General features: G+C 53.7%; 47 protein-coding genes (2 of these 47 cut by a window edge). 30 read left to right on the top strand and 17 right to left on the bottom strand.

Annotation, left to right across the window (positions count from 1 at the left end; translation table 11 throughout):
- Both GA0061070_RS03150 and GA0061070_RS03155 read right to left on the bottom strand, forming a co-directional pair.
- Window positions 1-537, bottom strand: the 5' portion of a protein-coding gene (locus GA0061070_RS03150; protein WP_090133567.1) for a trans-sulfuration enzyme family protein. It extends 606 nt beyond the left edge of the window; only the first 537 of its 1,143 coding nucleotides appear in the window; the start codon lies at window positions 535-537; the stop codon falls past the left edge of the window.
- 10 nt (window positions 538-547) lie between these two features.
- A complete protein-coding gene (locus tag GA0061070_RS03155; protein WP_090133569.1) occupies window positions 548-1,918 on the bottom strand; it encodes a pyridoxal-phosphate dependent enzyme in 1,371 nt (456 codons plus the stop codon).
- A gap of 394 nt (window positions 1,919-2,312) precedes the next feature.
- Between GA0061070_RS03155 and GA0061070_RS03160 the strand changes: the two genes are divergently transcribed.
- The 5 genes from GA0061070_RS03160 to GA0061070_RS03180 all read left to right on the top strand — a co-directional run bounded on the left by GA0061070_RS03160 (window position 2,313) and on the right by GA0061070_RS03180 (window position 7,331).
- Window positions 2,313-3,335: a methionine ABC transporter ATP-binding protein gene (locus tag GA0061070_RS03160; RefSeq protein ID WP_090133571.1), complete on the top strand. Its 1,023-nt coding sequence runs from the start codon at window positions 2,313-2,315 to the stop codon at window positions 3,333-3,335.
- Complete coding sequence (locus tag GA0061070_RS03165; protein ID WP_090133573.1) at window positions 3,328-3,996, top strand: methionine ABC transporter permease; 669 nt, start codon at window positions 3,328-3,330, stop codon at window positions 3,994-3,996. Before GA0061070_RS03160 ends, GA0061070_RS03165 begins: the two co-directional genes overlap by 8 nt.
- Before the next feature lie 18 nt (window positions 3,997-4,014).
- Window positions 4,015-4,827 (top strand): MetQ/NlpA family ABC transporter substrate-binding protein, encoded by an 813-nt coding sequence (locus GA0061070_RS03170; protein ID WP_090133575.1) that lies wholly within the window; start codon window positions 4,015-4,017, stop codon window positions 4,825-4,827.
- Between the two features lie 152 nt (window positions 4,828-4,979).
- Window positions 4,980-6,161 (top strand): acetyl-CoA C-acetyltransferase, encoded by a 1,182-nt coding sequence (locus GA0061070_RS03175; protein WP_090133576.1) that lies wholly within the window; start codon window positions 4,980-4,982, stop codon window positions 6,159-6,161.
- 489 nt (window positions 6,162-6,650) lie between these two features.
- The gene (locus tag GA0061070_RS03180) at window positions 6,651-7,331 is read left to right on the top strand and encodes an oligogalacturonate-specific porin KdgM family protein (protein WP_074773017.1); all 681 of its coding nucleotides are present in this window, start codon (window positions 6,651-6,653) and stop codon (window positions 7,329-7,331) included.
- Between the two features lie 357 nt (window positions 7,332-7,688).
- Here GA0061070_RS03180 and GA0061070_RS03190 read toward each other — a convergent pair whose 3' ends face one another.
- Window positions 7,689-8,864, bottom strand: coding sequence for an oligogalacturonate lyase family protein (locus tag GA0061070_RS03190; RefSeq protein ID WP_090133580.1), 1,176 nt, complete (start codon window positions 8,862-8,864; stop codon window positions 7,689-7,691).
- 44 nt (window positions 8,865-8,908) lie between these two features.
- Here GA0061070_RS03190 and GA0061070_RS03195 point away from each other — a divergent pair, with 44 nt between their 5' ends.
- From GA0061070_RS03195 to araE, 4 genes are all read left to right on the top strand, one after another.
- On the top strand, window positions 8,909-9,115 hold the full coding sequence (locus GA0061070_RS03195) for a hypothetical protein (RefSeq protein ID WP_090133582.1): 207 nt from the start codon (window positions 8,909-8,911) through the stop codon (window positions 9,113-9,115).
- Between the two features lie 248 nt (window positions 9,116-9,363).
- Window positions 9,364-10,200: a 5-dehydro-4-deoxy-D-glucuronate isomerase gene (gene kduI / locus GA0061070_RS03200; RefSeq protein WP_090133688.1), complete on the top strand. Its 837-nt coding sequence runs from the start codon at window positions 9,364-9,366 to the stop codon at window positions 10,198-10,200.
- A 60-nt stretch (window positions 10,201-10,260) separates the two neighbouring features.
- Window positions 10,261-11,022, top strand: a complete 762-nt coding sequence (gene kduD / locus GA0061070_RS03205) for a 2-dehydro-3-deoxy-D-gluconate 5-dehydrogenase KduD (RefSeq protein WP_090133584.1) — start codon at window positions 10,261-10,263, stop codon at window positions 11,020-11,022.
- Between the two features lie 315 nt (window positions 11,023-11,337).
- Window positions 11,338-12,756, top strand: coding sequence for an arabinose-proton symporter AraE (araE, locus tag GA0061070_RS03210; RefSeq protein WP_090133586.1), 1,419 nt, complete (start codon window positions 11,338-11,340; stop codon window positions 12,754-12,756).
- Between the two features lie 46 nt (window positions 12,757-12,802).
- Here araE and GA0061070_RS03215 read toward each other — a convergent pair whose 3' ends face one another.
- The 6 genes from GA0061070_RS03215 to GA0061070_RS03240 form a co-directional block, all read right to left on the bottom strand.
- Complete coding sequence (locus GA0061070_RS03215) at window positions 12,803-13,933, bottom strand: oligogalacturonate lyase family protein (protein WP_090133588.1); 1,131 nt, start codon at window positions 13,931-13,933, stop codon at window positions 12,803-12,805.
- A 64-nt stretch (window positions 13,934-13,997) separates the two neighbouring features.
- Complete coding sequence (locus GA0061070_RS03220; protein ID WP_090133590.1) at window positions 13,998-15,287, bottom strand: ABC transporter substrate-binding protein; 1,290 nt, start codon at window positions 15,285-15,287, stop codon at window positions 13,998-14,000.
- 290 nt (window positions 15,288-15,577) lie between these two features.
- Window positions 15,578-16,705, bottom strand: coding sequence for an ABC transporter ATP-binding protein (locus tag GA0061070_RS03225; RefSeq protein WP_090133592.1), 1,128 nt, complete (start codon window positions 16,703-16,705; stop codon window positions 15,578-15,580).
- Window positions 16,706-16,717: 12 nt separating this feature from the next.
- Window positions 16,718-17,620: a carbohydrate ABC transporter permease gene (locus GA0061070_RS03230; RefSeq protein ID WP_007370335.1), complete on the bottom strand. Its 903-nt coding sequence runs from the start codon at window positions 17,618-17,620 to the stop codon at window positions 16,718-16,720.
- Entirely contained in the window at window positions 17,613-18,503 is an 891-nt protein-coding gene (locus GA0061070_RS03235; protein ID WP_090133594.1) for a carbohydrate ABC transporter permease, read from the bottom strand. The genes GA0061070_RS03230 and GA0061070_RS03235 overlap by 8 nt, the downstream gene beginning before the upstream one ends.
- Before the next feature lie 503 nt (window positions 18,504-19,006).
- Window positions 19,007-19,330: a cupin domain-containing protein gene (locus GA0061070_RS03240; protein ID WP_090133595.1), complete on the bottom strand. Its 324-nt coding sequence runs from the start codon at window positions 19,328-19,330 to the stop codon at window positions 19,007-19,009.
- A gap of 151 nt (window positions 19,331-19,481) precedes the next feature.
- On the opposite strand from GA0061070_RS03240, the gene GA0061070_RS03245 reads away from it, so the two are divergent.
- On the top strand, window positions 19,482-20,174 hold the full coding sequence (locus GA0061070_RS03245; protein ID WP_090133597.1) for an aspartate/glutamate racemase: 693 nt from the start codon (window positions 19,482-19,484) through the stop codon (window positions 20,172-20,174).
- Here GA0061070_RS03245 and GA0061070_RS03250 read toward each other — a convergent pair.
- A complete protein-coding gene (locus GA0061070_RS03250; protein ID WP_090133690.1) occupies window positions 20,171-21,097 on the bottom strand; it encodes a LysR family transcriptional regulator in 927 nt (308 codons plus the stop codon). The two genes, GA0061070_RS03245 and GA0061070_RS03250, sit on opposite strands and share 4 nt — an antisense overlap.
- Before the next feature lie 120 nt (window positions 21,098-21,217).
- Between GA0061070_RS03250 and lysA the strand changes: the two genes are divergently transcribed.
- Complete coding sequence (gene lysA / locus GA0061070_RS03255; protein WP_090133598.1) at window positions 21,218-22,480, top strand: diaminopimelate decarboxylase; 1,263 nt, start codon at window positions 21,218-21,220, stop codon at window positions 22,478-22,480.
- Here lysA and GA0061070_RS03260 read toward each other — a convergent pair.
- Window positions 22,477-23,487, bottom strand: coding sequence for a LacI family DNA-binding transcriptional regulator (locus tag GA0061070_RS03260; protein WP_090133600.1), 1,011 nt, complete (start codon window positions 23,485-23,487; stop codon window positions 22,477-22,479). The genes lysA and GA0061070_RS03260 overlap by 4 nt on opposite strands.
- 272 nt (window positions 23,488-23,759) lie before the next feature.
- On the opposite strand from GA0061070_RS03260, the gene GA0061070_RS03265 reads away from it, so the two are divergent.
- From GA0061070_RS03265 to GA0061070_RS03280, 4 genes are read left to right on the top strand one after another with little or no spacing between them, the layout of a single operon-like run.
- Window positions 23,760-25,088 carry a PTS sugar transporter subunit IIC gene (locus GA0061070_RS03265; RefSeq protein ID WP_090133602.1) on the top strand — a complete coding sequence of 443 codons (1,329 nt, stop codon included), beginning with the start codon at window positions 23,760-23,762 and terminating at the stop codon, window positions 25,086-25,088.
- A gap of 7 nt (window positions 25,089-25,095) precedes the next feature.
- Window positions 25,096-26,523 (top strand): glycoside hydrolase family 1 protein, encoded by a 1,428-nt coding sequence (locus GA0061070_RS03270; protein ID WP_090133692.1) that lies wholly within the window; start codon window positions 25,096-25,098, stop codon window positions 26,521-26,523.
- Window positions 26,524-26,554: 31 nt separating this feature from the next.
- On the top strand, window positions 26,555-27,328 hold the full coding sequence (locus GA0061070_RS03275; RefSeq protein ID WP_090133603.1) for a GntR family transcriptional regulator: 774 nt from the start codon (window positions 26,555-26,557) through the stop codon (window positions 27,326-27,328).
- Entirely contained in the window at window positions 27,325-27,774 is a 450-nt protein-coding gene (locus tag GA0061070_RS03280; RefSeq protein WP_090133604.1) for a GNAT family N-acetyltransferase, read from the top strand. Before GA0061070_RS03275 ends, GA0061070_RS03280 begins: the two co-directional genes overlap by 4 nt.
- An 85-nt stretch (window positions 27,775-27,859) precedes the next feature.
- On the opposite strand, the gene galR is transcribed toward GA0061070_RS03280, so the two are convergent.
- Window positions 27,860-28,867: an HTH-type transcriptional regulator GalR gene (gene galR / locus GA0061070_RS03285; RefSeq protein ID WP_090133606.1), complete on the bottom strand. Its 1,008-nt coding sequence runs from the start codon at window positions 28,865-28,867 to the stop codon at window positions 27,860-27,862.
- 602 nt (window positions 28,868-29,469) lie between these two features.
- Between galR and aas the strand changes: the two genes are divergently transcribed.
- Entirely contained in the window at window positions 29,470-31,629 is a 2,160-nt protein-coding gene (gene aas, locus GA0061070_RS03290) for a bifunctional acyl-ACP--phospholipid O-acyltransferase/long-chain-fatty-acid--ACP ligase (protein WP_090133607.1), read from the top strand.
- The gene (lplT, locus tag GA0061070_RS03295; protein WP_090133609.1) at window positions 31,622-32,812 is read left to right on the top strand and encodes a lysophospholipid transporter LplT; all 1,191 of its coding nucleotides are present in this window, start codon (window positions 31,622-31,624) and stop codon (window positions 32,810-32,812) included. The genes aas and lplT overlap by 8 nt, the downstream gene beginning before the upstream one ends.
- Before the next feature lie 2 nt (window positions 32,813-32,814).
- Here the strand turns inward: lplT and GA0061070_RS03300 are convergent, their stop codons facing one another.
- The 4 genes from GA0061070_RS03300 to mutH all read right to left on the bottom strand — a co-directional run bounded on the left by GA0061070_RS03300 (window position 32,815) and on the right by mutH (window position 35,826).
- Window positions 32,815-33,855, bottom strand: a complete 1,041-nt coding sequence (locus GA0061070_RS03300; RefSeq protein ID WP_090133612.1) for an NADP(H)-dependent aldo-keto reductase — start codon at window positions 33,853-33,855, stop codon at window positions 32,815-32,817.
- Between the two features lie 129 nt (window positions 33,856-33,984).
- Window positions 33,985-34,203, bottom strand: a complete 219-nt coding sequence (locus GA0061070_RS03305; RefSeq protein ID WP_090133614.1) for a YgdI/YgdR family lipoprotein — start codon at window positions 34,201-34,203, stop codon at window positions 33,985-33,987.
- Window positions 34,204-34,353: 150 nt separating this feature from the next.
- Window positions 34,354-35,067, bottom strand: a complete 714-nt coding sequence (locus tag GA0061070_RS03310) for a TerC family protein (RefSeq protein ID WP_090133616.1) — start codon at window positions 35,065-35,067, stop codon at window positions 34,354-34,356.
- 63 nt (window positions 35,068-35,130) lie between these two features.
- Window positions 35,131-35,826: a DNA mismatch repair endonuclease MutH gene (gene mutH / locus GA0061070_RS03315; protein WP_090133617.1), complete on the bottom strand. Its 696-nt coding sequence runs from the start codon at window positions 35,824-35,826 to the stop codon at window positions 35,131-35,133.
- A gap of 681 nt (window positions 35,827-36,507) precedes the next feature.
- Between mutH and rppH the strand changes: the two genes are divergently transcribed.
- The 12 genes from rppH (at window position 36,508) to recD (ending at window position 54,882) form a co-directional block, all read left to right on the top strand.
- Window positions 36,508-37,038, top strand: coding sequence for an RNA pyrophosphohydrolase (gene rppH, locus GA0061070_RS03325; RefSeq protein ID WP_090133621.1), 531 nt, complete (start codon window positions 36,508-36,510; stop codon window positions 37,036-37,038).
- A gap of 12 nt (window positions 37,039-37,050) precedes the next feature.
- Window positions 37,051-39,297 (top strand): phosphoenolpyruvate--protein phosphotransferase, encoded by a 2,247-nt coding sequence (gene ptsP / locus GA0061070_RS03330; protein WP_090133623.1) that lies wholly within the window; start codon window positions 37,051-37,053, stop codon window positions 39,295-39,297.
- Window positions 39,298-39,483: 186 nt separating this feature from the next.
- Window positions 39,484-40,359, top strand: coding sequence for a prolipoprotein diacylglyceryl transferase (gene lgt / locus GA0061070_RS03335; RefSeq protein WP_090133624.1), 876 nt, complete (start codon window positions 39,484-39,486; stop codon window positions 40,357-40,359).
- Between the two features lie 6 nt (window positions 40,360-40,365).
- A complete protein-coding gene (thyA, locus tag GA0061070_RS03340; RefSeq protein WP_090121085.1) occupies window positions 40,366-41,160 on the top strand; it encodes a thymidylate synthase in 795 nt (264 codons plus the stop codon).
- Window positions 41,161-41,344: 184 nt separating this feature from the next.
- Entirely contained in the window at window positions 41,345-41,806 is a 462-nt protein-coding gene (locus GA0061070_RS03345) for a prepilin peptidase-dependent protein (protein WP_090133625.1), read from the top strand.
- Window positions 41,800-42,363, top strand: a complete 564-nt coding sequence (locus tag GA0061070_RS03350) for a prepilin peptidase-dependent protein (protein WP_090133627.1) — start codon at window positions 41,800-41,802, stop codon at window positions 42,361-42,363. The genes GA0061070_RS03345 and GA0061070_RS03350 overlap by 7 nt, the downstream gene beginning before the upstream one ends.
- Window positions 42,360-42,767, top strand: a complete 408-nt coding sequence (locus GA0061070_RS03355; RefSeq protein ID WP_090133629.1) for a DUF2509 family protein — start codon at window positions 42,360-42,362, stop codon at window positions 42,765-42,767. Before GA0061070_RS03350 ends, GA0061070_RS03355 begins: the two co-directional genes overlap by 4 nt.
- Window positions 42,752-43,075, top strand: a complete 324-nt coding sequence (locus GA0061070_RS03360) for a prepilin-type N-terminal cleavage/methylation domain-containing protein (RefSeq protein WP_090133630.1) — start codon at window positions 42,752-42,754, stop codon at window positions 43,073-43,075. The genes GA0061070_RS03355 and GA0061070_RS03360 overlap by 16 nt, the downstream gene beginning before the upstream one ends.
- 12 nt (window positions 43,076-43,087) lie before the next feature.
- The gene (gene recC / locus GA0061070_RS03365) at window positions 43,088-46,459 is read left to right on the top strand and encodes an exodeoxyribonuclease V subunit gamma (RefSeq protein ID WP_090133632.1); all 3,372 of its coding nucleotides are present in this window, start codon (window positions 43,088-43,090) and stop codon (window positions 46,457-46,459) included.
- A 152-nt stretch (window positions 46,460-46,611) separates the two neighbouring features.
- On the top strand, window positions 46,612-49,500 hold the full coding sequence (gene ptrA / locus GA0061070_RS03370) for a pitrilysin (RefSeq protein WP_090133634.1): 2,889 nt from the start codon (window positions 46,612-46,614) through the stop codon (window positions 49,498-49,500).
- A complete protein-coding gene (gene recB, locus GA0061070_RS03375) occupies window positions 49,493-53,053 on the top strand; it encodes an exodeoxyribonuclease V subunit beta (RefSeq protein WP_090133636.1) in 3,561 nt (1,186 codons plus the stop codon). The genes ptrA and recB overlap by 8 nt, the downstream gene beginning before the upstream one ends.
- On the top strand, window positions 53,050-54,882 hold the full coding sequence (gene recD / locus GA0061070_RS03380; protein ID WP_090133638.1) for an exodeoxyribonuclease V subunit alpha: 1,833 nt from the start codon (window positions 53,050-53,052) through the stop codon (window positions 54,880-54,882). Before recB ends, recD begins: the two co-directional genes overlap by 4 nt.
- Before the next feature lie 28 nt (window positions 54,883-54,910).
- On the opposite strand, the gene argA is transcribed toward recD, so the two are convergent.
- The gene (gene argA, locus GA0061070_RS03385) at window positions 54,911-56,242 is read right to left on the bottom strand and encodes an amino-acid N-acetyltransferase (protein WP_090133640.1); all 1,332 of its coding nucleotides are present in this window, start codon (window positions 56,240-56,242) and stop codon (window positions 54,911-54,913) included.
- A gap of 227 nt (window positions 56,243-56,469) precedes the next feature.
- On the opposite strand from argA, the gene amiC reads away from it, so the two are divergent.
- A protein-coding gene (amiC, locus tag GA0061070_RS03390) for an N-acetylmuramoyl-L-alanine amidase AmiC (RefSeq protein WP_090133641.1) crosses the window boundary here: on the top strand, window positions 56,470-57,671 show its 5' portion. It continues 52 nt past the right edge of the window; only the first 1,202 of its 1,254 coding nucleotides appear in the window; its start codon is at window positions 56,470-56,472; its stop codon lies beyond the right edge, outside the window.

The raw sequence follows: 57,671 nt of genomic DNA on the forward strand, positions 1-57,671 counted from the left end.
GATCACTGGCGATGCAAAGGTATTATCCGCCACGCTCAGCACATTATGACGTTTGGCGATGGCGGCGATAGCGGCGAGATCCGCCAGCTTCAAAAGCGGGTTGGTGGGCGTTTCGACCCAGATCATTTTTGTCTCCGGGCGAATGGCGGCATCCAGCCCGGCCAGATCGTCCGGTTTCACCCAGCTTACCTGCAATCCGGCGCTGCGGCGGCGGACGTTTTCAATCAGGCGATAAGTGCCGCCATAGACATCATCAATCGCCACCAGATGACTGTCTTTGTCCAGCAGTTCCAGCACCGTGGAGATACTGGCGAGACCGGAGGCAAAAGCATAACCGCGTGTGCCGCCCTCCAGTTCGGCAATAGCCGTTTCCAGCGCGTGGCGCGTCGGGTTGCCACTGCGCGAATATTCATAGCCGGTGTGCTGGCCTGGCGCAGGCTGCGCAAAGGTGGAGGTGGCATAAATCGGCGGCATTACTGCGCCGTGTTGGTCGTTGAAGACGCCGCTGTGGACGCTTTGTGTTGCCAGGTTTTTCATTTTATTTTCCTTATTGTTCAAGACGGTTGCGCCAGGTTGTCAGCACATCGCTGCGGGTTATCAAGCCGACAAAGCGGCCGTTATCAGCGATCACCGCCACAAGGCCGCGATCGAAAATGTTGCGCAGTGCGCTTTCCGGCGCATGCTTATCAAGAATTTCCACGTTACGTGTCATCGCCTGGCGAACCGGCAGGGAGAAACGCTGGCTGTCGCCCTGCACGTGGCTTATCAAATCCCACTCATCGACGATACCGACCAGTTGGTTGTTTTCCATCACCGGCAGTTGCGAAATGTCATACAGACGCATGTGCGCCAGCACGGCGGCGAGGCTATCTTCCGGCGCAGCGGTAACGGTGGCACCTTCGTCGTGACGCAGGGCGATAAAATCAGTGAGATCGCCATTCGACGGGTGCGCCAGCAAACCTTGCTGGCGCATCCAGTCGTCATTAAACATTTTCGACAGGTATTTGTTGCCGCTATCACAGGCGAAAGTGACCACCCGTTTTGGCGAGGTTTGCGACTGGCAGTAACGCAGTGCGGCGCTGAGCAGGGTACCGGTGGACGATCCCGCCAGGATACCCTCCTGTTGCAGCAGTTCGCGTGCAGTGGCAAAGGCTTCACGGTCAGTGACGCGGAAAGCTTTATGTACGCCATTGATGTGCGCCAGCGGTGGAATGAAATCCTCACCGATACCTTCAACTAGCCAGGAACCCGGCTCGCCATAACGACCGCTTTCAACCTGATCGGCGAGGATAGATCCTGCTGGATCCGCCAGTACGAACTCGGTGTGAGGTGAGTGTTGCGCGAACCAGGCCTGTAAACCGCCAAGCGTGCCGCCAGAACCAACGCCGACAACGATGGCGTCAATCCGGCCATCGAGCTGGGCAAAAATTTCCGGTGCGGTAGTGGTCGCATGCGCCAGGGGATTGGCTTCGTTATTGAACTGATCGATGTAAAACGCCCCCGGCGTTTCCTGCGCCAGACGGCGGGCATAATCCTGGTAATAGGCCGGATGGCCTTTGTTGACATCGGAACGCGTCAGCACCACTTTTGCACCCAACGCCCGCAGGTGGAAAATCTTCTCGCGGCTCATTTTGTCCGGTACCACCAGAATTAGCGAATAGCCTTTTTGCGCAGCGATTAACGCCAGCCCTAGCCCGGTATTTCCGGCGGTGGCTTCAATAATCGTACCGCCAGGTACGAGCAGACCTAATCGTTCAGCTTCATTGATCATCGATAGCGCCACGCGGTCTTTAATTGAACCGCCGGGATTCTGGTTTTCCAGTTTGAGAAATAATTCGCAGGAGCCACTTGCCAGTTTATGCAACTGCAACAGCGGCGTTTGGCCGATCAATTCGGTTACTGAATGGAAGACAGACATCGTGTATTCACCCGTGGAAAAAACTGATGCACGGATGATAGGTCTGTCATTTTTCGCTTTTAAAGAATCTTTATTCGGCGTTTAGAACAAATGGAAATATAAAGCTCTGTTTAGCCATCGGGAAGGAGAGCCGTATAGTCGTCCGGACGTGTTAATAGCTAAAAAACGCCCTTTTGCGCTGATTTCATGTACTTTTTGCCGCTTCTTTGTCGGCGTTATGCGTTTTCTGACATTAGATTGCGAAAAAAATCTTTATAGGGAAATTCCGCATTCTGCGGCTTTTAGCGCTATTGGTTATAAGAGAGTGACATTTAGTTATTTGTAATATAACTATAGCTGATTATTATCACCTGGACATCCATACTGCTAAACCGCCAAACGGAAACACCAACGAATGATCGTGCTAAGGAATATTTCCAAAATTTTCGACCAGGGAAAGGCATCAATTACCGCTGTCGACAGCGTCAATCTGATGGTTGAGCAGGGGCAAATTTACGGGATTATCGGCTACAGCGGCGCCGGAAAAAGTACGCTGATCCGTTTGTTGAACGGGCTGGAAAAGCCGACCAGCGGCAGCGTGGTGATTAATGGTCAGGACATTGCGCAGGCAAAGGGCGAAGACCTGCGCCAGGCGCGTCTGAAGATCAGCATGGTCTTCCAGCACTTCAATTTATTGTGGTCGCGCACGGTGAGCGAAAACATCGCCTTTTCCATGCAGATTGCTGGTGCGCCGAAAGCGAAAATTCAGGCCCGCGTGGCGGAGCTGATCGAGCTGGTGGGGCTGAAAGGCCGGGAGAATGCGTATCCGTCTCAGCTTAGTGGCGGGCAGAAACAGCGCGTCGGCATTGCGCGCGCGCTGGCGAATAGCCCGGACGTGCTGCTGTGTGATGAGGCAACCTCGGCGCTGGATCCGCAGACCACCGATCAGATCCTCGATCTGCTGCTGGATATTAATCGCCGTTTCAAACTGACCATCGTGCTGATCACCCATGAAATGCACGTGGTGCGCAAGATCTGCGATCGGGTCGCGGTAATGGAGAATGGCAAAGTGGTGGAAGAGGGCGACGTGCTGAACGTCTTTACCCATCCGCAGCAGCCGATTACCCGCCAGTTTGTGCGTCAGGTCAGCCAGTATAAAGAAGAAGAGACGTTCAACCCGGAGCTGAACAGCGATCTCGACGGTACGGTCATTAAGCTGACGTTTACCGGCCACAGTACGCACCAGCCGATCGTCGGTGAACTGACGCTGCGTTATGGCCTTCCGTTCAATATTCTGCACGGCAAGATGTCGCAGACGGCGCACGGTGTTTTTGGACAATTATGGGTGCACGTGAAGGCGACCCCGGAACAACTGGACAATATTCTTGCGGATTTGCGCAACACCGATATTGCAAGCGAGGTCGTAACACATGGCTGACTCTTTCTTCCCGCATCTGAAATGGGAACAACTCTGGGCGGCGACGCAAGAGACGTTATATATGACGACACTCTCCGGCGCGGCAACGTTTGTACTGGGTATTTTGCTGGGGTTGGCGCTGTTTCTGACGGCGCGCGGCGGGTTGTTCCAGAACCGCACGCTGTATAGCGTGATTTCGATTCTGGTAAACGTCTTCCGCTCCATCCCGTTCATCATTTTGATTGTGCTGTTGATTCCTTTTACCAAAACCATCGTCGGTACCATTCTCGGCGCGAATGCCGCGCTGCCCGCGTTGATTGTCGGTGCGGCGCCGTTTTACGCGCGCTTAGTCGAGATTGCGCTGCGTGAGGTGGATAAAGGGGTGATCGAGGCGACGCGTTCAATGGGCGCGCGGCTGAGCACACTGGTATTTCGGGTACTACTGCCTGAATCATCACCTGCGCTGGTATCGGGTATTACCGTGACACTGATTGCGCTGGTGAGTTACAGCGCTATGGCTGGGGTTATTGGCGCGGGCGGATTGGGCAACCTTGCTTATCTGGAAGGGTTCCAGCGCAACCACAACGACGTCACGCTGGTGGCGACGGTGACTATTCTAATCATCGTCTTCATCATTCAGTTCTGCGGTGACGTGATTACTTCTCTGTTAGATAAACGATAATTATTGGAAACCACCATCATGAAAAAAACACTGACACTGATTGCCGCAGCAACCCTTAGCGTTCTTAGCTTCTCCTCCTGGGCGGATACACTGACCGTCGGCGCATCCAATGTGCCACACGCGGAAATTCTTGAACAGGCGAAACCGATTCTGGCGAAGCAGGGCATCGATCTCGAGATCAAACCGTTCCAGGATTACATTCTGCCAAACACCGCGCTGGCCAGCCATGAACTGGATGCGAACTACTTCCAGCATATTCCGTATCTGAATAGCGTTATCAAAGATCATGCGGGCGACAAATCCTATGATTTCGTCAGCGCCGGTGCGATCCATATTGAGCCGATTGGTATCTACTCCAAAAAATACAAATCGCTGAAAGACCTGCCGGAAGGCGGAAAAGTGATCATGCGTGATGCCGTTTCTGAAGAGGGACGTATTCTCTCGATCTTTGAAAAAGCGGGCGTGATCAAGCTGAAACCGGGCGTGGATAAAGTGACGGCGCGCATCGACGATATCGTTGATAACCCGAAAAAACTGAAGTTCCTGCCAAACGTGGAAGCGGCGCTGCTGCCGCAGATGTATAACAACAACGAAGGCGATGCGGTGGTGATCAACGCCAACTATGCCATTGATGCGGGTCTGGATCCGGTACATGATCCTATCGCCGTTGAGAGCGGTGAAAACAACCCGTATGCCAACATCATTACCGTACACTGCGGCGATGAGAAGAAAAAAGATATTGTGGCGCTGGTAAACGTGCTGCACTCCAAAGAGATTCAGGACTGGATCCGCACCAAATATAAAGGCGCGGTGATCCCGGTTAACAACTAATCCCCTGCGCGCGGTCTTGCATGGCCGCGCGCCATTTCCTTCTGCCTCTTTGCTTATTCCTTGTGATTAATCTCACCAATTTTAAACATCTGCGTTAACACTCATTAACAATGCACTACTATTGCCGGGTTCAGTCACTGCGGGAGCCTGCAATGAAAGATGTTGTGATTGTGGCGGCGGTGCGTACGCCGATCGGCTGTTTTCAGGGAGCGTTGTCGCGCCATTCTGCCGTGGAACTGGGTAGCCTGGTTGTGCAGGCGCTAGTGGAACGCAGCGGCGTACAGCCACAGGATATTGATGAAGTGATTTTAGGCCAGGTGCTGACCGCAGGAGCCGGACAAAACCCTGCCCGCCAGTCGGCCATCAAAGGCGGCCTGCCGAACACCGTTTCTGCTATTACCATTAACGACGTGTGCGGTTCCGGGCTGAAGGCGCTGCATCTGGCATCACAAGCGATTCAGTGTGGCGAGGCAGATGTGGTAATCGCAGGCGGCCAGGAAAATATGAGCCGCGCGCCGCATGTTCTGACCGACAGCCGCACCGGAGCGCGGCTGGGTAACAGCCAGTTGATTGATAGCCTGGTGCATGACGGCTTGTGGGATGCGTTCAACGATTATCATATGGGTGTTACCGCCGAGAACCTGGCGCGTGAATATGGCATCAGCCGCGAGCGGCAGGATGAGTGGGCGTTAAGCTCGCAGCATAAAGCACGTGCGGCGATTGATACCGGCCGTTTTCGTGACGAAATTGTTCCAGTGGAGACGCAGAGCGCGGACGGTAAGCCGCTGCTGGTGGAGACCGATGAGCAGCCGCGCATCGATCCCACTGCGGAAGCGCTGGTGAAGCTGACGCCAGCTTTTGAACAGACAGGTTCGGTCACCGCCGGAAATGCGTCGCCGCTGAACGATGGCGCAGCTGCCGTGCTGATGATGAGCGAAGGCAAAGCGGCCGAGTTGAATTTACCGGTGCTGGCGCATATTCGCGCCTTTGCCAGTGTTGGCGTCGATCCGGCGCTGATGGGGATCGCGCCGGTTTATGCCATGCGTCGTTGTCTGGAGCGCGCAGGCTGGCAGCTCGATGATGTCGATCTGATCGAAGCCAATGAAGCTTATGCCGCACAGGCGCTGTCTGTGGGGAAGATCCTCGAATGGGATGAGAAGCGTGTTAACGTCAATGGCGGCGCTATTGCGCTGGGCCACCCGATTGGCGCTTCCGGTTGCCGGATCCTGGTTTCGTTGGTGCATGAGATGCAAAAGCGCAATGTCCGTAAAGGGCTGGCGACACTATGTATCGGTGGCGGTCAGGGCGTGGCGTTAGCCGTTGAACGCGATTAATCTCTGCCTTATTGCTAATAAAGATTGCTAATAAAGCCTTCCTCCAGGAGGGCTTTATTATTTGTGATATCAGATGCAGGTGTTGTTTCAATTAAAATAAAACCTCTCTTTCTCATGCTACTAACGCGCTCGATTTTAATTAAAGCACTTTTCTAAATCTTCCCGACTATATTGTTCCCCGTGTTACAGTTTGAAACTATCAAAATAAGCATGCTCATTATTAGTTTGTTTTGGTTGTAGCCATATGTTCTGCATTGTTTTTTCAATTCGCATTGAACTGTGTGTGATAACCGTTAATAGAATAATGATGTGATCTCGCCCCTGTTTATTACTGTTTTTAAGGAAAATTTATTGATATTCATCACGCCGTTATACATAGGCATTTCGCAGGAAAATATTTACGATCGCGATCACTAAAATAAAGTTCCCATAAAAATAAAATGCAATTCCATAAAAATGGAACACAATTTTAATTTATTGAGGTAACTCATGTTTAAAAAATCTCTGGCTCTTGCTTCACTCCTTGGTGCATCCTTCGCTTCACAAGCAGTCACTGTAGATTTACGTCATGAATACATCGATAGCGGTTCAAACGCCGATCGCGTGGCCGTTTCTCACCGCTTTGAAAATGGTGTAGGTTTTGGTGTTGAAGCAAAATGGAAATCGGGCGGCGACGATGCGGATAAACCGTTAACGGAAATCGTCGGTAACGGTCACGAAGAATCCATTAACTGGCGCTGGGCAGCGACCAAGAATATTGCGTTAACGCCAGGTTTTAATATCGAAAGTAAAGATACCAACTCTATCTATAAACCCTATATTCACGCGCAGTACAGCTTCGATAATGGCGTTTATATTGCTGGCCGCTACCGCTATGAATACACACGCAACCCGGATTCCAGTACCGTTGATAACAAGGTCAATAAATTCGATGCATGGATCGGTTGGGCAATGGGCGATTATCGTGTTGAACTGAACTATGTTTACGCTAAGAGCACCGAAGATGTTATTCGCGAGAACAATAAAACCTATTCCAACGAATACAACGCCAAAGTGGCCTATAAACTGGATAAAAACTGGTCTCCGTATGTAGAAGTCGGCAACGTCGGCGTGAAAACCACTGACGAACGCCAGACCCGTTTCCGCGTTGGTGTCGCGTACTCTTTCTGATTGTCTGCATTACCCTCAATAGATTCCCCGGAGTAGTTGGCCGGGGATTTTTATGCCCGTCATATGTCCGTCATACTTCACGCTGCAGGTGCGTTGCATGCCGGATGGCGCGAACGCGTATCCGGCCTACAACAAGACGGTCTTTTTATGTTCTCGTGAATGTATGCCCTAAATAATTCGCGTTGCAGGAAGGCGGCGACGCAGCGAATCCCCAGGAGCTTACTGAAGTAAGTGACTGGGGTTCGCGAGGAAAGCCAACGCATCTGCAACGCGAAGTATGACGGGCATAGGGCATAGGGAGGCAAAAAAAGCCCTCCAAAGAGGGCAAGGCCAGTGACGAAAACACTTACTCAAAATTTATGCTTGCAACAAGGTGCGTTGCCCGGGAAGTTTCGCGATATAGAGCGCCGGTTTGCCGTCTTTATCTGAACTAAACAGAATCGCACCGTCGTCCGGTGTGAACGATGGATGTGGATGGGTCACCTGGCGGCTGTTGGCAAAAGTCGCCCATGAGGTGTCGTGGCGCGCCACGCGGAAATAGCTTTTTTGCGCCACGTCGAAAACATACAAATAAGGATCATTATCGATGGTGTAACCGCCGGTATCTTTCACATCCACCGGCGTGCCGGAACCATCGCCAACCAGTAGTGTGCCGTCGAAATTACTCATCAGATGCGAGCAGGCAGGCATGGGCATTACAGCTTCATTCACGCCGGTATCCGGGTTGAAACGGTAAATCATGCGGCCCTGTTTTCCCTTCAGGTACGAGACATACATCAGCGCAGAACCGTTCGGCACCCAGAATTCGTGCGTGCAGCTTTCACCTTCAGCGTGATCTTTCACTTTGCGCACATTACTGCCGTCTTCGTTCACCAGCCACATTCGTGCGTCCACCAGATCGTGCGGGCCTTCATGGCAGAACGCGATGGTATTGTCGTCGAACGGACGGTAAATGGGATGGCCGAGCCAGATTTTCTCTTCATGGATCATGCTGCTTGCGCCACTTTCCAGATCGACACGCAGCAGGCGGCAGTGTGGCCCTTTGTGGAAGAAATCATGGAACAGTTTCCAGTCATTCAGCGGGGTCCAGTCGCTGGCGGCAATCTCGATCCCCACCAGTTTGCTGCAATCGCTATTGGCAACCCAGGTGCCGTAACCGACCCACTCATCCGGCACGCGATAAACTTCACGCTCTGCCAGCGTCTGTAAATTCACTTCGCGCAGGGTACGATCGTTTTTCACATAGTAGAGCGCGCTGTCATCCGGAGAGAGAAAGCCACCGAAGGTGTTGTCGCCCGCGCCTTCCGTTAACTGAATGGCTTCGGCTTTGGCGATATCCAACAGGTAGTAGTTCCAGTGTCCGTCAAATTCACCGGCGAATAACAGATGACTGCCATCATTAAAGAAACACTTTTGATAAAAGTAATTCCGGTGACAGGTCACTTCCGGTGGGGTTAAGCGGGTGACTTCCGCGCCGGTATCCGGATCGCGGCTGACTACATAATTGAGTTTTACCCGCATGCCTTTCGCCATTATTTCACTCCTTTTTCGGGTCTGCTGGGAAAGCGTGCGTCCCAATGATGACCACTGATTCTCATAAGTTTAAAAATATAGCGTCAAATTATCAAAACATCGTTTCAATATTTGTGATTGCTAACGCACTTTATAAGAAAATTCCAGATATTGCGCCGGACAGGGAGAGAAGAAAAAGCCAGGAGAAGGCGAACTTTAATTTTAAACAGAAAATGTGCCGATCGGCTGCTGGAATTCAAAGTTCAGATTAACTTGTTGTTTTATATCATTAATTTTCAGATAAATGCATAAAGAAAGCCATCTATTGACGCTGTCAATGCCAAACAATCGTGATCGCACTTACAGATTTCATAATAACTAGCAGAAAAATTGAAACGTTGTTTTATTTGCAATTGAAAACGCGTTTTAGCAGGGATAAGATGTATTCAAAGAAGAAATGGAACAATGTTCCTGGTTCCATTTAGCGCTGTTTCGGTCAAAATTTATGTCGGAGGTTATTGTGGAGGTTAGACAAAGTATCCACAGTGCGCACGCCAAAACGCTGGACACCCAAGGCCTGCGCGATGAGTTTTTAGTTGAAAAAGTGTTCGTTGATGACGAATACACCATGGTCTATAGCCATATCGACCGCATTATTGTTGGCGGCATTAAGCCGGTACAGAAAAGCGTCTCTGTCGGCGGCGAAGTGGGCAAGCAACTCGGCGTGGCCTATTTCCTTGAGCGCCGCGAGCTAGGGGTTATTAATATTGGCGGCCCAGGTACCATTACCGTTGACGGCCAGTGTTATGAAATTGGTCATCGCGATGCACTATACGTTGGCAAGGGCGCGAAAGAAGTGGTTTTCGCCAGCGTCGATCACGCAAAACCGGCCAAGTTTTACTACAACTGCGCGCCGGCGCATATGACCTTCCCAACGAAAAAAGTGACTCCTGAGGATGTCGCGCCGGTCACCCTTGGCGATCCGCTCACCAGTAACCGTCGCACTATCAATAAATATTTCGTGCCGGATGTGCTGGAAACCTGCCAGTTAAGCATGGGGTTGACCGAGCTGGCGCCGGGCAACTTGTGGAATACCATGCCGTGCCATACCCATGAACGCCGCATGGAAGTCTATTTCTACTTCAACATGGAAAAAGATGCCTGTGTCTTCCACATGATGGGGCAGCCACAGGAAACGCGTCACATTGTGATGCATAACGAGCAGGCGGTTATTTCTCCAGGCTGGTCCATTCACTCGGGTGTCGGTACGCGTGCGTACACCTTCATTTGGGGAATGGTGGGTGAGAACCAGGTCTTTGATGACATGGATCACGTCGCTGTGAAAGATCTGCGCTAATTGCGGGCAGCATAAAACCATGCCTGTCTCGTGCAGGCGCTGATAGATTAAGGAACTAACATGATTCTGGATGCATTTTCTCTTCAAGGTAAGGTTGCGGTGGTGAGCGGTTGTGATACCGGCCTGGGTCAGGGGATGGCGCTGGGCCTGGCAGAAGCGGGTTGCGACATCGTCGGTATCAATATTGTTGAACCAACAGAAACCATCGAGCGCGTGACCGCACTGGGCCGTCGTTTTCTCAGCCTGACCGCTGATCTGCGTCAGATCGACGGCATTCCGGCTCTGCTGGAGCGTGCGGTTGCCGAGTTTGGCAAAATCGACATTCTGGTTAATAACGCCGGTTTGATTCGCCGCGAAGACGCGATCAACTTCAGCGAGAAAGACTGGGACGACGTCATGAACCTGAACATTAAGAGTGTATTCTTTATGTCCCAGGCTGCGGCAAAACACTTCATCGCACAAGGCAACGGCGGCAAGATCATCAACATTGCTTCCATGCTCTCCTTCCAGGGCGGCATTCGCGTTCCATCTTACACCGCCTCAAAAAGCGGCGTGATGGGTATAACTCGTCTGCTGGCTAACGAGTGGGCGAAACACAATATCAACGTTAACGCGATTGCACCCGGCTACATGGCGACCAATAACACGCAGCAACTGCGCGACGACGAGCAGCGCAGCGCCGAGATCCTTGAGCGTATCCCGGCTGCGCGTTGGGGTTCGCCGAGCGATCTGAAAGGGCCGGTGGTGTTCCTGGCATCGAAAGCATCTGACTACATCAACGGTTATACCGTGGCCGTTGATGGCGGTTGGCTGGCACGTTAATTCACCTGAAGGTGCCTGATAAAACCTGCCTGCGGGCAGGTTTTTTTATATCCGCATAATGTTTGTCCATATGTGTTTAATTGAAAAATCCATATCTATTTCTACTGAAATCACACTCTCATTTATAAAGTTTAAAAAAATTATATAGTTAAAATTAGTTTAGTGCTTAAACTATATTTTCAAAATTGTAAACTCCATCACAAAACATCATGCAATAGCGAATTTATCCATATCTTCGCGAATTCCTCACTGACGCTTTCTGCGATTGCTGGCTTACTTTCATAGAACACCTTACTTTGTGCAGGCAGGGAAAAAATGACTTCTATCAGTAATGACTCTGTAACACTTCCGCGCGCGTTGCGTGATACCCGGCGGATGAACCTGTTTGTTTCTGTTTCGGCAGCGGTCGCCGGGCTGTTGTTTGGCCTTGATATCGGAGTGATCGCTGGTGCGCTGCCGTTTATTACCGATCACTTTGCGTTGAGCAGCCGCCTGCAAGAGTGGGTGGTGAGTAGCATGATGCTCGGCGCGGCGCTGGGCGCGTTGTTTAACGGTTGGCTCTCGTTCCGCCTGGGGCGTAAATACAGTCTGATGGCTGGTGCAGTGCTGTTTGTTGCCGGTTCACTCGGTTCTGCATTTGCCAGTAGTGTAGAAGTGCTGCTCCTTTCTCGCGTGCTGTTGGGCGTTGCGGTGGGGATTGCCTCTTACACTGCACCGCTCTATCTCTCGGAGATGGCAAGCGAGAACGTGCGCGGCAAGATGATCAGCATGTACCAGTTGATGGTAACGCTGGGGATTGTGCTGGCGTTCCTCTCCGATACTGCTTTCAGCTACAGCGGCAACTGGCGGGCGATGCTCGGTGTGCTGGCGTTACCAGCGGTGCTTTTGATTATTTTGGTGATTTTCCTCCCCAACAGCCCACGCTGGCTGGCGCAAAAAGGGCGTCATATCGAAGCGGAAGAGGTGCTGCGGATGCTGCGTGATACCTCGGAAAAAGCCCGCGAGGAGATGAACGAGATCCGCGAAAGCCTGAAATTGAAACAAGGCGGTTTCCAACTCTTCAAAGCCAACCGCAATGTGCGACGCGCCGTTTTCCTCGGCATGTTGTTGCAGGCGATGCAGCAGTTTACCGGTATGAACATCATCATGTATTACGCGCCGCGCATCTTTAAAATGGCCGGTTTCACTACCACAGAGGAGCAGATGATCGCCACGCTGGTGGTCGGGTTGACCTTTATGTTCGCCACCTTTATCGCTGTGTTTACCGTAGATAAAGCGGGACGCAAACCGGCGTTGAAAATTGGTTTCAGCGTAATGGCAATTGGCACCTTGATCCTTGGATACTGCCTGATGCAGTTTGATAACGGCACGGCGTCCAGCGGCTTGTCCTGGCTGTCGGTCGGTATGACCATGATGTGCATTGCCGGGTATGCGATGAGCGCCGCGCCGGTCGTGTGGATCTTGTGTTCGGAGATCCAGCCGCTGAAATGCCGCGATTTCGGGATAACCTGTTCAACCACCACTAACTGGGTGTCGAACATGATTATTGGCGCGACCTTCCTGACGTTGCTGGATGCGATTGGCGCAGCAGGGACGTTCTGGCTCTATACCGCGCTGAACCTGGTGTTTGTTGGCGTCACATTCTGGCTGGTGCCGGAAACCAAAAACGTCACACTAGAGCATATCGAGCGTCGTCTGATGTCCGGCGAGAAACTGCGGGATATCGGGGTTTAGCGGTGTGAAATTGCCCGGTAAGCGCAGCGCCACCGGGCAATAATGGCTACACTCGCGCCAGATAGAGCGCGGGCATTCCTTCGGCGTCCGAGGTGTACAGCACCCACTGATTATCCGGCGTAAACGATGGATGCGGATGCGTCACCTGACGGTTGCCGTCCAGTAATTTCCAGCTACTGTTATGCTGGCAAATCGCTGTCTGCTCGCCGTTGTTGATATTGAAAACCCAGATAAACGGATCATTAAGATGAATATTGCCGGTATGGTGTGGCGCGCCATCGCCGACCACCAGGCTGCCGTCTTCATTACTCATCAAATGCGAGCAGGGTGGGATTGCCATTAACTGGCGATTTTCCAGCGTGCGCGGATCGGCGCTGTAGAGATAACGGTGCGGATCATTTTCCTGATGCGCTACATAATAGAGCGCGGAGCCGTCCGGTACCCAGAATTCATGGGTAAAGTTTTCTCCCGGCTGGTGCTGGCGCACTTTGCGCAGGTTGCTGCCATCTTCATTAATCAACCACATGCGTGCATCAATCACATCGCGCGGCCCTTCATGGCAAAAGGCCACAGTTGAGTCATCAAACGGACGGTAAATTGGGTGCCCCAGCCAACGGTTTTCCTGCAACAACGTGTCGCGTTTGCCGCTGTGTAAATCAATGCGGATCAACCGGCATTCCGGCTGCGTAAAGTAGAAGTCGCGGAATTTTTGCCAGTCGGTCAGCGGTTGCCAGTCGCTTTTCTTGATTTCGATACCAACCAGTTTTGTGCACGCGGAATTCGCCACCCAGGTGCCGTAAGCGACCCAGTCGTCATCCACCTGATAAACGATGTGCTCTTCCAGCGTGAGCAGATCAACGCGCCGCAATTCGCGGCTGTTTTTCACATACCACAGCGAATGATCGTCCGCCGATAAAAAGCCGCCGAAAGTATTATCCCCGGCGCCTTCGGTTAACTGTGTCGCTTCGTGACGGGCGAGATCCAGTAAATAGTAGTTCCAGTGACCTTCAAACGCACCGCCGAAGAGGAGTTTCCCGCCGTCGCGGGTAAAGCATTTTTGGTAGAAGTAATTGCGGTGACAAATAATATGCGGCGGCGTCAGGCGGATAACCTCGTGCCCCGTTTTTTCATCGTGGTGGCGACGGAAGGTGAGTGGAACAATTTTCCCCTTTGCCATCTGCTGCTCCTTGGATAAAAAATACCCTGCCGCAGGCGGGCAGGATATGTTGTGACGGAAAACGTTAGCGCATCGCGCGTTTCAGAATACGTTCAGCCTGGCGCTGGAAGTCAGCGGCTGTTTCTTCCACGGATTTCTGACCATAATCAATGTACTGAATCGCTGTGCCGAACTGGGCAACAATTTGCGGATCGTCAAAGTACGGCGAAACAGAGAGTTTGGTCGGCAGAGACTGTGCCAGGCGCAGACCCGCTACCGATGGATCATTTTCTTTGATCGCACCGTTGGCGGTTAGCGTTTGTACTGCGGCTTTGCTCAGTGGCACGCCACGCTCCAGACCCAGCGTTTCCACACCCTCTTTGCTGTTGAGCAGGAAGTTGACCACCTCTGCTGCTTCTTTCGGATGTTTGGTGGATTTACCAATCGACAGCATCTGCGCCGGTTTGAAGAACAGGCCCGCGTCTGTTGCACCCGGCAGCATCGGGTAATCACCCAGTACCAGTTTGGCTGGCGGCTTCAGGTTGTCGGAGTATTTGGTGATGGTGGAGTTCCACATATAAGTACCGCCCCATTCACCTTCGATCCACGGCTTCATCTCATACATGTTGCTCTTACCGAACGACGCGTAATATTTGGTGTCCGGCATGACATGGCTATCGACCAGTTTTTTATACATCTGGAAGAATTCGACCCACTGCTCGCTGCTGTAGCTGAATTTCTTCGCTTTTTCGTCAACGGCAGGAATGTTGTACTTCTGCACCATGTAAGAGTTCAGCAACGCCAGTGTATCCTGGTGCTCCAGCACCACCGGGTAATACTGTTTGCCAAGCTTGCTTTCGAAAGTTTTGCCTGCGGCTAACAGCTCATCCCAGGTTTTCGGGAAGGTGACACCCGCTTTTTTCCACTGCTCATCGTTAAAGTAGAAAACGCGTGCGGTAACAGAGATCGGAATGCCGTTCAGCTTGCCGTCAATGGTGGTGGATTGTAGCTCTTTGGCGTCGAACTGGCTCAAATCAATAATGCCTTTGAGCTGATTCAGGTCGTAAAAGCCTTCGCCGTTTTTCGAGAAAATTGGCAACCAGTTCCAGTTGGTTTGCATCACGTCCGGTTCGGTGCCGCCAGCGATTTGCGTGGTCAGACGGGAGAGGTGGCCGTCCCAGCCGGTATATTCGGATTTAACGTTAATGTTCGGATGCTGTTTGTGAAACTCTTCCAGCGCTTTTAATGTTACCTGATGACGACCATTGCCCCCCCACCAGGACATACGCAGGTCAATATTATCAGCAGCAGTTGCGGGTACAGCGCACATGCCCAGCGTTGCGGAGATAACGGCGCCTATAAGCACTTTTTTCATTTTTATGCTCCAGAGTTTGTTTTAACTTCATTCTTCAGGTTGCCGCTTTGTTGACTGCGCCTGCGCACCCCGGTCACTTAGAGCCTATCCCATTAGGCTATTTTATTTGCCATTTTGGTCCTGGGCAGTGCTCACAATCCTCACGTACTGAGTGTACGCTCCGGTTGTTGCGCGCTGTCCGTGCCCAAACTGGCTGCAACAATATACGCCTACTGGGATAGGCTCTTATTTAAAAGCTTCCGGGGATGCACTGACTTGCCGCCTCGACACATCCCGAAGTATTTCGTTTTTTATAGGGAAATGTTCTGTTCTGTTTTTGCGTCAAAAATATGACACTTATTCATATCAAACTTAAAATACACCTTACGATGAAGGCCCTTTGCAATCATTGGCTTAGCTTCATCGGAAGGAATTCGTGCCGTTAATTCGTAGTCAGCGACTTTCAGGTAAATAAAGAACTCGTGCCCCATGTTTTCGACACGCACCAGATCGCCGCTGCCGCAGTCTTCATCAAACGGCTCATCGGCAACGGAGACAAATTCCGGACGCACACCGAAGAACACCTCTTTGTCGGCATAGCCCGCGACTTTCTCCTGTTGACGGGCATTCAGTGCCAGCGTTTCATGACCGAGGGTGATATGCAGTTGCTCGCCCTTTTTCACAATTTTTGCCGGTTTGATGTTCATTTCCGGCGCGCCGATAAAGCCCGCCACGAACATGTTTTTCGGGAAGTGATAGAGGTTGTCCGGGGTATCGACCTGCATGATATGGCCGAGCTTCATCACGCAGATGCGATCGCCCATGGTCATCGCTTCGGTCTGATCGTGAGTAACATACACGGTGGTTGCCGGTTTACCGGATTTCTTCAGCTGTTTGTGCAGGTCGGAGATACGGATGCGCATGGAAGCGCGCAGTTTGGCGTCGAGGTTCGACAGCGGTTCGTCGAACAGGAATACATCCGGTTTTTTCACAATCGCGCGGCCGACCGCCACACGTTGCGCCTGACCGCCGGAAAGCTGACGTGGCAGTCGGTCCATCAGCTCTTCCAGTTCGAGGATTTTCGCCGCTTCATCCACCTGTTTAGTGATCTCATCTTTCGGCAGCTTGCTAAGCTTCAGACCGAAGGCGAGGTTTTCCCGCACGGTCATATGCGGGTAGAGCGCGTAGTTCTGGAACACCATGGCAATACCGCGCGCCTTCGGTGCGAGGTTATTGACGACCTTCTCGCCGATGCGTACTTCGCCGCCGCTGATGGTTTCAAGGCCTGCCAGCATACGCAGGGTGGTGGATTTGGCGCAGCCGCTTGGGCCGACAATCACCATAAATTCACCGTCGGCAATTTTCAGGTCGATCCCATGTACCGCTTTAAAGCCGTTGGAGTAGACCTTTTCCAGTTTGTTGAAAATAACTTCAGCCATGATACTTCCCTCTTAACCTTTAATTCCGCTGCTGGTTACGCCCTGTACGAAGTAGCGTTGTGCCAGGAAGAAGACAATGATGGACGGCAGAATGGAGATACTCGCCATTGCCAGAATTTCGTTCCACGGCGCACCTTCTGTCACGTCGATAGACATTTTCAGCGCCAGCGCGATCGGGTATTTATCCACGCTGTAGACGTAAATCAGCGGCCCGATAAAGTCGTTCATTGACCACATGAACTGGAACAGCGCGACGGAGATAATGGCCGGTTTCAGGATCGGCACCACCACATACCACAGCACCTGCCAGGAGTTACACCCGTCGATCTGTGCTGCTTCTTCCATGTCGCGCGGTACGCCGCGTAAGAACTGAATTAACATAAAGACGAAGAAACCTTGCGTGGCGAAAGCCAGCGGCAGATAGAGCGGCATATAGCTGTTGAGCATGCCCATTTCACGGAACATCAGATACTGCGGGATTAGCAACACGGTGCTCGGCAGCAGCATGGTGGCGATCAGCGTACCGAACCAGAAATTCTTCCACGGGATCTCAAAGCGGGCGAAACCGTAAGCCACCACTGTTGAGGATATGATTGTCAGGATCACTTTCGGGATCACATACTTGAAGGTGTTCAGCATGTAATGGCCAAAGGTGTACTCCGTCCCGGTTTTCCAGCCGTTGATAAAACCGTCCCATGTTGCGTGCGTAGGCCACAGCCCCAGCGTGGTGAAGATTTCGTGGTTCGGTTTGAACGATGCCGAGAACATCCACGCCAGCGGGTAAAGCATTAACAGACCGACAAAGAGCAGGATCGTATAGCGGATCCAGGCGCTGATTTTCTCGCGGCGCAGGGTGCGCGCCACTTCACGTTCGGCTTCCTTCATGCCCGGCGTGAGATGTTGGATATCAGCCATTTTTGCCTCCCTTATCGGCAGAGTAGAACACCCAATATTTCGAGGACTTAAAAGCGATTGAGGCAAAGACCGCCACGACCAGGAACAAAACCCAGGCCAGCGCCGCACCGTAGCCCATATCGAAATATTTAAAGGCGGTATCATAGATGTAGAGCGAGAACAGATAGGTGTAATAGGTCGGGCCGCCGCCGGTGATGACATACGGGCCGGTAAACTCCTGAAACGCCTGCGTGGTCTGCATAATAAAGTTGAAGAAAATCACCGGTGTAATCAGCGGTACGGTTACTTTCATAAACATCTGCCACTTGCTGGCACCGTCGATCATTGCCGCTTCATACTGGGATTGTGGGACGTTTTGCAGCGCGGCAAGGAAGATCACCATTGCAGAGCCAAACTGCCACACGCGCAGCAGTGTCACCGACATCAGCGCCAGCGATGGCTCACCCAACCAGTTGACCGGGTCCAGGCCGAACACGCCGATAAAGTTGTTCAACAGGCCATCAATGGCGAACAGTGCGCGCCACAGTACAGCAATGGCGACAGAGCTGCCGAGAATGGATGGAATGTAGTAAGCCGTACGGAAAAAGCCGATGCCGCGAAGTTTAAAATTCAGCACAAAGGCGATACCCAGCGCAAAGGCAAGCTTCAGCGGGATGGTTAAAAAAACATAAGCAAAAGTCACGCCCATTGATTTCCAGAAGAGGGTGTCTTCGGTAAACATGTAGCGATAGTTTTCGATGCCGTTAAATACCGGCGGGCTCATCAAATCATACTCAGTAAAGCTGAGAAAGAGTGATGAAATGAATGGGAAAGCGGTAAAGACTATCAACCCAATAATGTAGGGCGATATCCAGGCCAATCCCAGTAGTCTGTTTTCATTCATACATACCTACCTGGCGAACAATGTGGAATACGGATTCGGAGAGTGACTTTCTCCCGCCCGCGTAGACGCGGGGATAAAAACAGCATTTGTATGTGCGCTTGCTCACAATATTTGCTGTGGCTAGTGCCATGTAAATGTAACAAACAGAAATTATTAGCAAGATATTGATTTTGATAACATCTAAACATGCATTCTTAATTTGTAAAACAACGTTTTAAAATATTTTATTGGGTTTTAAATTTGCGTCATTCGATTAATTCGCGAAATGTGATCAAAGTCGAAACGATGTTTCAATAAAGTGATGTGGCAGCATTTTCCGCCCGAAAAACGCGGGATTTACAGTATGATTCAGGGGAAATAAACACGTAATGTTGTCACGGATTAAGTATCGCGGAATGAAACCATTCAAAATGAAAAGGATTATCGAGTGAATTATTTTACTGTCTGTGGGAAATAAAAAACGCCCCTGGCAATTGGGGCGTTAATTAGGGGACTTACTACAATCACTTTAAGAAATCTTCGCGCACCGGAGTGAAGGTATCAAGCAGGGTTCCCGCCTTCAGGCAGACACAGCCGTGCATAATGTGCGGTTGCTTATAAAGAGTATCGCCTGCAGTGACGATATGTTTCTTATCACCGATGGTAAATTCGAACTCACCGGATAAAACATAGGTGAGTTGTTCGTGAGGATGGTTGTGCATTGGGCCGATGGCACCTTGTTCGAACATGACTTCGACCGCCATCATTTTGCCGCCATGGGCGAGGATACGACGCGTTACACCGTTGCCCAGATCGTCAAGCTGAGTGTCTTTATGGAAGATAAACATCGGGCTGTCCTGTAGTGAAGAAAGTAGTTAATGAAACGTTGTTTCAAAATAATTTATCTCAGCGTTCCGCAAAAATAAACGCGAGACCAGAGAAGTTGAAAGTCGATCACAACTTTGATTGACTGATTGCAAAACCTGACGGAGAAACGCTATGAAAACGATAGGACTGCTGGGTGGGATGAGCTGGGAATCGACCATCCCTTACTATCGCCTGATTAATGAGGGTGTGAAGGCCCGGATGGGAGGTCTGCACTCCGCCAGTTTGTTGCTGCACAGCCTGGATTTTCACGAAATCGAAGCCTGCCAGGCAACGGCGCAGTGGCACAAAGCGGGCGAGATCCTCGCACAGGCGGCCGCAGGTCTGGAGCAGGCTGGCGCACAGGCCATTGTGCTTTGTACCAACACTATGCACAAAGTGGCCGGGCAAATTGAAGAGCGTTGCCATATTCCGTTCCTGCATATTGCCGACGCCACCGGGCGCGCCATTGAAAGCGCAGGTATGCGTAATGTTGCGCTGCTGGGTACGCGTTACACCATGGAGCAGGATTTTTATCGCGGGAGGCTGGAAAAAGAGTTTGGTATCGAAACCTGCGTACCAGGCCCAGAAGATCGCGAACGCGTGAATGATATCATCTTTGAAGAGCTGTGCCTTGGCACATTCAGCGATGAGTCGCGTTACTATTTTATTAATTTGATCAAACAGATGGCGAGCGAAGGTGCCGAAGGGGTAATTTTCGGCTGCACCGAGATTGGTCTGTTGGTACCGGAAAAGAGCAGCCCGATTAAGGTGTTTGACACCACCTCGCTGCACGCGGCTGATGCGGTGAATTTTATGCTATCTTAAGACTCACCCAGCATGGCGGCCAGTGGCTGGGCGATCAGCGGTATGGCTGCCTGTAAATGGTGAGCGAAAGCATCCACCAGCGCTGATGCCGGGCGATGCAGCGGGCGGATCAGGCTAACGGTAAAGGGCACGTCGATACTGAAACGGCGTACGGCGATACCGCTGGCGGCGTAATCCAGCGCCGTCAGTGGGTTAACCACCGAAAGCCCAACGCCCGCACGCACCATTGCGCAAACCGAGGCGGCGCTGTGGGTTTCCAGTACCATTCGCCGTTTCACCTGATGTTCCGTAAACAGCGCATCCAGCAGTTGCCGATAACTGTCGGTACGCGACAGGCTGATGTAATTCTCCCCTTGAAAATCGGCTGGCGTCAGCACCGTTTTGCTGACCAACGGATGATCCTGCGGCATCACACACACTTCATTACAGGTCAGCAGCGGCGTACGCTCGGTGCCCGCCGGAGTACTCAGTGTTTCGGTCAGGCCTAAATCATGACGCTGTGCCGACAGCCACTCCTCCAGCAGCGGCGACTCCTGCGGCACTATGTTCAGGCTGACATCCGGATAGCGGGCGAGAAAAGGCTGTAACAGTAGCGGTAAAAAAGATTGTGAGAAGACAGGCAGGCAGGCGACGGAAAGTTCTCCCTGACGAAACTCGCGCAGGCTTTCGGCAACGCTGACAATTCGGTCCAGCCCGTACCACGAGCGCTGTACCTCTTCAAACAGCCGCAACCCTTGCACCGTGGGATGCAAACGCCCACGTGAACGTTCAAACAGCTTCAGCCCCAGCACCTTTTCACAGCGCGCCAGTTCGCGGCTGACCGTCGGCTGCGAGGTATGCAGCAATGCGGCGGCTTCAGTCAGATTACCGGTGGTCATCACCGCGTGAAAAATTTCGATATGGCGCAGGTTAACGGTTGGCATCGCGGAATCTCGTTGCTGTGGGTTATCCATATCATTTTTGCATAGAGTTGCGATAAAACGATATTTTTTATTCTCTTCGTGCTGTGGCGTAATCAGTAAAAATTGCTGACGGAGTTCACCATGCCACGCTCACTACACCAGACCGATACCGACCTGAATGCCGAAAACCTGCTGCGGTTGCCTGCTGAATTTGGCTGCCCGGTATGGGTTTATGACGCGCAAATTATTCGTGCACAAATCGCCAAACTCAGTGCGTTTGATGTGGTGCGTTTTGCGCAAAAGGCGTGCTCAAACATTCATATTCTGCGCCTGATGCGTGAGCAGGGTGTGAAAGTCGATTCGGTGTCGTTGGGCGAGATCGAGCGTGCATTAGCGGCGGGTTACGATCCGCAAACGCACCCGGACGATATTGTGTTCACTGCCGATGTGATTGATGACGCCACGCTGGCGCGGGTTAGCGAGTTGGGCATTGCGGTGAACGCTGGTTCCGTCGATATGCTGGAACAGCTCGGCGCCGTTTCACCGGGCCATCGCGTCTGGCTGCGCGTCAACCCCGGCTTTGGCCACGGCCACAGCCAGAAAACCAATACCGGCGGTGAAAACAGCAAACACGGTATCTGGTACAGCGATCTCAATGCGGCTCTGGTGGTGATACAGCGCTATCAGTTGAAACTGGCGGGCATTCACATGCACATCGGTTCCGGCGTTGATTACGGCCATCTTGAACAGGTGTGCGGCGCGATGGTACGCCAGGTGGTGGATTTCGGCCAGGATCTGCCAGCGATCTCTGCCGGTGGCGGGCTCTCCATTCCCTATCATGAAGGGGAAGATCAGGTTGATACGGCTCACTATTTTGGCTTGTGGAATGCCGCGCGCGAGCAAATCGCGAAACATCTCGGCCATGCGGTGAAACTGGAGATTGAGCCTGGACGTTTCCTGGTGGCGGAATCCGGCGTGCTGGTATCGCAGGTACGCAGTGTGAAGAATATGGGCTGCCGCCACTTTGTGCTGATCGACGCCGGTTTTAACGATCTGATGCGCCCGGCAATGTATGGCAGCTATCACCACATTACTGCGCTGGCCGCTGATGGCCGCGATCTGCGTCAGGCTGAACTTATCGACACCGTGGTTGCGGGGCCGCTGTGTGAATCCGGCGATGTCTTTACCCAACAAGAGGGTGGGAAAGTGGAAACCCGCGCGCTGCCTGCGGTAAAAGCGGGGGATTATCTGGTGCTGCATGATACCGGCGCGTATGGCGCATCGATGTCGTCAAACTACAACAGCCGCCCGTTGCTGCCGGAAGTGCTTTTTGATCATGGCGTTGCGCGCCTGATCCGCCGTCGTCAGACCATCGACGAGCTGCTGGCGCTGGAGCAGTTCTAATCCTGATACGGTCCTGCCGCCACCGAGTCGCGCAATACCAGCGTGCCGGTAAACGGTGGGATCGGTTCAATTTTGTCGGCATTCGCCAGTTTGATAGCCTGATCGATAGCGGTGGTGATCATGGTATCGATCGGCAGATAGACCGTTGACAGCCCTGGCTCCAGCCAGCGGGCGCTGGGCGCATCATCAAAACCAAACAGCGAAATATCCTGCGGAATGCGCAACCCGGCCTGGTAAAGCGCCTTCGACGCGCCGAGCGCCATATCATCGTTACAGGCGAACAAGGCGCTGAAATGCGTTCCTTCCTGCAACATTTCACGGCACAATTCATAGCCGCGCGTCATGGTGGCGTCGCCGTATTTTACTCTTCCCTCATCCCAGTTAATGCCGTGTTTTTCCAGCGCCTTACGATATCCCATTAGTCGCGCTTTGCCTGTGGGGGTATGAATCGGCACGGTGATGCAGGCGATCTCGCGATGGCCAAGGCCCGCCAGATAATCCACCGCCTGGAAAGCGGCATCCTGCTGCTCGAAGAAGACACATTTGTCATGGGCCTGGGATAATTCGCGGTTGATCACTATCAGCGGCATCGGCGTTTCATCGATCAAACGTAGGATACTCTTTTCACTCATAAAACGGGTGTAGAGAATAATGGCATCGCAGCGCCGGTCCGCCAGCATCTGCACCGCCAGCATTTCCCGCTCCGGCGTGTCGTGACCGTCGGTGACAATCAACTGCTTACCGTGAAATTCAGTCCGGCGCGAAGCCTGCTGTAGCAGGCAACCAAAATAGAAACCGTCAAAGCTGGAAACCACCAGGCCAATGCTATTACTGGTGCGATTCGCCAGCGATTGCGCCAGAAAATTGGGGCGATACCCCAGCTCTTCCATCGCCTTAAAAACCTGAGCGCGGGTGCTCTCTTTGACTTGCCCCGTCTTGTTGAGCACCCGGGAAACCGTCGCTTTCGACACGCCTGCGCGTAGTGAAACATCCAGCATTGTGACCATGACACGCTCTCCGCATTAATGGGAGGCAGTTTAACACACTCATTGCGCGGGTTAAGACGCAGCGATCTGGTTTGGCTTAAGTACGGAAATATCCCTGAAAAAACTAAGGTGGTATGCCAATGTGGGTAATCGCCTCGTTTTGGAATACCAGTAGAGGGCTTGCGAGCCGTGTCACAGAACTTTTCCAGCGCTATCGCTATTTTTGGTATGCCAAATGGAATCCGGCTGTATACCTGTACCGATAAAAAGCCCCTTAACTGAGGTGTGACCCTATGGCCCTACAAGAAAAACTCATCGATTCTCTGGGTAGTTTCGCCACCAAGTTCAACAGCTATCGCTATATCATGGCGATCAAATCTTCGTTTATTACGCTGATGCCGGTCATTATTGTCGGCGCGTTCTCGGTGTTGATTTCCAACATGGTGCTGGATCCGAAAAATGGTCTCGCCAGCTTCCAGGCGCTGTCGTTTCTCGCTGCGCTAAAACCGATTACCAGCGCCCTTAACTACGCCACGCTGAACTTTCTCAACATTGGCGCGGTGTTCTTAATTGGGATTGAACTGGGGCGCATTAACGGCATCAAGTCGTTGTTTCCCGGTCTGCTGGCGGTGATCTGTTTTATCTGCGTGACGCCCACCACCGTCGAGATGCTGGTGGATGGTCAGATGCACGTAGTGAAAGATGTGCTGCTGCGCCAGTTCTCCGATACCCGCAGCCTGTTCCTCGGCATGTTTATCGCCATTTTGTCGGTGGAAGTTTACTGTTGGCTGGAAAATCGCGAGAGCCTGAAGATCAAAATGCCGGATACCGTGCCGCCGAATGTTTCCGCCTCGTTTTCGGCGCTGATCCCGGCGATCATTACCACCACGCTGATCGCCACTTTCGGTTTCGTCTTCCATCAGGTGACCGGCATGTATCTGTATGACGCCGTTTATCAGGTGGTGCAGCAACCACTGGAGCGCGTCGTACAAAGCCTGCCCGGCATTTTGCTGCTGATGTTTGTCGCGCAACTGTTTTGGGTGATCGGCATTCACGGTAATCAGATGATCAAACCGATCCGCGAGCCGCTACTGCTGGGGGCGATCACCGTCAATATGAGCGCCTTTGAACAGGGTAAAGAGGTGCCGAACATCATCACCATGCCGTTCTGGGATGTGTACATGAGTATCGGCGGTTCCGGCCTGACCATCGGGCTGCTGATTGCGGTAATGATCGCTACAAAACGCAAAGAGATGAAAGAGATCGCCAAGCTATCAATAGGGCCGGGGATCTTCAATATTAACGAGCCGGTGATCTTCGGTATGCCGATCATGCTGAACCCGATCCTTGCCATCCCGTTCATTATCACCCCGCTGGTGACCGGCTCGATCGGCTACTTTGCGACGGTAACCGGTTTTGCCGGGAAAGCGGTGGTGATGGTGCCCTGGACGACGCCGCCGTTGATCAATGCCTGGCTCTCCACTGCGGGTTCGATGGGCGCGGTGGTTACCCAGTTAATTTGCATTATTACTGCCGTCGTTATCTATCTGCCGTTTGTGAAGATCGCCTCCCGCCGCGCAGAACAGGCGCAATTACAGGCGCAAGCCGCCAACAATGCATGAGGATGCTATGAGTACAAAAAACATTGCCATCCCGCCGTCGTTTATTCTGGGCGCGGCGGCATCGGCCTGGCAAACCGAAGGCTGGGAAGGGAAAAAAGCGGGTCAGGATTCGTGGCTTGATCTCTGGTACAAAAACGATCGCCACGTCTGGCATGAAGGTTATGGCCCGGCGGTAGCAACAAATTTCTACCAGCGTTTTCGCGAAGATGTGCAACTGATGAAGCTGGCGGGGCTGACCCACTACCGCACCTCGATCAACTGGTCGCGCTTTCTCACCGATTACGAGCAGGCCGTGGTAGATGAGACTTACGCCAGCTATTACGACCAGCTTTTTGATGAGATGCAGCGCCACGGTATTACGCCGATGATCTGCCTGGAGCACTACGAACTGCCGGGTTATCTGCTGGAAACGTACGGTGGGTGGGCATCGAAGAGAGTGGTCGAACTCTATCTGCTGTATGTTGAGAAAGTGTTTGAGCGCTTCCACCATAAAGTGACGCGCTGGTTTACCTTTAATGAACCGATTGTGGTGCAAACTCGTGTTTACCTTGATGCGCTGCGTTGGCCGTATGAGCAGAACACCAACACCTGGATGCAGTGGAATCACCACAAAAACCTGGCGACGGCAAAAGTGGTGAAGCTGTTTCGCGAGAAGGGCTACGCCGGAACCGTCGGTTGCATCCTCAACCCGGAAGTGACTTACCCGCGTTCCAGCGCCCCGCACGATGTGCTGGCGGCACAGCGTTACGATCTCTTCTATAACCGCGTGTTCCTCGATCCGCTGGTGAAAGGCCACTATCCGCAGGAGCTGGTGGATTTGCTGGAAAAACATAATGTTAAATGGGATTACAGTGCAGAGGAACTGGCGATCATCCGTGACAACACCGTCGATGAACTGGGTATCAATCTTTACTATCCGCATCGTGTGAAAGCGCCGTCGCGCGCCTGGCACCCGGAGACACCGTTCCATCCGGCGTATTACTATGAGCCGTTTGAGTTGCCAGGCCGAAAGATGAACAAATCGCGCGGCTGGGAGATCCTGCCGGAGATCATCTATGACATGGCGATGCGCATAAAAAACGAGTATGGCAACATTCCGTGGTTTGTTGCGGAAAGCGGCATGGGCGTGGAGAACGAAGGGCAGTTCCGCAATGCCGAAGGAACCATCGAGGATGATTACCGCATTGAGTTCATCGCCGCACATCTGTATCAGACACTGCGGGCGCGGGAAGCGGGCGCGAACTGCCAAGGTTATATGCTGTGGGCGTTTACCGACAATGTTTCGCCAATGAACGCCTTTAAAAACCGTTATGGGTTGGTGGAGATCGATCTGCAACACAACCGCGATCGGCGGGCGAAAAAATCGCTGCGCTGGTTCCGCGCGCTGAGTGATGAACGCCGGTTGACCCTTACCCTTGATGATGAAGTAAGATAGCGCGCAATAACTGATAAGTGCAGGTGATATTGTGGAGAAGGCCGTCGTTCCGCCGGAAAAAAAACAGTACCAGGAGATTGGCGAGGATCTACGCGAGCAAATCATCCAGGGGCATTATCCCGTTGGCTCCCGTCTGCCGCCGGAGCGCAATATTGCCGAAAAATATGGCGTCAGCCGCACCATTGTGCGCGAAGCGCTGTTGATGCTGGAATTGCAGGGCACGGTTGATATTCGCCAGGGTTCGGGTGTCTATGTAATGCGTATTCCGCAGGCTCATGAAAACGAGGAAGAGCGCTTTCTCAGCAGCGATGTTGGCCCGTTCGAGATCCTGCAAGCACGCCAACTACTGGAGAGTAATATTGCTGCCTTTGCGGCGACGATGGCGACGCGAGCGGATGTTGACAATCTGCGGCGCATTCTCGAACAGGAGCAGCGCGCTATCGCCCTGAATGACACCACCCAGGACAACAGCAAGATGTTTCATCTGGTGCTGGCCGGGGCTTCGCAAAACCAGATGCTGCTGGCAACGGTGGAGAGTATCTGGCACCAGATGGACAGCAGCCCGCTGTGGCAACAGTTTAATGTGCATATTGCCAGCCGTCCGTATCGGCTGAAATGGCTGGGCGACCGGCAAACACTGCTGGCAGCGGTGCGTCGCCGCGATGTGATGGGCGCATGGCAGTCGATGTGGCAGCATCTGGAAAATGTCAAAAAAAGCCTGCTGGAGTTATCTGATGAAGATGCGCCGGACTTCGATGGCTATCTGTTTGAGTCCGTTCCCATCTTCCAGGGGAAACTAATGTGAAAATTCTTCCTCTCTACGAAGTGCCATACTTTGCGGCGCAGGTTATCGAGTGGCTGTGGCATGAGTTTGGCGATTCCCTGCCGCGCGATTTTTTCGCCAGCATTATTGATCACAGCCAGACGCCGGGCGCGTTACCGCTGTCGTTTGTGCTGGTTGACGGCGATGAATTGCTGGCAACCGTGGGGCTATGGCGTTGCGATTTGATCAGCCGTCAGGATCTCTTTCCGTGGCTGGCCGCGCTGTATGTAAAAGAAAGTGCGCGTGGACAGGGGCTGGCCGGGCAGCTACAGCAGCATGTGATGGCGCAAGCAAAAGCAATGGGATTTAACCAGTTACACCTCTATTCTGCCTGCCGCGATTTTTATGAGCGCTACGGCTGGGAGTATATTGGCGACGGGCTGGATTATCCGGATACCCTTGTGCATTTGTATCGCATTGCGCTGTGAGTTTTTCGGCCAAATGCAGAGGAGTATGCAGGCCGGATAAGCGTTAGCGCCTTCCGGCCTGCAATAAGACTCAAGGCAGCCTGCGTTAACTCTCCTGCGGGGCAATCACTGAATGGCGGCGAACCAGCGTCGGGTTAAACAGATGTGTTACCTCCGGTAGCGGCCGGTTTTCCGCCAGCGCCAGCGCCAGCTCGGCGGCCTGTGTCGCCATGGTGACAATTGGGTAACGAACGGTGGTCAGCCGGGGGCGCACATAGCGCGACACCAGCACATCGTCAAAGCCAATCAGCGAAATCTCGCCCGGCACATTGATGCCATTATCATTAAGTACGCCCATTGCGCCTGCTGCCATGGAATCGTTGTAACAGGCGACGGCGGTGAAGTTTCTGCCGCGACCTAACAGTTCGGTCATCGCCTGTTCGCCGCCGCTCTCGTCTGGCTCGGCAAACGTCACCAGCCGGTCATTGCACGGCAGGCCATTCTCTTTAAGCGCATCGTAATAACCCTGCAAACGATCTTCCGCGTCGGAAATGGCGTGGTTTGAGCAGAGGTAACCTATGCGCGTATGACCTTGCTGGATCAGGTGGCGGGTTGCCAGCCACGCGCCGTAGCGGTCGTCGAGTGCCACGCAGCGCTGTTCAAAACCCGGCAGAATACGGTTGATTAGTACCATGCCTGGGATTTGCTTCATCAGCGAAGCCAGTGCTTCATCGGGGATGATCTTGGCGTGTACCACCAGCGCGCCGCAGCGATGGCGGATCAACTGCTCAATGGCTTTGCGCTCTTTCTCTTCGTTGTGGTAGCCGTTGCCAATCAGCAGAAAATTACCGGTAGCGGAAGCGACTTGTTCAACGGCTTTTACCATCGCGCCGAAAAAGGGGTCTGAAACATCGCCCACCACCAGACCGACGGTTTCCGTAGATTGCTGCGCCAGCGCGCGGGCGTTGGCGTTCGGGTGATAATTCAGCGCATCCATTGCACTCTGCACCGCCAGCCGTGAGGATTCGCTCGCTTTTGGCGAGTCGTTAATCACACGGGAAACCGTAGCAACGGAGACGCCAGCCAGCCGTGCTACATCTTTTATGGTCGCCATGGCGCACCTTCCTTAGGGGTAAGCGTTTACACACTGCGTAGTGTTACGGAAAAGCGAAGGCTAATCAAGGTGGTTACCCGATGGCGGTGCGCAAACGTGAACTGACGCGGTGGAAAACCGTGGAGCCGTTACACAAAAAAGTTTTGCCGATTAATACAGGAAAAACCTTTAGTTACACTTTGCGCAAAGCTGTTTCGATTGTCTGCTGGTGACGCGTTCTCCCTCATGACAGAGTGGTTATCCCAGAGGTATTGATAGGTGAGCGCAACCCCCGGGTTGCATACTCGAATTACACCAACCTGCGCAGATGCGCAGGTTTTTTTTGCCCGCGTTGTAACAAGCTGAGTGAATCGACATACCTCGTTTCACTTCGGCTCATTCCCTTGCTTTTTCCCGCTGGCGGTATGTCCGCGTCAACGCCAAAATTAAGATCCCAGAGGTATTGATTGGTGGTTTATTCGGTACGCTCTTCGTACTCATTTCTTGCACCAACCTGCGCGGACGCGCAGGTTTTTTTTTGCTCTGAATTTCTCCTCCTGCACTTCTCGTGTAATCTGCCACAATTTGCAAACTTACTTATTTCACAAGCAAAAGGAGTTGAGATGCTACTGGGCTTTTTTCGCGGGCTGTTTCGCGTTTTGTTCCGGGTGCAGTTGACCGGCAGCACTGAAGCACTAAACGGAGAACGTGTGTTAATTACCCCTAACCATGTCTCCTTTATTGATGGCATTCTGCTGGCGCTGTTTCTGCCTGTACGCCCGGTTTTTGCGGTTTATTCCTCGATCAGCAGCCAGTGGTATATGCGCTGGATCCGCTCTATCGTTGACTTTGTTCCCCTCGATCCCACCAAACCAATGTCGATTAAACATCTGGTACGTCTGATCGAGCAGGGCCGCCCGGTGGTTATTTTCCCGGAAGGGCGCATCTCGCTTTCAGGTTCACTGATGAAAATCTATGACGGCGCGGGGTTTGTCGCCGCCAAATCGGGTGCAACGGTAATACCGCTGCGTATTGATGGCGCAGAGCTGACTTATTTCAGCCGCCTGAAAGGGCTGGTTAAACAGCGACTGTTCCCGCGCATTACACTGCATATTCTGCCGCCGACATCCTTGCCGATGCCGGAGGCACCGCGCGCCCGTGATCGCCGCAAAATCGCCGGCGAGATGTTGCACCAAATCATGATGGAAGCGCGTATGGCCGTGCGCCCGCGCGAAACGCTGTTTGAGGCATTCCTCGCCGCGCAGTACCGTTTTGGTGCCAACAAGCCCTGCGTCGAAGACATCAATTTTACTCCCGATAGCTACCGCAAGCTGCTCACTAAGACGCTATTCGTTGCGCGTATCCTGGAAAAATATAGTGAGCAAGGGGAGAAAATTGGCCTGATGCTGCCCAACGCAGGCATCAGCGTGGCGGTCATTTTCGGTGCGATTGCCCGTGGTCGAATTCCGGCGATGATGAACTACACCGCCGGGGTGAAAGGACTTGGCAGTGCCATCACGGCGGCGCAAATCAAAACCATCTTCACCTCGCGAACCTTTATAGATAAAGGCAAGCTCTGGCATTTGCCGGAACAGCTTACCCAGGTGCGCTGGGTCTATCTGGAAGATCTGAAGGGCGATGTCACGCTGGAAGATAAGGTGTGGATTTTCCGCCATTTGCTGACGCCGTTAAAAGCGCAGGTGGTGCAGAAGCCGGAGGATCCGGCGTTGGTGCTCTTTACCTCCGGTTCTGAAGGCAACCCGAAAGGCGTGGTGCATAGCCACAAGAGCATTCTGGCAAACGTTGAGCAGATCAAAACCATCGCTGACTTTACCGCCAGCGACCGCTTTATGTCGGCACTGCCGCTGTTCCACTCGTTTGGTCTGACGGTAGGGTTGTTTACGCCTCTGCTGACGGGGGCAGAAGTGTTTCTCTATCCCAGCCCGCTGCACTATCGCGTGGTGCCGGAGCTGGTCTATGACCGCAACTGTACCGTTCTGTTTGGTACCTCGACCTTTCTCAGCAACTATGCGCGCTTCGCTAATCCTTACGACTTTTTCCGCCTGCGGTATGTCGTGGCGGGTGCCGAGAAGTTACAGCAGAGCACGCGCCAGTTGTGGCAGGACAAATTCGGCCTGCGCATTCTGGAAGGCTATGGCGTGACCGAATGTGCGCCAGTGGTTTCTATTAACGTGCCGATGGCGGCGAAACCGGGCACGGTTGGCCGTATTCTGCCGGGAATGGATGCGCGTCTGATGGCGGTGCCGGGCATTGAAGAGGGTGGACGCCTGCAACTGAAAGGGCCAAACGTGATGGCCGGTTATCTGCGGGTGGAAAACCCCGGTGTGCTGGAAGCGCCGTCAGCGGAGAATATTCACGGCGAGCACGAAGCTGGCTGGTACGACACCGGCGATATTGTGCGTTTTGATGAGCAGGGGTTTGTGCAGATCCAGGGGCGCGCGAAGCGTTTTGCCAAAATTGCTGGCGAGATGATCTCACTGGAGACGGTGGAACAACTTGCGCTGGCGGTGTCGCCGGAGAAAATGCATGCCACGGTGATTAAAAGTGACGCCAACAAAGGTGAAGCACTGGTGATGTTTACGAGCGATGAATCGCTGACACGTGACAAGCTTCTGCAGCATGCGCGTGCGCAGGGCATTCCTGAGCTGGCGGTACCGCGTGACATTCGTTATCGCAAGCAACTGCCGGTGCTGGGCAGCGGCAAGCCTGATTTTGTCACGCTCAAAACGATGGTTGACGAGGCGGAAACCCAACATGCTTAAAGCTGAGATGAATGCCTCACTATGGTCACGCGCAATGATGGCGGTGATCGCCGCCCAGTTCCTTTCGGCATTTGGCGACAATGCGCTGCTGTTTGCCACGCTGGCGCTGCTGAAGGCTGAGTTTTACCCGGACTGGAGCCAGCCAATCCTGCAAATGGTGTTTGTGGGTGCTTACATCCTGTTTGCCCCTTTTGTCGGTCAGGTGGCGGACAGTTTTGCCAAAGGCCGGGTAATGATGATAGCGAACGGCTTAAAGCTGCTGGGTGCAGCGAGCATTTGTGTTGGCGTGAATCCGTTTATCGGCTATCTGCTGGTGGGTATTGGCGCAGCGGCTTACTCGCCGGCGAAATACGGTATCCTCGGCGAGATCACCACCGGGGATAAGCTGGTTAAAGCCAATGGGCTGATGGAGTCATCAACCATTGCCGCCATTCTGCTCGGTTCGGTTGCGGGGGGAGTGCTGGCCGACTGGCATGTGCTTGCTGCTCTGGGTGTTTGTGTACTGGTTTATGCGGGCGCGGTCGTCGCCAATTTCCTGATCCCGAAGCTGCCCGCTGCGCGGCCAGGGCAGCCCTGGCGTTTTACGCCGATGACGCACAGCTTCTTTAGCGCCTGCAAAAGTTTGTGGCGCAACGGTGAATCCCGCTTTTCTCTGGTTGGCACCAGCCTCTTCTGGGGCGCGGGTGTGACGCTGCGCTTCCTGTTGGTACTGTGGGTGCCGGTGGCGCTGGGTATTACTGACAACGCCACGCCAACCTATCTGAATGCGATGGTGGCGGTCGGGATTGTGGTGGGTGCCGGATTGGCGGCGAAGTTGGTCACGCTGGAAACTGTTGCGCGTTGTATGCCTGCGGGGGCTTTGATTGGCGTCGCGGTGGTGCTGTTGTCGTTACAACATGCTTTGTTACCTGCTTATGGCGTTCTGATGCTGATTGGCATGCTGGGCGGCTTTTTTGTTGTGCCACTGAATGCGTTGCTACAGGCGATTGGTAAAGTGTCGGTCGGTGCAGGCAATGCGATTGCCGTGCAGAATCTCGGCGAAAACATGGCAATGTTGATCATGCTGGGGCTGTACTCGCTGGCGGTAAAAGCCGGCGCTCCGGTAGTGGGAACGGGCGTCGGCTTTGGCGTGATCTTTGCGCTGGCGATAGCGGCGCTGTGGTTCTGGCAGCGCCGCCGGTAAGTTTACGGCGCCGGATACGTATATATCTGGTGCGCCGCTTCAATCTCCGCCAGCACATCCTGGCTCAGATCCAGATGCAGGCTTTCCACATTGGTTTTCAACTGTTCCATCGTCGTCGCGCCCAGCAGGGTGCTGGCGACGAAGGGCTGGCGACGGACAAACGCCAGCGCCATCTGCGCCGGATCGAGATTGTGTCGCTTCGCAATATCCACATAAGCCGCCACCGCTTTTTGCGCCTGCTCACCGCTGTAACGCGTAAAGCGGCTGAACAGCGTGTTGCGCGCGCCTGCGGGTTTCACCCCGTTGAGGTATTTCCCGGTCAGCGTGCCGAAGGCGAGGCAGGAGTAGGCCAGCAGTTCTACACCTTCATACTGGCTCACTTCCGCAAGGCCCACTTCAAAGCTGCGGTTTAACAGGCTATATGGGTTCTGGATGGTGACAATGCGCGGCAGTTCATGCTTTTCCGCCAGATGCAGATAGCGCATCACGCCAAAGGCGGTTTCGTTCGAGACGCCGATATAACGAATTTTGCCCGCACGCTGAAACTCAGTCAGCGCTTCCAGTGTTTCCAGCAGCGTCACGACTGGCGCGCTTTCTACCCAGCTATAACCCAGCTTGCCGAAGCAGTTGGTGGCGCGCTGCGGCCAGTGAACCTGGTAAAGATCGAGATAATCGGTTTGCAGACGTTTTAAACTTTCATCCAGCGCACTGCGGATGTTTTTACGATCGAGCGCCTGATCCGGACGGATCCCGCTGTCATTGTTACGGCTTGGGCCGCTGACTTTGGAGGCGATAACCAGCTTTTCGCGGTTGCCGCGTTTTGCCAGCCAGTTGCCGACATAGGTTTCGGTTAAACCCTGCGTTTCCGGGCGTGGCGGAACAGGGTACATCTCTGCGACATCAATCAGGTTGATTCCCTGGCTGACGGCGTAATCGAGCTGTGCATGGGCGTCGGCTTCGCTGTTTTGTTCACCAAACGTCATTGTGCCCAGCCCCAGGGTGCTGATTTCCAGCGAACTGTGGGGGATACGGTGATACTGCATAGCCGGCTTCCTCAAAGATACAACGTCAGTAGTCCTGACAAAGGACTATAAACATGGCAGAGGGGAAGCAAAAGGGAAAGGGAAAATTCACAAAAAGGTCAGCAGGTCACTGACCTTTAAAGATATTTCTTAGCGTTCGATAATCTGGGAGACATCATCACGGTTAATCTGCATTTTGTTGCCTTGCTGATCGCGATAGCTGATCAGCCCGGTATTATCATCAATCTTCGGCTTACCATCCGTCAGGATCATTCTGCCGTCTTTTGTTGCCATTACGTAATTGCTGCTGCATCCGGAAACCGCAAAGGCTAAACCCACTGCGGAAATAATTACTGCCCATTTTTTCATCTCTCAGACCCCATTACATGCGTCATACACACGTCTAGTAATAACCTGCTGTTTCAGGATGGAAAAGGGTGATTTTCTGAAAATAGCGGTGTAGAGCATATAAATGTTGAAAAGGTTGAAAAAGCTTCCCTGACTGGGGAAGCTTTTTGCTTACAGCGGATTTTTTTTGTTACGCAACAGGTTTAGCCACTCGACAGCGATAGAGAAGAACATCGCGAAGTAGATGTAACCTTTCGGCACATGAATCGAAACGCTTTCGAGGATCAGCGTAAAGCCGACCAGAATCAAAAACGACAGTGCCAGCATTTTGACTGACGGATGGCGAGCGACAAATTCGCCAATCGGACGTGCGGCAAACATCATCACACCAACAGCGATCACGACGGCGGACATCATAATGAACAGATGATCGGAGAGGCCCACTGCGGTAATCACCGAATCGAGACTGAAAATGATATCCAGCAGCATGATCTGCACAATAGCGCCAAGGAAAGAGTGAACGTTAGTTTTCAGTCCTTCCTCTTCACCTTCTATCGATTCGTGGATCTCTTTGCTCGCTTTCCAGATCAGGAACAATCCGCCGAGAAAAAGGATCATGTCACGCGCCGAAATGCTACTCTCAAAAAGAGTGAATAACGGATGCGTCAGTCTTGTTACCCAGGCAATAGAGGCCAGCAGCAACAGCCGCATCACCATTGCCGCTGCCAGCCCAAGCAGACGGGCGTGACTACGTTGCGCGGCAGGTAACTTTGCAACAACCAGAGAGAGGAAAATAATATTATCGATCCCTAATACGATTTCCAGCAGCGTTAGCGTACCGAGCGCAAGCCAGGCATTAGGGTCGGTGATCCATGCAAATAACATCAATAAAAGTCCTACAAAAAAAGAAGCGCCAATTATAAGCGTCGGTGAAGCTGTGGCAAAAAATTAATAGCCGGAAAGCAAAAAATGGCGAGCCAGCAGGGCGCTGGTGAAGTTCTTTTTCAGGTAGAAACCGCGAGGCAGCGTGAGGATAGGTTCCCCATGTTCGCCAATCGCCTCCGTTAATGCTTTGCTGTTGGCGGCTTTGGGGCGTAATTGCAGTACTTCGCCGTGACGGGCGGTAATGCGCGTAACCTGGCCCAACACAATCAGATCCATCAACTCTTCCCAGTCCTGGCGTAACTGCCGCTCTTCTTCCTCATTAGGGCTCCAGAGCAGCGGCGATCCGACATGGCGATCGGCTACCGGGATCCCGCGCGAACCCTCAATCGGGATCCATAACACGCGTTTCAGTTTGTGCCGGACATGGCTGGTTTCCCATACCACGCCGCTATTCCCGGTGAGTGGCGCGACACAGACAAAGGTGGTTTCCAGCGGGCGGCCTTGGTTATCGACCGGAATAGTTTTTAACTCGACACCCAGCGCGGCAAAGTCCTGCTCGGGTTTGCTCCCGGCGCTGGCGCCCAGCCATAGCTCAAGTAACACACCGATCCAGCCTTTATCCCGCTTCAGATCGCGCGGCACCGGCAACTCCACTAATGCTGCCAGTTCGCCAAGCGAATAACCTGCCAGGCGCTGTGCCTGAGTGAGTAACTGGGCCTCGGATTCTGGTGGCGAAGTGAAAGGAGATAACGCGAGCATGTCACTAACCTTTTGATTAAAAAATAGACAGTAGTTTTCCACCGTAGTCTGCCAGTTTACCGTTTCCAGTGAAATTTATGCAACATAATGATTTAAAAGATAATTTAATGATGCTTGCAATGTATTGCGCAACAACCCTCCAGGTTTTCCAAATCTGGTCACTGGCAATGAACAGGATCTTACACCATGTTATCCACAGAAAAGTGGGATAACTGGTGAAAACTCTCACTACTGTTTCCATTTACAGCCTTGACGTGGGATGAAAATCGAATATTTGCACAAAATGTGCCTAACTTATTGGCATAATCTGTGGATAAAAACGGCTCTGTTCGATCTTTCATCAGCGCCAGGATCCTATGAGTGACGATCATCACGTTATGCTGCAATATTGCGATGATAAGTCTCTTAACTAAATGAATCAGCGAGTTTTATTTTTTCGCCCGATAATGAGGTTATTCAGACTGTTCTGGGTTTTCCCTAGGTAATTCCATACTTTTTCACAACTCTATCCACAGAAAAGGTGAATAAAAACCGTTGAAGGTGAGGGATGGTGTTTATAACTCTTATGCAAACTGTGAGTTATTCAATCGCTATCCGTTCGTATCCCTGTCATAGAGTGGTTTACCGTTTTCCGTGAGTGTGAAACAATCTCGTCATTCAGGTTTATTTTGAGGTAGTCCGGTGATTGATGACGATGGCTACCGCCCAAATGTGGGAATCGTAATCTGCAATCGACAGGGCCAGGTGATGTGGGCCAGACGCTTCGGGCAACACTCATGGCAATTTCCCCAGGGGGGAATCAACCCAGGCGAAACTCCGGAGCAGGCGATGTACCGGGAGCTGTTCGAGGAAGTGGGCTTAAGTCGTAAAGATGTTCGTATCCTTGCTTCTACCCGTAACTGGTTGCGTTACAAGTTACCGAAACGTTTGGTGCGTTGGGACACAAAGCCGGTTTGTATCGGCCAGAAACAAAAATGGTTTCTTTTGCAGTTGATTGGTAATGATACAGAAATCAATATGCAAACCAGTAGCACCCCTGAGTTTGATGGCTGGCGTTGGGTAAGCTACTGGTATCCTGTTCGTCAGGTAGTCTCGTTTAAACGCGACGTCTACCGACGGGTGATGAAAGAGTTTGCAAGTGCGGTGTTATCGCTTCAGGAAACGCCTCCTAAGCCGCAGAACGCACCTGCCTGGCGACGTAAACGAGGTTAAGCCACCCATATTATGCTCACCCGACTGCGAGAAATAGTTGAGAAAGTTGCCAGCGCGCCGCGTCTTAGCGAAGCGCTGGAGATACTGGTTACCGACGTGTGTCTGGCGATGGAAACCGAAGTATGCTCGGTCTATCTTGCAGATCACGACAGGCGCTGTTTTTATCTGATGGCGACGCGCGGCTTAAAAAAGCCGCGCGGCCGTACTGTCACGCTCGCATTCGATCAAGGGATTGTGGGTTTGGTTGGCCGACTGGCGGAACCCATCAACCTTGCCGATGCGCAGAAACATCCCAGCTTTAAATATATCCCGGCGGTAAAAGAGGAGCGTTTTCGCGCTTTTCTCGGTGTACCGATTATCCAGCGTCGTCAGTTGCTTGGCGTGTTGGTTGTGCAGCAGCGTGAGTTGCGCCAGTACAATGAAAGCGAAGAATCCTTTCTGGTCACACTGGCAACCCAGGTCGCCGCGATCCTTTCCCAGTCACAATTAAATGCCTTGTTTGGCCAGTATCGGCAGACACGTATTCGTGCGCTGCCGGCTTCGCCGGGGGTTGCCATTGCCGAAGGCTGGATGGATCAAACCCTGCCGCTGATGGAGCAGGTTTATCCGGCATCGACGCTGGATACCTCGCTTGAGCGCGAAAGGCTGACCAGCGCGCTGGAAGAGGCTGCCAACGAATTCCGCCGTTACAGCAAGCGTTTTTCCGCTGGCGCGCAAAAAGAGACAGCGGCGATTTTCGATCTTTATTCCCACTTACTCTCCGATGCGCGTTTGCGCCGTGAGCTGTTCGAAGAAGTGGACAGAGGTGTGGTGGCCGAATGGGCGGTGAAAACGGTGATTGAAAGTTTCGCCGAACAGTTTGCCGCGCTCAGCGACGGTTATCTGAAAGAACGCACAGGCGATCTGCGGACCCTCGGCCAGCGTCTGCTGTTCCACCTTGATGACAATATTCAGGGGCCGAATACCTGGCCGGAGCGTTTTATACTGGTCGCCGATGAGCTTTCGGCGACAACGCTGGCAGAATTACCGCATGATCGGCTGGTTGGCGTGGTGGTGCGCGACGGTGCGTCCAACTCCCATGCCGCGATTATGGTACGCGCGCTCGGCATTCCTACGGTGATGGGCGCTGATATCCAGCCTTCTGCGCTGCATCGCCGCACGCTGATTGTCGATGGTTACCGTGGCGAATTGCTGGTGGATCCGGAACCAGTTTTGCTACAGGAATACCAGCGCCTTATCACTGAGGAGAATGAGCTTAGCCGTCTCGCCGAAGATGATGTCAATCTGGCAGCGCAACTGAAAAGCGGCGAGCGGGTGAAAGTGATGCTCAATGCTGGCTTAAGCCCGGAGCATGAAGAGAAACTCGGTAGCCGCATCGACGGTATCGGGCTGTACCGTACTGAAATTCCCTTTATGCTGCAAAACGGCTTTCCGTCGGAAGAGGAGCAGGTGGCGCAATATCAGGGCATGCTGCAAATGTTCAACGACAAGCCGGTGACGCTGCGTACGTTGGATATTGGCGCTGATAAACAATTGCCCTATATGCCCATCAGCGAGGAAAACCCCTGCCTTGGCTGGCGAGGCATTCGTATTACGCTCGATCAGCCGGAAATTTTCCTCGTGCAGGTGCGCGCCATGATGCGTGCTAATGCGGCAACCGGCAACCTCAGTATTCTGCTGCCGATGATCACCAGTATTGACGAGGTGGATGAGGCCAAACGGCTCATTGAACGTGCCGGACGCGAAGTCGAAGAGATGATCGGCTACGCCATTCCACGCCCACGTATTGGCGTGATGCTGGAAGTACCCTCAATGGTGTTTATGTTGTCGCATCTGGCAAGCCGCGTTGATTTTATCTCCATCGGCACCAACGATCTGACGCAGTATATTCTGGCGGTGGATCGCAATAATACCCGTGTAGCGACAATGTATGACAGCCTGCATCCGGCAGTGCTGCGTGCGTTGTCGATGGTGGCAACCGAGGCTGAACGGTTAGGCATCGACCTTTGCCTGTGCGGTGAAATGGCCGGGGATCCGATGTGTGTCGCCGTGCTGATAGGCCTTGGTTATCGCCACCTGTCGATGAACGGGCGTTCGGTCGCGCGCATCAAATATTTGCTGCGGCGCATTGATGCTGAAGAGGCGCGGGTGCTGGCAAATCGCACGCTTGAGGCGCAGTTAACCGCCGAAGTTCGCCATCAAATTGCCGCTTTTATGGAGCGGCGCGGTCTGGGCGGCCTGATTCGCGGTGGGATTTAAGCATCTGCTTATTCAGATGTAAAATAAGTGCGTGGCTGTTTGACTATACATATCTTTTACAACTTCGGCGCAACTCATGCTTTCCCCTTATGCTATGATTCGCCCCTTTGGAGCGGCCGCCAGTTGCGGCCGCGTATGTAAACCGCTGTCCACTTTCGGCGGAAGAACAACAAGTTGTGGTGACAGATGAACAGTGGCTATCTGCGTTTTCCCGATTTTGATCCGGTGATTTTTTCCATTGGCCCCGTCTCCCTGCATTGGTACGGGTTGATGTACCTCGTAGGATTCGTTTTTGCAATGTGGCTGGCTACGCGTCGGGCGAACCGTCCAGGCAGCGGCTGGACGAAAAACGAAGTGGAAAATCTGCTTTATGCAGGTTTCCTGGGGGTGTTTCTGGGGGGCCGCCTCGGCTACGTATTGTTCTATAATTTCCCGCTATTCCTTGCTGATCCGCTCTATTTGTTCCGCGTGTGGGATGGCGGCATGTCCTTCCACGGCGGTCTGATTGGCGTCATTGTCGTGATGGTGATTTTCGCGCGTCGTACTAAACGCAGCTTTTTCCAGGTCTCTGATTTTATTGCACCACTGATCCCATTTGGTCTGGGTGCCGGCCGTCTGGGTAACTTTATTAATGGTGAATTATGGGGCCGTGTTGATCCCTCATTCCCGTTTACTATGTTGTTTCCTGGCTCGCGTGCGGAAGATGCCGCGTTGCTGCCAGCGCATCCGGAATGGCAGTCGATCTTTAATACCTACGGCGTGCTGCCGCGCCACATGTCACAGCTTTATGAGCTGGCGCTGGAAGGCGTTGTCCTGTTTATCATCCTTAACCTGTTTATTCGCAAACCACGCCCGACCGGCGCGGTCTCCGGCTTGTTCCTGATTGGTTACGGCGCGTTCCGTATCATTGTTGAATTTTTCCGCCAGCCCGACGCGCAGTTTACCGGCGAATGGGTGCAGTACATCAGCATGGGGCAGATCCTCTCCATTCCAATGATTATCGCAGGCGCTATTATGATGATTTGGGCGTACCGCCATCGTTCGCCGCAACACGTTTCCTGAGGAACCATGAAACAGTATTTAGAATTGATGCAAAAGGTGCTGACCGAAGGCACTCCGAAAAACGACCGCACCGGGACAGGCACGCTGTCTATTTTTGGCCATCAGATGCGTTTTAATCTGCAGGACGGCTTCCCGCTGGTGACCACCAAGCGCTGCCATTTGCGTTCAATTATCCATGAGTTGCTGTGGTTCCTGCAGGGCGATACCAATATCGCTTATCTGCGCGAAAACAACGTCACCATCTGGGATGAATGGGCCAACGAGCAGGGCGATCTCGGCCCGGTTTACGGTAAACAGTGGCGCGCGTGGCCAACGCCGGATGGCCGCCATATCGACCAGATTTCAACAGTTATCAACCAGTTGAAAAACGATCCGGACTCTCGCCGCATTATCGTTTCGGCCTGGAACGTCGGCGAACTGGATAAAATGGCGCTGGCGCCTTGCCATGCGTTCTTCCAGTTCTATGTGGCGGATGGCAAGCTCTCCTGCCAACTCTACCAGCGTTCCTGCGATGTATTCCTGGGGCTGCCGTTCAATATCGCCAGCTATGCGCTGCTGGTGCATATGATGGCGCAGCAGTGCGATCTGGAGCCGGGTGACTTTGTCTGGACGGGGGGCGATACGCACCTCTACAGTAACCATCTTGAGCAGACGCATCTGCAACTCAGCCGCGAACCCCGTGCGCTGCCGAAACTGGTGATCAAACGTAAGCCAGAGTCGCTGTTTGATTACCGCTTCGAAGATTTCGACATTGAAGGTTACGATCCACACCCGGCAATTAAAGCGCCGGTCGCTGTCTGACCTGGCCGAACATGACACAACCGGTGCAGTAATGTGCCGGTTTTTTTTCATCAAAAAACGGTTTTTCGGCACTGCCCGCAACTGCTGTGCAATTCATTGCAAGCACACTCTTTTCTCTCGTGACGCCTCGTAATTTTCCCTTTCCTGCCTCGACCTGAGCATCCACCGCTTGCACACTGCTGCCATGAAAAACGAGGCGGGTTTTACCCTGATTGAAACGCTTATTACCGTTGCACTGATTGCAATCCTGAGCGGTATGGGGATTTCTGGCTGGCAGCACTGGCAGGCGCAACAACGGTTATGGCAAACAGCGCTACATGTTCGTCACTTCCTGGAGCGGTTACGCGAGGAGGCTAACTGGCATAACCAGGCGCAGCGGGTTTATTCGGTACGTGAAGGCGAAGGCTGGTGCTTGCTCAATACGCCCTCAGCGGGCTGCGCCACGCCTGGCCCGCTTGCCGTTATGCCTGACTGGCCTGAGGTAACGCTCCTGGAGGTGACACCATCGCTCGGTTTCTTTGGTTTGCGCAACACCGCATGGCCCGGTCATATTCGCGTGCGCAGCAGTGCCGGAGAGTGGCGGATCGTGGTTTCTGTCTGGGGGCGCATCAGAATGTGTCAGAACGCGAAGGACGATCAATGTTGAACCATCAACGGGGTTTTTCACTGCTGGAAACCGTACTGGCAATGGCTATCGGTAGCATATTGCTGCTGGCTTCGGCCCGCTTTTTACCAGCGCTGCAAGCCGCCGTTTTGCAACAGACTCGTGTCCAGATGCTGGAGGACGATCTCTGGCAACGGCTCTGGGCGGTAGCAAAACAGTTACAGCGAGCGGGCTACTGTAATGGCAACTGCGCTGGCAAGCCGCTGGTTATCAGCAGAAGCGGAGAGTGCGTGATAATGCAGTGGGATGCCAACAGCAATGGACGCTGGGAATCTTCTGCGAGCAGCGAACCGGAGCAAACGGGGTTTCGCCTGCAAAATGGCGCGCTGGAGACATTGCGTGGCGCAACGTCCTGTACCGGACGGGGCTGGGAAAAAACGACCGATCCTGCACAGATGTTCGTCTCGCGTTTTAACGTGACTATGCGTCAGACGCCAGGATATGCCCCGCAACTTACTGTCGCGCTCGCCGCCTCCCTTCCCGGCAATGCCGGAACGACGGTGAATGCGGCGCTGGACATCACCGGATATAACTTATGAATCGTCAACGGGGAATGTCATCGCTGGCGCTGGTATTACTGCTACTGCTGCTCGGAAGCTTGATGCTGAATGGCCTGAATCAGCAGCTTTCCAGCCATTTATGGCGCGTAAATCGCGAGGCCCACGGATTACGCAATATCGCTGAAATCCACTCGGCGATGGCGTGGGCGCAACATCAGGTATGGCCCTCGCAACCCATCTTGCAGTGCCGGCAACCTGCTGGCGCGGGTTGGCGCAGTTGCCTGCGCATTTTCAGCGATAAGTCCGCGCTGCTGATTGTTGCGAACGAAGAGAATGTACTGTGGCGTCTGGGGGCAGTAAGCGGTAGCAATATCCGCTTTTTGCCGCATGGCTGGAGTGATTTTTGTCCGCTAAAAGAGGAGGCGCTATGTCAGCTTCCCTGAACAAGCAACGGGGGTTCAGCTTGACGGAGGTACTACTGGCGATGCTGCTGATGGTGATGGTAGTTACCGCACTGGGCGGTTATCATCGGGCGCTGGCGTCAGGGTTCTTTTCCGCCAGCCAGTGGCGTCAGTTGTGGCGATATGCATGGCAACAGGCGCAACCCGACGCTCCGCCTTTGCCGCCCGGATGGCAGCTAAACCAAGGGCAGACAACGGCAGAGGGATGTGTCAGCATCAACGTCACCGTCACCTCGCCAGTGGGCAGGCAAGGGCAAATGACGCGATTATTTTGTCCGAACAGTCAGTAGTCAGGAGCGCTTATGTTAAGGGTTTACCACTCCAATCGCCTGGATGTGCTGGAAGCATTGATGGAGTTTATTGTTGAGCGAGACAGGCTCGACGATCCCTTTGAACCGGAAGTGGTTCTGGTGCAAAGCACCGGCATGGCGCAATGGCTTCAGATGACGCTGGCGCAAAAGTTTGGCATCGCTGCCAACATCACTTTTCCACTCCCGGCGAGTTTCATCTGGGACGTGTTTGTCAGCGTGCTCGATGACATTCCCAAAGAGAGCGCGTTTAGCAAGCAGAGCATGAGCTGGAAGCTAATGTCGCTGTTGCCGGAGATGCTGGAGCGTGAAGAGTTCGCCATGCTGCGTCACTACCTGAATGACGATGACGACAAGCGCAAACTGTTTCAGCTTTCGTCACGCGTGGCGGATCTTTACGACCAGTACCTTGTCTATCGTCCTGAATGGCTGACCCGCTGGGAAGCTGGCGAAACCGTTGATGGGCTGGGAGAGGCGCAACAGTGGCAGGCTCCGCTCTGGCGTGCTCTGGTGGAACATACCGCTGCGCTCGGCCAGCCTCACTGGCACCGCGCCAATCTCTATCAACGTTTTATCAGTACCCTCGAATCGGCACAGACGCCGCCCGCAGGTCTGCCGTCCCGTGTCTTCATTTGTGGTATTTCTGCACTGCCGCCAGTCTATTTGCAGGCGCTACAAGCGCTGGGTAAGCACATTGATGTTCATCTGTTGTTTACCAATCCCTGCCGCTACTACTGGGGAGATATCAAAGATCCTGCATTTCTGGCAAGGCTGGTTACCCGCCAGCGTCGTCATCACCGGGAAGATCGTCAGTTTCCGCTGTTTCGTGATACGCAAAACGCAGGTGGTCTGTTTAATGATGACGGTGAACAGGATGTAGGAAACCCACTGCTGGCCTCGTGGGGAAAACTGGGGCGCGATAACATTTTTCTGCTGGCAGGCATGGATCGTTATGAGGAACTGGATGCTTTTGTCGATATCACGCCTGGTTCCCTGCTGCAAAACCTGAAGTACGACATCCTTGAGTTGCAAAACAGCGCCGTGGCAGGTGTGACTGCGAAAGAGTTTGCCCACAGCAACAAAAAGCGAACACTCGCGCCTGACGATCGCAGCGTGACGGTACATGTCTGTCATAGCCCGCAGCGTGAAGTGGAGATCCTGCACGATCGTTTACTGGCGATGCTGGAAGCCGATCCGGAACTAACGCCGCGCGATATTGTGGTAATGGTGGCGGACATTGACAGCTATAGCCCCTACATTCAGGCCGTTTTCGGCAGTGCCAGCGGCGAGCGCTATCTTCCCTATGCTATTTCCGACCGCCGCGCCCGGCAGGCACATCCCGCATTGCAGGCTTTTATTAGCTTGCTATCGCTGCCGGACAGCCGCTTTGTTTCTGAAGATGTGCTGGCGCTGCTGGATGTTCCGGTGCTGGCTGCGCGTTTTAACATTGATGAAGAAGGGCTGCGTTACCTGCGGCTGTGGGTTAATGAGTCCGGTATTCGCTGGGGCATGGATGATGACAACGTGCGCGAGCTTGAGTTGCCGCCGACCGGGCAGCACACCTGGCAGTTTGGCCTCACGCGTATGCTCATCGGTTATGCTATGGAGAGCCGCCACGGCGAATGGCAATCCGTTTTGCCGTATGATGAATCAAGTGGGCTGATTGCTGAACTGGTGGGGCATCTGGCGACGCTGTTGATGCAACTGAATATCTGGCGTCGCGGGCTTTCCGAAGCGCGTCCGCTGAAGGAGTGGCTGCCGGTTTGCCGTGATATGCTCAACGACTTTTTCCTGCCCGATCAGGATACCGAAGCGGCGCTGGCGCTGATCGAGCAAGAGTGGCAGGCGATCATCGCTCAGGGCGTTGGTGCACAGTATGGTGAAGCGATCCCGCTTTCTTTACTCCGTGATGAGCTGGCCCAGCGGCTGGATCAGGAGCGTATCAGCCAGCGCTTTCTCGCAGGCCCGGTTAATATCTGTACCCTGATGCCGATGCGTTCCATTCCCTTTAAGGTGGTTTGCCTGTTAGGCATGAATGACGGCGTTTACCCGCGCGCGCTGCCGCCGCTGGGGTTTGACCTGATGAGCCAGAAGCCGCAGCGCGGCGATCGCAGCCGACGCGACGACGACCGCTATCTCTTCCTGGAAGCGCTGATTTCGGCGCAGCAGCAACTCTACATCAGCTATATTGGCCGTTCTATCCAGGATAACAAAGAGCGTTTCCCTTCCGTGCTGGTGCAGGAACTTGTCGATTACATTGGCCAAAGCCACTGTCTGGCAGGGGATGAAGCGCTGAACTGCGATGACAGCGAGCGTCGGGTGAAAGCGCATATTACGCATTTACATACCCGTATGCCGTTCGACCCGGCGAACTTTACTGCTGACGAGTGGCAGAGTTATGCCCGTGAATGGTTGCCTGCGGCGAGTTCCCAGGGTGAAGCGCATTCCCCGTTTATCCAGACGCTGGAAAGTCAACCGCTGGAGACGCTCTCCTTCGATCAGCTTCAGCGCTTCTGGGCGCATCCGGTAAGGGCCTTTTTCCAGATGCGTTTACGGGTTAATTTCCATCCGGAAGAGAGTGAGATCCCGGATGCAGAGCCGTTTATCCTTGATGGTTTAGACCGGTACCAGTTGAATCTTGAGCTGCTCAATACATTAGTCGAGCAGCAGGACGAAGATAAATTATTCCGCCGTTATCGCGCTGCGGGCCTGCTGCCTTATGGTGCCTTTGGTGAAATTATCTGGGAAACACAGTGCCAGGAGATGCAGGAGCTCGCCGGTCGCGTCATTGAGCACCGTCAGCCTGCTTCAAGCCAGGAGATCGACCTTCACTGTGCGGGTGTTCATTTGACTGGCTGGTTGTCACGTGTGCAACCGGATGGCCTGTTACGCTGGCGTCCCTCTTTATTGAGCGTTTCTCAGGGGCTGCAACTTTGGCTTGAACATCTTGTCTACTGTGCCAGCGGTGGCACTGGCGAAAGCCGGTTGTTTGTGCGCAAAGAAGGCGAGTGGCGATTCCCGCCGCTGAAGCCAGAGCAGGCGATGGACTCTCTGGCGCTGATGATCGACGGTTACCAGGAAGGGATGACGAAACCGCTGTTGCTGGTGCCAGAAAGCGGCGGGGCGTGGATAAAAGCCTGTTATGACGCTGCAAATGATGCCATGTTAATGGACGAGGAAACGCTACAGAAAGCGCAAAGCAAATTTCTGCAGGCCTGGGAGGGCAATATGATGGTTCGCGGTGAAGGCGAAGATATATGGTATCAGCGCTTGTGGCGTACCCTTGAGCCAGAGTGTTACGCTGAAATCACCGAACAGGCCCGCCGTTTCCTGTTACCGCTTTATAGACATAATCAGTCCGACTGACTGTATGAAAATTGCGCAATACGTAAGCATCCATTATTATGCGCGACGGTCACTGACTGATATAACAAGAGTGCTGGCAAAGCCAGCGCGAGTATATCTGGCAGTTTCACAGTTACTGGAACTGCCAGAAATGTTAATGATGAGGTTCGTGAATGCCCCGCAGCACCTGGTTAAAAGTTTTCGTCCTGTTTTTTGCCCTCTGGGTGCCATTCAGTCAGGCCGACAATGGTTGGCAACCAGTTCAGGAAACTATCCGCAAGAGCGATAAAGATACCCGTCAGTATCAGGCGATTCGTCTGGATAATGGCATGGTTGTGCTGTTGGTATCCGACCCGCAGGCGGTGAAATCTCTCTCTGCGCTGGTCGTGCCGATCGGTTCGTTGGAGGATCCTGATTCCCACCCTGGCCTTGCGCATTACCTGGAACACATGACCCTGATGGGTTCCCAAAAATATCCGCAGCCGGACAGCCTTGCCGAATACCTCAAGCTGCATGGCGGCAGTCATAATGCCAGTACTGCGCCTTATCGCACCGCTTACTACCTGGAAGTGGAAAATAACGCGCTGGACGGTGCCGTTGATCGTCTTGCGGATGCGATTGCCGCCCCGATGCTGGATAAAAAATATGGCGAACGCGAACGCAACGCGGTCAACGCCGAGCTGACCATGGCGCGTACCCGTGATGGGATGCGGATGGCGCAGGTCAGTGCAGAAACCATTAACCCGGCGCACCCGGGGGCGCGTTTCTCCGGTGGTAACCTCGAAACGCTGAGCGACAAACCGGGTAGTCCGGTACACCAGGCGCTGCTGGCGTTTCGCGATAAATTCTACTCTGCGAACCTGATGAAAGCGGTCATCTACAGCAACCGTCCGCTGAGCGAACTGGCGACGCTTGCGGTACAGACTTATGGCCGCGTGCCGAATAAAAACATCACGAAACCGGAAATCACTGTGCCCGTTGTCACCGATGCGCAGAAGGGTATCATCATTCACTATGTTCCGGCTGTGCCGAACAAAGTGCTGCGTGTTGAGTTCCGTATCGATAACAACACCGCTGCGTTTCGCAGTAAAACAGATGAGTTGATCACTTATCTGATTGGCAATCGTAGTCCAGGTACGCTCTCTGACTGGTTACAAAGCCAAGGGCTGGTTGAAGGGATCCGTGGCGACTCCGATCCCGTGGTCAACGGCAACAGCGGCGTGCTGGCGATTTCTGCCACTCTGACAGACAAAGGCCAGGCGAATCGCGATCAGGTGGTGGCGGCGATTTTCAGTTACCTGCAACTGCTGCGTGAAAAAGGCATCGATAAGCGCTATTTCGACGAGCTTTCCCATATTCTTGACCTTGATTTCCGCTACCCCTCGATTACCCGCAATATGGATTATGTTGAGTGGCTGGCGGATACCATGATCCGCGTTCCGGTTGCGCATACGCTGGACTCGGTAAATATCGCCGACCAGTTTGATGCCAAAGCTGTACAGGCGCGTCTTAACGAAATGACGCCGCAAAACGCCCGCATCTGGTATATCAGCCCGGATGAGCCGCACAATAAAACTGCCTATTTTGTCGATGCGCCATATCAGGTCGATAAAATTCCCCCGGAAACCTTTGCTGACTGGCAGAAGCGGGAGGGCAGTATTACGCTGAAACTCCCTGAGTTGAACCCCTATATTCCGGACGATTTCACGCTGCTTAAACCACAAAAGCAGTATCCGCACCCCGAACTGATTGTCGATGAGCCGACGCTGCGCGTGGTGTATATGCCGAGCCGCTATTTTGCCAGCGAACCGAAGGCGGATGTCAGCGTGGTGCTGCGTAATCCACAGGCGATGGATACCGCGAAGAACCAGGTGATGTTCGCGCTGAATGACTATCTGGCAGGGCTGGCGCTCGATCAACTGAGCAACCAGGCGGCTGTCGGCGGGATCACTTTCTCCACCAATGCCAACAATGGTTTGATGCTCAATGCAAATGGTTACACCCAGCGCCTGCCGCAGCTTTTCCAGGCGTTGCTGGACGGATATTTCAGCTATACGCCGACGGAAGAGCAGCTTGCGCAGGCCAAATCCTGGTACGCGCAAATGATGGATTCGGCAGAGAAGGGTAAAGCCTTCGATCAGGCGATTATGCCGGTGCAGATGTTGTCACAGGTGCCGTACTTCCTGCGTGAAGATCGTCGTGCGCTGTTGCCATCGATCTCCTTGCAGGACATTTTGCAATATCGCGATGCGCTGAAAAGCAATGCGCGTCCGGAATTCCTCGTGGTTGGTAACCTTAGCGAGCAACAGGCGAAAGATCTTGCTCATGCGGTACAAAAACAGTTGGGTGCCAATGGCACAGTGTGGTGCCGTAACCAGGACGTCGTGGTTGATAAACAGCAGAATGTGAGCTTTGAAAAAGCGGGCAACAGTACGGATTCCGCGCTGGCCGCAGTGTTCGTACCACCAGGTTTTGATGAGTACAGCAGCTCGGCCTACAGCGCGATGCTGGGGCAAATTGTGCAGCCGTGGTTCTATAACCAGTTACGCACCGAGGAACAGCTTGGCTACGCCGTATTTGCTTTCCCGATGAGCGTTGGCCGTCAGTGGGGCATGGGTTTCCTGTTACAGAGCAATGGTAAGCAGCCGGCGTATCTCTGGGAGCGCTACAAGGCCTTCTTTCCGACTGCGGAAGCGAAGCTGCGGGCGATGAAACCGGAAGAGTTTGCCCAAATCCAGCAAGGGGTGATTGCGCAAATAATGCAAGCGCCGCAAACGTTAGGTGAAGAGGCTTCCAAACTCAGCAAAGATTTCGATCGCGGCAATATGCGCTTCGATTCACGTGATAAAGTAGTCGCTCAGATAAAACTGCTGACGCCGCAGAAACTTGCCGACTTCTTCCATCAGGCGGTGGTAGAGCCGCAAGGCATGGCGATATTGTCGCAGATCTCCGGTAGCCAGAGCGGGAAAGCGGAATATGCTCAACCGCAAGGCTGGAAGGTCTGGGACAGCGTCAGCGCCCTGCAGCAATCCTTACCGAAGATGACCGAGAAAGATGAGTGAAACCACTGCGGAGACCCTTGATCCCCTGCGCTTGCCGCTTACCGGCGAGCGCCTGATTGAAGCCTCGGCGGGCACCGGCAAGACATTCACCATCGCCGCACTCTATTTGCGGCTGCTATTAGGGTTGGGCGGCAATGCCGCCTTCCCGCGACCACTCAGCGTTGAAGAGTTGCTGGTGGTAACTTTCACTGAAGCCGCGACCGAAGAGCTACGTGGCCGTATCCGTAGTAATATCCATGAGTTACGCATTGCCTGCCTGCGGGAAAGCAGCAGCAACCCCTTATATGCCCGTTTGCTGGAGGAGATTGCCGATAAGCAGCAGGCGGCGTACTGGCTGATGCTGGCCGAGCGGCAAATGGATGAAGCGGCAGTCTTTACCATTCATGGCTTCTGCCAGCGCATGCTCAGCCTGAACGCGTTCGAATCCGGCATGCTGTTTGAACAGCAACTGGTGGAAGATGAATCCCTGCTGCGCTATCAGGCCTGCGCGGATTTCTGGCGACGTCACTGCTACCCGCTGCCGCGTGAGATTGCCCTGGCGGTTCATGCCTCGTGGAAAGGGCCGCAGGAACTGCTGAAGGCGATCGATCGCTACTTGCAGGGCGAAGCGCCGCAAATCAAATCCCCACCGTCGGCGGATGAAACACTGGTTTCCCGCCACCAGCGCATTATCGCCCTGATTGATACTATTAAACAGCAGTGGAACGCCGCAGTTGCCGAAGTGGAGCCGGTGATTGAAGCGTCCGGCATCGACCGGCGCAAATTCAACCGCAGCAACCAAGCAAAGTATATTGAGCGTGTGTCTGCCTGGGCGCAGGAGGAGACGCGCAGCTACTTGCTGCCGGAGGCGCTGGAGAAGTTTGCTCAGTCTTTCCTTGCCGAACGCACCAAAGCGGATGGCGTGGTGCCGGAACATCCGCTATTTGTCGCTATTGAAGAACTGCTGGCTCAGCCGTTAACGCTTGACGATCTGGTGCTGACCAGTGCAATGCGTGAAATCCGCGAAGCGGTGGCGAAAGAGAAACATCGTCGCGGCGAGCTGGGTTTTGACGATATGCTGAGCCGTCTGGATAGCGCATTGCGCAACCCGAACGGCGAGGCGCTGGCCGCTGCGATCCGCGGACGTTTCCCGGTGGCGATGATCGATGAATTTCAGGATACCGATCCGCAGCAGTATCGTATTTTCAGCCGGATCTGGCACGGGCAGTCAGAGTGCGGTCTGTTATTGATTGGCGACCCGAAGCAGGCCATCTATGCGTTTCGCGGTGCAGATATTTTTACCTATATGAAAGCGCGTGACGAAGTAAGCGCTCGCTATACCCTTGATACCAACTGGCGTTCGTCGCCAGGAATGATCGCCAGTGTTAACCGTCTGTTTATGCAGATGGAAGACGCCTTTATGTTTCGCCAGATCCCTTTCCTGCCGGTTAAATCCGCCGCTAAAAATTCGGGTCTGCGCTTCACCTTCCGTGGGGAAAAGCAGCCAGCCATGAAAATGTGGCTGATGGAAGGCGAAGGTGTTGGCGTCGGCGATTACCAGGGTTTTATGGCGCAGCTTTGTGCCTCGCAGATCCGCGACTGGCTGAGCGCTGGTCAGCAGGGTGAGGCGCTACTGTATGAAGGTGAGGGTGAGCATGAGAAAATGCGCCCGGTCAGAGCCTCAGATATCACCGTGCTGGTGCGCAGCCGCCACGAAGCGTCGCTTATTCGCGATGCCCTGATGCTGCTGGATATTCCCTCCGTCTATCTCTCTAACCGTGACAGCGTATTCGATACGCCGGAAGCACAGGAATTGTTGTGGCTGTTGCATGCCGTGCTGGCGCCGGAGCGGGAGAGCACATTGCGTAGCGCGTTAGCTACCTCCATGCTGGGGCTGACTGCACAAGATATTGAAGCGCTGAATCTCGACGAACAGGCGTGGGATGAGAAAGTTGAGGAGTTCTCTCACTACCGCGAGCTGTGGCAAAAACGTGGCGTGATGCCGATGTTGCGCACGTTGATGAGCGCGCGCAATGTGGCGGAGAATTTACTGGCGACGCCAGGCGGTGAGCGGCGGTTAACCGATATTCTGCATATCAGCGAGTTGTTGCAGGAAGCCGGAACGCAGCTTGAAAGTGAGCATGCGCTTACACGCTGGCTGGCGCAGCGCATCGCCGAACCTAATGCCAATGCCTCCAGCGAGCAATTGCGTCTGGAGAGTGACAAACATCTGGTGCAGATTGTCACCATTCATAAATCGAAAGGCCTTGAGTACCCGCTGGTCTGGCTACCGTTTATTGCGAATTTCCGTGTCCAGGATCAGGGTTTCTATCATGACCGCGAATCCTTCGCGGCGATGCTTGATTTAAGCCATGGCGACGAGAGCGTCGAGCTGGCAGAAACCGAGCGTCTGGCGGAGGATTTGCGTCTGCTGTACGTGGCATTAACGCGTTCGGTCTGGCATTGCAGCCTGGGGATCGCGCCGCTGATTCGTCGTCGCAGTGGCAAAACGGGCGAAACTGATTTCCATCAGAGCGCGGCAGGAAGGCTGATTCAGAAAGGTGAAGCGCTCGATGCTGCTGGTTTGCAGCGTGCATTGCAGGCGCTGTGTGATGACGATATCGCCCTTTGCACGCCGCCAGTCGCCGATAGCGCCCGCTGGCAGTTGCCGCAAACGGTGTTGCCCGTACTGAGTGCACGGGAAGTGACGCGGAAAATTGCTGACGACTGGCGTGTGACCAGTTATTCCGGCTTGCAGCAGCATGCTCATGGCATCGCCCAGGATCTGCTGCCGCGTCTGGATATCGATGCGGCCGGTGAACGTGAGGTTGTGGCTGAACCGATGCTGACGCCGCATCAGTTTCCGCGTGGCGCCGCGCCGGGAACCTTTTTGCATAGCCTGTTTGAAGATCTGGATTTTACCCAGCCAATCTCACCGCAATGGGTGACGGAAAGAGTGCTGGCCGGGGGTTACGAAGAACACTGGGAGCCGGTACTGAGCCGCTGGCTGGAGAGCGTGCTGCATGCACCGCTGGCCGGGGCGGACATTTCGCTGAGCCAGCTTACGGCGAAGGAGAAGCAGGTTGAGATGGAGTTCTACCTGCCAGTGACGCAGACGATGAGTGCCCAGGCGCTGGATACGCTAATCCGGCGCTACGATCCGCTGTCGGCAGGGTGCCCGCCGCTCGATTTCCGCGATGTGCGCGGCATGCTGAAAGGCTTTATCGATCTCGTCTTTCGCCACAACGGGCGCTACTACCTGCTGGATTATAAATCCAACTGGCTGGGTGAAAGCGCGGAGGCCTATACGCAGTCGGCGATGGCTGCGGCAATGCAGTCGCACCGCTACGACTTGCAGTATCAGTTATATAGCCTGGCGCTGCATCGTTACCTGCGCCACCGCATCGCGGATTATCGTTACGAACAGCATTTCGGCGGTGTGATCTACCTCTTTTTACGCGGCATTGAGGCGCAAAACCCCCGGCAGGGTATCTTCACCACGCGCCCTGATATGGCACTGATCGAACAGATGGATGCGCTATTTGCCGGAGAGACGCAGGAGGCGATGCCATGAGTATGACAACACGATTACGTGAGGCGGCAGAACTGAAACTGTTGCGCCCGCTGGATGTGCAGTTCGCTCTGACGGTGGCAACAGAAGAGGAACCAGCGGTAATGCTGGCAGCAGCGTTGCTCAGCCACGACGCCGGTGAAGGACACGTCTGTTTACCGCTTTCGCGCCTGACGCCAGAAGCGTATGCCAGCGCAGGAACTATTTTTAACCCGCTTTTTGAGTTGGCCGGGAACCCTGGCGACTGGCGGCAAACGCTGCTGGCATCGCGCGCCGTCAGCGATGGCGAAACGCCAGCGCCACTGGTGCTGATAGGGGATCGCCTCTACCTGAACCGCATGTGGCAAAACGAGCGACAGGTGGCGGCATTTTTTGCCGAACGGCAGAGCCAACCCGAGGTGGATGAAACCCGGTTGACGCAGGTACTGGAGACATTTTTCCCGACAACGGGCGAAGTCAACTGGCAGAAAGTGGCGGCAGCCGTGGCGCTTACCCGGCGTATTTCGGTGATTTCCGGCGGGCCGGGAACCGGGAAAACCACGACAGTGGCAAAATTACTTGCGGCACTGGTACAGATGGTGGACGGTGGAAAATGCCGCATTTGTCTGGCCGCGCCGACCGGCAAAGCTGCCGCGCGGTTAACCGAGTCGCTGGGCAATGCGCTGCGTCAGTTGGATCTGACAGAACAACAGAAAGCGATGCTGCCGGACGAAGCCAGCACGCTGCATCGTCTGCTTGGCGCACAGCCGGGCAGCCAGCGCCTGCGGTATCATGCGGATAACCCGCTGCATCTTGATGTGCTGGTGGTCGACGAGGCCTCAATGATCGATTTGCCGATGATGTCACGGTTGATCGATGCGCTGCCGCCGCAGGCCCGGGTGATCTTTCTTGGCGATCGCGATCAACTGGCCTCGGTAGAGGCCGGGGCGGTGCTGGGTGATATCTGTGCGTGGGTGAACGCAGGCTATACTCCGGAGCGCGCGGCGCAGCTCTCGCGTTTAACCGGCTCAACGGTTCCCGCCGGAGAAGGGCACTGTGCCAGTACGCTGCGCGATAGCCTGTGTTTGCTGCAAAAAAGCTATCGTTTTGGCAGTGATTCCGGTATTGGCCAACTGGCAGCGGCGGTCAACCGGGGTGATAAAAATGCCACCAGAGCGGTGTTCAGTCAGGGCTTTGGCGATATTGAGCGTAAACCGCTACAGAGCGCAGAAGAGTACCAGGCGATGATCGACGACGCGCTCGCCGGCTATGGCCATTATCTGTTGCGGGTGCAGGATAACGCCGCGCCGCAAGAGATTATCGCAGCGTTTAGCGAATACCAGTTGCTGTGCGCATTACGCGAGGGGCCGTTTGGGGTAAGCGGGCTGAATGAGCGTCTGGAACTGGCGCTGCTGCGGAAACGGCAGATTTCACGCCCGGCGTATTCACGCTGGTATCACGGCCGTCCGGTTATGATCTCACGTAATGATTCGGCGCTGGGCTTATTTAACGGCGATATCGGTATTGCGCTTGAGCAGGGGCAGGGGATCCGCGTCTGGTTTCCGCTGCCGGATGGCAGCATCAAATCTGTACAGCCCAGTCGCCTGCCAGAACATGAAACGGCCTGGGCCATGACCGTGCATAAATCGCAGGGTTCGGAGTTTGATCATACAGCGCTGATCCTGCCAGGGCAGTTTGTACCGGTAGTCACACGTGAGCTGGTTTACACCGCCATCACCCGTGCACGCAAGCGGCTGTCGCTCTACGCGGATGAGCGCATTCTGGCGCAGGCCATTGCTACCCGCACCGAGCGGCGCAGCGGGCTGGATGCGTTATTCAGCAAGGTTGAGTAACGCCCCCGCAGCGCGCGGGGGCAAGCTTTCAGGTAAGATCGGCCATCAGTACTTTGGAGCGGCGCTGATAGTTGTACATCTGCTTTTTGGTTTCCGGCAGCGAATCAATATCCACTGGGGTAAAGCCACGCTCCTGGAACCAGTGAATGCTGCGCGTAGTAAGCACAAACAATTTGCTTAGGCCAATCTGTCTCGCTTGTGCGGCAATACGCTCCAGCAGGACTTCACCGCGCGATGAGCTGCGATAGTCCGGGTGTACCGCCACGCAGGCCATCTCGCCGATTTTCTCTTCCGGGAAGGGATAAAGTGCCGCACAGGCTATGGTCAGATTATCGCGTTCGATAATGGTGAATTTGTCGATCTCCATCTCCAGTTGCTCGCGGGAGCGGCGCACCAGAATGCCCTGTTGTTCAAGCGGGCGGATAAGTTCGAGAATGCCGCCAATATCGTTGATGGTGGCGCGGCGGATCTGCTCGGCGCTCTCCATCACAATCTGCGTACCGATACCGTCGCGGGAGAACAACTCCTGCAACAGCGCGCCATCTTCCTGATAGCTGATCAAGTGGCTGCGCCGCACGCCGCTGCGACAGGCTTTGACCGCACCGCGCAGGAAGCGCACCGTGCCGGAGTGGTAATCTCCTTGCGCTTCCAGCGATTCGACGCGCGCCTGCGCTTCGTTCGGGAAAAGCTCGGAAACAATATCGCCCTCGTCATTCATCACCCCTTGCGACGAGCAGAAACCGATCATTTTTTCGGCTTTCAACTTGATGGCAAGCTGGGTGGCGATCTCTTCAGAGGTGAGGTTAAAACTTTCGCCAGTAACTGACACCGCGACTGGCCCCATCAGCACAATCGCACCACTGTCGAGCTGGCGATGGATCGCTTCCTCATCAATACGGCGAATACGTCCACTGTGGCAATAATCCACGCCATCATCGACGCCCAGCGGCTGCGAAATAATAAAGTTGCCGCTGACTACGTTAATATGTGCGCCCTGCAATGGCGTATTGTTGAGGCTCATCGACAGCCGCGCCGTGATGTCGAGTTGCAACAGACCTGCTGCCTGCTTAACCAGTTCAAGGGTTTTTGCATCGGTCACGCGGGTGTGTTTGTGGTAAATCGGTTCATGATTATGTTCGGCAAGATTGGCGTCGATTTGCGGACGCGCGCCGTACACTACCACCAGCCGGATGCCGAGGCTGTGTAATAGACCTATGTCGTTGACAATACTTGAAAAATTATCGTGTTCAATGGCTTCGCCGCCGAGCATAATGACAAATGTCTTTCCCCGATGGGCATTAATATAGGGAACAGAATGGCGAAATCCTTGTACCAGTTCGGTTCTGCGCTCTCTTACCACGGCCTGTCCTCAATGCATGTTTATTCGTAAATTGTGTATTTTTATTCTTTTATGCTGCCCGGTGCAAGTGCAAATTTTGTCATCATTCAATAAATTTTCCCCGGCAAAGCCAATGGGCAGACATATGTTTACCCTTTAATGGATGACAGGTTATGCATCATTCGTTAAAGTTTTCGGTCAATTCTGACGAATAGCATTATTTAGCGAAAAAATTGCTCGGGAGAGGCATGTCGGGAAGTCAGTCATTGGTGAGCCGCCGTAAGTTATTAAAAGGGGCGGGGGCCATGTGGTTATTAAGTGTAAGCCAGATTGGCCTGGCTGCGGTAAGCCAGGTGGTGGCGGTGCGCGTCTGGCCGGCGTCTACCTATACGCGCGTAACGGTGGAATCTAACCAGGTCATTAAATACAAGCAATTCATGTTGAGTAATCCTGACCGGCTGGTGGTGGATCTCGAAGGTGTACACCTTAACTCCGTGCTGAAAGGCATGGGGACGCAGATTCGTGGCGACGATCCCTTTATTAAATCTGCGCGCGTTGGTCAGTTTGATCCGCAAACCGTGCGCATGGTGTTTGAGTTGAAACAGGATATTGCGCCGCAACTGTTCGCGCTGGCACCGGTCGCTGGCTTCAAAGAGCGGCTGGTGATGGATCTCTATCCGGTGAATGCGAAAGATGTACAGGATCCGCTGCTGGCGCTACTGGAAGAGTACAACAAAGGCGATCTTGAACAGCAGGTGCCGAAGCAGGATAGCGGCCCGCAGCCGGGAAGAGCGGGGCGCGATCGACCAATCGTTATTATGCTGGATCCCGGTCACGGCGGCGAAGATCCGGGGGCGACGGGGAAATACCGTACCCGCGAGAAAGATGTGGTGCTACAAATCGCCCGCCGTCTGTACGCGCTGATCGCGAAAGAAGGCAATATGAAAGCCTACATGACGCGTAACGAGGATGTCTTTATCCCGCTGAAAGTGCGCGTTGCCAAAGCGCAAAAACAGCGTGCGGATCTGTTTGTGTCGATTCACGCCGATGCTTTCACCAGCCGTCAGCCGAGCGGTTCTTCAGTATTTGCCCTTTCTACCAAAGGGGCGACCAGTACGGCGGCGAAATATCTGGCGAAGACGCAGAACGCTTCTGACCTTATTGGCGGCGTCAGTAAAAGTGGCGACCGTTATCTCGATCACACCATGTTCGATATGGTGCAATCGCTGACAATCAATGACAGCCTCAAGTTCGGCAAAGCCGTGCTCAACAAGCTCGGCAACGTTAATACCCTGCATAAAAATAAGGTGGAACAGGCCGGTTTTGCGGTGCTGAAAGCGCCGGATATTCCATCGATTCTGGTCGAGACCGCATTTATCAGTAATGTGGAAGAGGAACGTAAACTGAAGACGGCTAAATTCCAGCAGGAAGTGGCGGAGTCGATTCTGGC

The sequence above is a fragment of the Kosakonia oryziphila genome (assembly GCF_900094795.1).
Taxonomy (GTDB): domain Bacteria; phylum Pseudomonadota; class Gammaproteobacteria; order Enterobacterales; family Enterobacteriaceae; genus Kosakonia; species Kosakonia oryziphila.

Coding starts and splice junctions, on each gene's coding strand:
- GA0061070_RS03155 (WP_090133569.1), bottom strand. CDS start 1,918: ATGTCTGTCTTCCATTCAGTAACCGAATTGATCGGCCAAACGCCGCTG.
- GA0061070_RS03160 (WP_090133571.1), top strand. CDS start 2,313: ATGATCGTGCTAAGGAATATTTCCAAAATTTTCGACCAGGGAAAGGCA.
- GA0061070_RS03165 (WP_090133573.1), top strand. CDS start 3,328: ATGGCTGACTCTTTCTTCCCGCATCTGAAATGGGAACAACTCTGGGCG.
- GA0061070_RS03170 (WP_090133575.1), top strand. CDS start 4,015: ATGAAAAAAACACTGACACTGATTGCCGCAGCAACCCTTAGCGTTCTT.
- GA0061070_RS03175 (WP_090133576.1), top strand. CDS start 4,980: ATGAAAGATGTTGTGATTGTGGCGGCGGTGCGTACGCCGATCGGCTGT.
- GA0061070_RS03180 (WP_074773017.1), top strand. CDS start 6,651: ATGTTTAAAAAATCTCTGGCTCTTGCTTCACTCCTTGGTGCATCCTTC.
- GA0061070_RS03190 (WP_090133580.1), bottom strand. CDS start 8,864: ATGGCGAAAGGCATGCGGGTAAAACTCAATTATGTAGTCAGCCGCGAT.
- GA0061070_RS03195 (WP_090133582.1), top strand. CDS start 8,909: ATGATGACCACTGATTCTCATAAGTTTAAAAATATAGCGTCAAATTAT.
- kduD (WP_090133584.1), top strand. CDS start 10,261: ATGATTCTGGATGCATTTTCTCTTCAAGGTAAGGTTGCGGTGGTGAGC.
- araE (WP_090133586.1), top strand. CDS start 11,338: ATGACTTCTATCAGTAATGACTCTGTAACACTTCCGCGCGCGTTGCGT.
- GA0061070_RS03215 (WP_090133588.1), bottom strand. CDS start 13,933: ATGGCAAAGGGGAAAATTGTTCCACTCACCTTCCGTCGCCACCACGAT.
- GA0061070_RS03220 (WP_090133590.1), bottom strand. CDS start 15,287: ATGAAAAAAGTGCTTATAGGCGCCGTTATCTCCGCAACGCTGGGCATG.
- GA0061070_RS03225 (WP_090133592.1), bottom strand. CDS start 16,705: ATGGCTGAAGTTATTTTCAACAAACTGGAAAAGGTCTACTCCAACGGC.
- GA0061070_RS03230 (WP_007370335.1), bottom strand. CDS start 17,620: ATGGCTGATATCCAACATCTCACGCCGGGCATGAAGGAAGCCGAACGT.
- GA0061070_RS03235 (WP_090133594.1), bottom strand. CDS start 18,503: ATGAATGAAAACAGACTACTGGGATTGGCCTGGATATCGCCCTACATT.
- GA0061070_RS03240 (WP_090133595.1), bottom strand. CDS start 19,330: ATGTTTATCTTCCATAAAGACACTCAGCTTGACGATCTGGGCAACGGT.
- GA0061070_RS03245 (WP_090133597.1), top strand. CDS start 19,482: ATGAAAACGATAGGACTGCTGGGTGGGATGAGCTGGGAATCGACCATC.
- GA0061070_RS03250 (WP_090133690.1), bottom strand. CDS start 21,097: ATGCCAACCGTTAACCTGCGCCATATCGAAATTTTTCACGCGGTGATG.
- lysA (WP_090133598.1), top strand. CDS start 21,218: ATGCCACGCTCACTACACCAGACCGATACCGACCTGAATGCCGAAAAC.
- GA0061070_RS03260 (WP_090133600.1), bottom strand. CDS start 23,487: ATGGTCACAATGCTGGATGTTTCACTACGCGCAGGCGTGTCGAAAGCG.
- GA0061070_RS03265 (WP_090133602.1), top strand. CDS start 23,760: ATGGCCCTACAAGAAAAACTCATCGATTCTCTGGGTAGTTTCGCCACC.
- GA0061070_RS03270 (WP_090133692.1), top strand. CDS start 25,096: ATGAGTACAAAAAACATTGCCATCCCGCCGTCGTTTATTCTGGGCGCG.
- galR (WP_090133606.1), bottom strand. CDS start 28,867: ATGGCGACCATAAAAGATGTAGCACGGCTGGCTGGCGTCTCCGTTGCT.
- aas (WP_090133607.1), top strand. CDS start 29,470: ATGCTACTGGGCTTTTTTCGCGGGCTGTTTCGCGTTTTGTTCCGGGTG.
- lplT (WP_090133609.1), top strand. CDS start 31,622: ATGCTTAAAGCTGAGATGAATGCCTCACTATGGTCACGCGCAATGATG.
- GA0061070_RS03300 (WP_090133612.1), bottom strand. CDS start 33,855: ATGCAGTATCACCGTATCCCCCACAGTTCGCTGGAAATCAGCACCCTG.
- GA0061070_RS03305 (WP_090133614.1), bottom strand. CDS start 34,203: ATGAAAAAATGGGCAGTAATTATTTCCGCAGTGGGTTTAGCCTTTGCG.
- GA0061070_RS03310 (WP_090133616.1), bottom strand. CDS start 35,067: ATGTTATTTGCATGGATCACCGACCCTAATGCCTGGCTTGCGCTCGGT.
- mutH (WP_090133617.1), bottom strand. CDS start 35,826: ATGCTCGCGTTATCTCCTTTCACTTCGCCACCAGAATCCGAGGCCCAG.
- ptsP (WP_090133623.1), top strand. CDS start 37,051: ATGCTCACCCGACTGCGAGAAATAGTTGAGAAAGTTGCCAGCGCGCCG.
- lgt (WP_090133624.1), top strand. CDS start 39,484: ATGAACAGTGGCTATCTGCGTTTTCCCGATTTTGATCCGGTGATTTTT.
- thyA (WP_090121085.1), top strand. CDS start 40,366: ATGAAACAGTATTTAGAATTGATGCAAAAGGTGCTGACCGAAGGCACT.
- GA0061070_RS03345 (WP_090133625.1), top strand. CDS start 41,345: ATGAAAAACGAGGCGGGTTTTACCCTGATTGAAACGCTTATTACCGTT.
- GA0061070_RS03350 (WP_090133627.1), top strand. CDS start 41,800: ATGTTGAACCATCAACGGGGTTTTTCACTGCTGGAAACCGTACTGGCA.
- GA0061070_RS03355 (WP_090133629.1), top strand. CDS start 42,360: ATGAATCGTCAACGGGGAATGTCATCGCTGGCGCTGGTATTACTGCTA.
- GA0061070_RS03360 (WP_090133630.1), top strand. CDS start 42,752: ATGTCAGCTTCCCTGAACAAGCAACGGGGGTTCAGCTTGACGGAGGTA.
- recC (WP_090133632.1), top strand. CDS start 43,088: ATGTTAAGGGTTTACCACTCCAATCGCCTGGATGTGCTGGAAGCATTG.
- ptrA (WP_090133634.1), top strand. CDS start 46,612: ATGCCCCGCAGCACCTGGTTAAAAGTTTTCGTCCTGTTTTTTGCCCTC.
- recB (WP_090133636.1), top strand. CDS start 49,493: ATGAGTGAAACCACTGCGGAGACCCTTGATCCCCTGCGCTTGCCGCTT.
- recD (WP_090133638.1), top strand. CDS start 53,050: ATGAGTATGACAACACGATTACGTGAGGCGGCAGAACTGAAACTGTTG.